At 53.0% G+C, this 57,671-nt stretch carries 49 protein-coding genes and 1 pseudogene (2 of these 50 running past the window's edge); 22 read left to right on the plus strand and 28 right to left on the minus strand.

Annotated features, from left to right (window positions below; genetic code table 11):
- The 3 genes in view from AAGQ96_RS10535 to fes are tightly spaced (at most 28 nt apart) and all read right to left on the minus strand, a layout consistent with a single transcriptional unit that may run on beyond the window.
- A protein-coding gene (locus AAGQ96_RS10535) for an amino acid adenylation domain-containing protein (RefSeq protein WP_342755483.1) crosses the window boundary here: on the minus strand, positions 1 to 5,162 show its 5' portion. Its footprint begins 3,250 nt before the window's first position; the window shows 5,162 of its 8,412 coding nt (coding positions 1–5,162); it begins with the start codon at positions 5,160 to 5,162; the stop codon falls past the left edge of the window.
- 28 nt (positions 5,163 to 5,190) lie between these two features.
- Complete coding sequence (locus AAGQ96_RS10540; protein ID WP_174822386.1) at positions 5,191 to 5,415, minus strand: MbtH family protein; 225 nt, start codon at positions 5,413 to 5,415, stop codon at positions 5,191 to 5,193.
- On the minus strand, positions 5,405 to 6,757 hold the full coding sequence (gene fes / locus AAGQ96_RS10545) for an enterochelin esterase (RefSeq protein WP_147197847.1): 1,353 nt from the start codon (positions 6,755 to 6,757) through the stop codon (positions 5,405 to 5,407). The genes AAGQ96_RS10540 and fes overlap by 11 nt, the downstream gene beginning before the upstream one ends.
- A 248-nt stretch (positions 6,758 to 7,005) precedes the next feature.
- On the opposite strand from fes, the gene AAGQ96_RS10550 reads away from it, so the two are divergent.
- The 3 genes from AAGQ96_RS10550 (at position 7,006) to AAGQ96_RS10560 (ending at position 14,772) form a co-directional block, all read left to right on the plus strand.
- A complete protein-coding gene (locus tag AAGQ96_RS10550; protein WP_147197849.1) occupies positions 7,006 to 9,204 on the plus strand; it encodes a TonB-dependent siderophore receptor in 2,199 nt (732 codons plus the stop codon).
- Between the two features lie 370 nt (positions 9,205 to 9,574).
- The gene (locus tag AAGQ96_RS10555; RefSeq protein WP_342755484.1) at positions 9,575 to 12,292 is read left to right on the plus strand and encodes a hypothetical protein; all 2,718 of its coding nucleotides are present in this window, start codon (positions 9,575 to 9,577) and stop codon (positions 12,290 to 12,292) included.
- A 14-nt stretch (positions 12,293 to 12,306) separates the two neighbouring features.
- Positions 12,307 to 14,772 carry a hypothetical protein gene (locus AAGQ96_RS10560; RefSeq protein ID WP_342755485.1) on the plus strand — a complete coding sequence of 822 codons (2,466 nt, stop codon included), beginning with the start codon at positions 12,307 to 12,309 and terminating at the stop codon, positions 14,770 to 14,772.
- 65 nt (positions 14,773 to 14,837) lie between these two features.
- On the opposite strand, the gene mqo is transcribed toward AAGQ96_RS10560, so the two are convergent.
- From mqo to AAGQ96_RS10605, 9 genes are all read right to left on the minus strand, one after another.
- A complete protein-coding gene (mqo, locus tag AAGQ96_RS10565) occupies positions 14,838 to 16,487 on the minus strand; it encodes a malate dehydrogenase (quinone) (protein ID WP_147197851.1) in 1,650 nt (549 codons plus the stop codon).
- 279 nt (positions 16,488 to 16,766) lie between these two features.
- Positions 16,767 to 17,729, minus strand: coding sequence for a LysR family transcriptional regulator (locus tag AAGQ96_RS10570; RefSeq protein ID WP_342755486.1), 963 nt, complete (start codon positions 17,727 to 17,729; stop codon positions 16,767 to 16,769).
- A gap of 91 nt (positions 17,730 to 17,820) precedes the next feature.
- On the minus strand, positions 17,821 to 18,513 hold the full coding sequence (locus tag AAGQ96_RS10575; protein WP_147197856.1) for an amino acid ABC transporter permease: 693 nt from the start codon (positions 18,511 to 18,513) through the stop codon (positions 17,821 to 17,823).
- 12 nt (positions 18,514 to 18,525) lie between these two features.
- On the minus strand, positions 18,526 to 19,230 hold the full coding sequence (locus tag AAGQ96_RS10580) for an amino acid ABC transporter permease (protein WP_342755487.1): 705 nt from the start codon (positions 19,228 to 19,230) through the stop codon (positions 18,526 to 18,528).
- A gap of 33 nt (positions 19,231 to 19,263) precedes the next feature.
- On the minus strand, positions 19,264 to 20,079 hold the full coding sequence (locus AAGQ96_RS10585; protein WP_342755488.1) for a transporter substrate-binding domain-containing protein: 816 nt from the start codon (positions 20,077 to 20,079) through the stop codon (positions 19,264 to 19,266).
- A gap of 17 nt (positions 20,080 to 20,096) precedes the next feature.
- Complete coding sequence (locus AAGQ96_RS10590) at positions 20,097 to 20,834, minus strand: amino acid ABC transporter ATP-binding protein (RefSeq protein ID WP_342755489.1); 738 nt, start codon at positions 20,832 to 20,834, stop codon at positions 20,097 to 20,099.
- Positions 20,835 to 20,837: 3 nt separating this feature from the next.
- Positions 20,838 to 21,410, minus strand: a complete 573-nt coding sequence (locus AAGQ96_RS10595) for a peroxidase-related enzyme (RefSeq protein WP_342755490.1) — start codon at positions 21,408 to 21,410, stop codon at positions 20,838 to 20,840.
- On the minus strand, positions 21,407 to 21,889 hold the full coding sequence (locus AAGQ96_RS10600; protein ID WP_342755491.1) for a hypothetical protein: 483 nt from the start codon (positions 21,887 to 21,889) through the stop codon (positions 21,407 to 21,409). The genes AAGQ96_RS10595 and AAGQ96_RS10600 overlap by 4 nt, the downstream gene beginning before the upstream one ends.
- Positions 21,886 to 23,352 (minus strand): NAD(P)/FAD-dependent oxidoreductase, encoded by a 1,467-nt coding sequence (locus AAGQ96_RS10605; RefSeq protein ID WP_342755492.1) that lies wholly within the window; start codon positions 23,350 to 23,352, stop codon positions 21,886 to 21,888. Before AAGQ96_RS10605 ends, AAGQ96_RS10600 begins: the two co-directional genes overlap by 4 nt.
- Positions 23,353 to 23,655: 303 nt before the next feature.
- On the opposite strand from AAGQ96_RS10605, the pseudogene AAGQ96_RS10610 reads away from it, so the two are divergent.
- Positions 23,656 to 24,357, plus strand: a pseudogene (locus AAGQ96_RS10610) (hypothetical protein).
- Complete coding sequence (locus AAGQ96_RS10615; RefSeq protein WP_342755493.1) at positions 24,354 to 24,782, plus strand: hypothetical protein; 429 nt, start codon at positions 24,354 to 24,356, stop codon at positions 24,780 to 24,782. Before AAGQ96_RS10610 ends, AAGQ96_RS10615 begins: the two are co-directional and overlap by 4 nt.
- A 54-nt stretch (positions 24,783 to 24,836) precedes the next feature.
- On the opposite strand, the gene AAGQ96_RS10620 is transcribed toward AAGQ96_RS10615, so the two are convergent.
- The 8 genes from AAGQ96_RS10620 to ygbI all read right to left on the minus strand — a co-directional run bounded on the left by AAGQ96_RS10620 (position 24,837) and on the right by ygbI (position 32,547).
- Positions 24,837 to 26,300 (minus strand): anion permease, encoded by a 1,464-nt coding sequence (locus AAGQ96_RS10620; protein ID WP_342755494.1) that lies wholly within the window; start codon positions 26,298 to 26,300, stop codon positions 24,837 to 24,839.
- A complete protein-coding gene (gene citG, locus AAGQ96_RS10625) occupies positions 26,291 to 27,223 on the minus strand; it encodes a triphosphoribosyl-dephospho-CoA synthase CitG (protein WP_342755495.1) in 933 nt (310 codons plus the stop codon). The genes AAGQ96_RS10620 and citG overlap by 10 nt, the downstream gene beginning before the upstream one ends.
- The gene (gene citX, locus AAGQ96_RS10630) at positions 27,195 to 27,746 is read right to left on the minus strand and encodes a citrate lyase holo-[acyl-carrier protein] synthase (RefSeq protein WP_147197877.1); all 552 of its coding nucleotides are present in this window, start codon (positions 27,744 to 27,746) and stop codon (positions 27,195 to 27,197) included. Before citX ends, citG begins: the two co-directional genes overlap by 29 nt.
- 3 nt (positions 27,747 to 27,749) lie before the next feature.
- Positions 27,750 to 29,270, minus strand: coding sequence for a citrate lyase subunit alpha (gene citF, locus AAGQ96_RS10635; protein WP_342755496.1), 1,521 nt, complete (start codon positions 29,268 to 29,270; stop codon positions 27,750 to 27,752).
- Between the two features lie 9 nt (positions 29,271 to 29,279).
- Positions 29,280 to 30,188 (minus strand): citrate (pro-3S)-lyase subunit beta, encoded by a 909-nt coding sequence (gene citE, locus AAGQ96_RS10640; protein ID WP_147197881.1) that lies wholly within the window; start codon positions 30,186 to 30,188, stop codon positions 29,280 to 29,282.
- Positions 30,185 to 30,478, minus strand: coding sequence for a citrate lyase acyl carrier protein (gene citD, locus AAGQ96_RS10645; protein WP_147197884.1), 294 nt, complete (start codon positions 30,476 to 30,478; stop codon positions 30,185 to 30,187). Before citD ends, citE begins: the two co-directional genes overlap by 4 nt.
- Complete coding sequence (gene citC / locus AAGQ96_RS10650; protein ID WP_342755497.1) at positions 30,475 to 31,548, minus strand: [citrate (pro-3S)-lyase] ligase; 1,074 nt, start codon at positions 31,546 to 31,548, stop codon at positions 30,475 to 30,477. The genes citD and citC overlap by 4 nt, the downstream gene beginning before the upstream one ends.
- A 222-nt stretch (positions 31,549 to 31,770) precedes the next feature.
- The gene (gene ygbI, locus AAGQ96_RS10655) at positions 31,771 to 32,547 is read right to left on the minus strand and encodes a DNA-binding transcriptional repressor YgbI (RefSeq protein ID WP_147197888.1); all 777 of its coding nucleotides are present in this window, start codon (positions 32,545 to 32,547) and stop codon (positions 31,771 to 31,773) included.
- 259 nt (positions 32,548 to 32,806) lie between these two features.
- Between ygbI and ltnD the strand changes: the two genes are divergently transcribed.
- The 5 genes from ltnD (at position 32,807) to AAGQ96_RS10680 (ending at position 37,847) form a co-directional block, all read left to right on the plus strand.
- Positions 32,807 to 33,712 (plus strand): L-threonate dehydrogenase, encoded by a 906-nt coding sequence (gene ltnD, locus AAGQ96_RS10660; protein WP_342755498.1) that lies wholly within the window; start codon positions 32,807 to 32,809, stop codon positions 33,710 to 33,712.
- Complete coding sequence (otnK, locus tag AAGQ96_RS10665) at positions 33,709 to 34,980, plus strand: 3-oxo-tetronate kinase (protein WP_342755499.1); 1,272 nt, start codon at positions 33,709 to 33,711, stop codon at positions 34,978 to 34,980. Before ltnD ends, otnK begins: the two co-directional genes overlap by 4 nt.
- Positions 34,977 to 35,603, plus strand: coding sequence for an aldolase (locus tag AAGQ96_RS10670; protein ID WP_342755500.1), 627 nt, complete (start codon positions 34,977 to 34,979; stop codon positions 35,601 to 35,603). Before otnK ends, AAGQ96_RS10670 begins: the two co-directional genes overlap by 4 nt.
- The gene (gene otnI / locus AAGQ96_RS10675; RefSeq protein WP_342755501.1) at positions 35,603 to 36,388 is read left to right on the plus strand and encodes a 2-oxo-tetronate isomerase; all 786 of its coding nucleotides are present in this window, start codon (positions 35,603 to 35,605) and stop codon (positions 36,386 to 36,388) included. The genes AAGQ96_RS10670 and otnI overlap by 1 nt, the downstream gene beginning before the upstream one ends.
- A gap of 103 nt (positions 36,389 to 36,491) precedes the next feature.
- On the plus strand, positions 36,492 to 37,847 hold the full coding sequence (locus AAGQ96_RS10680; RefSeq protein ID WP_342755502.1) for a GntP family transporter: 1,356 nt from the start codon (positions 36,492 to 36,494) through the stop codon (positions 37,845 to 37,847).
- Positions 37,848 to 37,909: 62 nt separating this feature from the next.
- Here AAGQ96_RS10680 and AAGQ96_RS10685 read toward each other — a convergent pair whose 3' ends face one another.
- Positions 37,910 to 38,338 (minus strand): hypothetical protein, encoded by a 429-nt coding sequence (locus AAGQ96_RS10685; RefSeq protein WP_342755503.1) that lies wholly within the window; start codon positions 38,336 to 38,338, stop codon positions 37,910 to 37,912.
- On the minus strand, positions 38,335 to 39,036 hold the full coding sequence (locus tag AAGQ96_RS10690; RefSeq protein ID WP_342755504.1) for a hypothetical protein: 702 nt from the start codon (positions 39,034 to 39,036) through the stop codon (positions 38,335 to 38,337). Before AAGQ96_RS10690 ends, AAGQ96_RS10685 begins: the two co-directional genes overlap by 4 nt.
- A 324-nt stretch (positions 39,037 to 39,360) precedes the next feature.
- Here AAGQ96_RS10690 and AAGQ96_RS10695 point away from each other — a divergent pair, with 324 nt between their 5' ends.
- The 4 genes from AAGQ96_RS10695 to AAGQ96_RS10710 are packed head-to-tail and all read left to right on the plus strand — an operon-like array spanning position 39,361 to position 42,428.
- Positions 39,361 to 39,924, plus strand: coding sequence for a peroxiredoxin (locus AAGQ96_RS10695; RefSeq protein WP_147197906.1), 564 nt, complete (start codon positions 39,361 to 39,363; stop codon positions 39,922 to 39,924).
- Positions 39,925 to 39,948: 24 nt separating this feature from the next.
- Entirely contained in the window at positions 39,949 to 41,187 is a 1,239-nt protein-coding gene (locus tag AAGQ96_RS10700) for a thioredoxin family protein (protein ID WP_342755505.1), read from the plus strand.
- A gap of 58 nt (positions 41,188 to 41,245) precedes the next feature.
- Positions 41,246 to 41,800, plus strand: coding sequence for a sigma-70 family RNA polymerase sigma factor (locus AAGQ96_RS10705; protein ID WP_147200599.1), 555 nt, complete (start codon positions 41,246 to 41,248; stop codon positions 41,798 to 41,800).
- On the plus strand, positions 41,787 to 42,428 hold the full coding sequence (locus AAGQ96_RS10710) for a DUF1109 domain-containing protein (RefSeq protein WP_342755506.1): 642 nt from the start codon (positions 41,787 to 41,789) through the stop codon (positions 42,426 to 42,428). Before AAGQ96_RS10705 ends, AAGQ96_RS10710 begins: the two co-directional genes overlap by 14 nt.
- A gap of 61 nt (positions 42,429 to 42,489) precedes the next feature.
- Here the strand turns inward: AAGQ96_RS10710 and AAGQ96_RS10715 are convergent, their stop codons facing one another.
- Both AAGQ96_RS10715 and AAGQ96_RS10720 read right to left on the minus strand, forming a co-directional pair.
- Positions 42,490 to 43,671: a histidinol-phosphate transaminase gene (locus AAGQ96_RS10715; RefSeq protein WP_342755507.1), complete on the minus strand. Its 1,182-nt coding sequence runs from the start codon at positions 43,669 to 43,671 to the stop codon at positions 42,490 to 42,492.
- Between the two features lie 414 nt (positions 43,672 to 44,085).
- Positions 44,086 to 45,372 (minus strand): PAS domain-containing methyl-accepting chemotaxis protein, encoded by a 1,287-nt coding sequence (locus tag AAGQ96_RS10720; RefSeq protein WP_342755508.1) that lies wholly within the window; start codon positions 45,370 to 45,372, stop codon positions 44,086 to 44,088.
- A 557-nt stretch (positions 45,373 to 45,929) separates the two neighbouring features.
- Here AAGQ96_RS10720 and AAGQ96_RS10725 point away from each other — a divergent pair.
- Positions 45,930 to 47,318, plus strand: a complete 1,389-nt coding sequence (locus AAGQ96_RS10725; protein ID WP_147197924.1) for a sugar porter family MFS transporter — start codon at positions 45,930 to 45,932, stop codon at positions 47,316 to 47,318.
- A 282-nt stretch (positions 47,319 to 47,600) separates the two neighbouring features.
- On the opposite strand, the gene AAGQ96_RS10730 is transcribed toward AAGQ96_RS10725, so the two are convergent.
- Positions 47,601 to 48,536: a LysR substrate-binding domain-containing protein gene (locus AAGQ96_RS10730; RefSeq protein ID WP_342753527.1), complete on the minus strand. Its 936-nt coding sequence runs from the start codon at positions 48,534 to 48,536 to the stop codon at positions 47,601 to 47,603.
- A gap of 97 nt (positions 48,537 to 48,633) precedes the next feature.
- On the opposite strand from AAGQ96_RS10730, the gene AAGQ96_RS10735 reads away from it, so the two are divergent.
- From AAGQ96_RS10735 to AAGQ96_RS10750, 4 genes are all read left to right on the plus strand, one after another.
- Positions 48,634 to 49,068, plus strand: coding sequence for a DMT family transporter (locus tag AAGQ96_RS10735; RefSeq protein WP_147197928.1), 435 nt, complete (start codon positions 48,634 to 48,636; stop codon positions 49,066 to 49,068).
- Between the two features lie 10 nt (positions 49,069 to 49,078).
- Entirely contained in the window at positions 49,079 to 49,573 is a 495-nt protein-coding gene (locus AAGQ96_RS10740; protein ID WP_147197931.1) for a DMT family transporter, read from the plus strand.
- Positions 49,574 to 49,894: 321 nt separating this feature from the next.
- Positions 49,895 to 50,233, plus strand: a complete 339-nt coding sequence (locus AAGQ96_RS10745; protein ID WP_342753528.1) for a gamma-glutamylcyclotransferase family protein — start codon at positions 49,895 to 49,897, stop codon at positions 50,231 to 50,233.
- A gap of 225 nt (positions 50,234 to 50,458) precedes the next feature.
- On the plus strand, positions 50,459 to 50,764 hold the full coding sequence (locus tag AAGQ96_RS10750) for a DUF1471 domain-containing protein (protein ID WP_147197934.1): 306 nt from the start codon (positions 50,459 to 50,461) through the stop codon (positions 50,762 to 50,764).
- Between the two features lie 13 nt (positions 50,765 to 50,777).
- Here AAGQ96_RS10750 and AAGQ96_RS10755 read toward each other — a convergent pair whose 3' ends face one another.
- Positions 50,778 to 51,200, minus strand: a complete 423-nt coding sequence (locus AAGQ96_RS10755; protein WP_342753529.1) for a LysR family transcriptional regulator — start codon at positions 51,198 to 51,200, stop codon at positions 50,778 to 50,780.
- A gap of 158 nt (positions 51,201 to 51,358) precedes the next feature.
- Here AAGQ96_RS10755 and AAGQ96_RS10760 point away from each other — a divergent pair, with 158 nt between their 5' ends.
- Positions 51,359 to 52,033, plus strand: a complete 675-nt coding sequence (locus tag AAGQ96_RS10760; RefSeq protein ID WP_147197938.1) for a nitroreductase — start codon at positions 51,359 to 51,361, stop codon at positions 52,031 to 52,033.
- Positions 52,034 to 52,078: 45 nt separating this feature from the next.
- Here the strand turns inward: AAGQ96_RS10760 and AAGQ96_RS10765 are convergent, their stop codons facing one another.
- Entirely contained in the window at positions 52,079 to 52,369 is a 291-nt protein-coding gene (locus AAGQ96_RS10765) for a VF530 family protein (protein WP_342753530.1), read from the minus strand.
- Positions 52,370 to 53,242: 873 nt separating this feature from the next.
- On the opposite strand from AAGQ96_RS10765, the gene AAGQ96_RS10770 reads away from it, so the two are divergent.
- Positions 53,243 to 54,625 (plus strand): diaminobutyrate--2-oxoglutarate transaminase, encoded by a 1,383-nt coding sequence (locus tag AAGQ96_RS10770; RefSeq protein ID WP_147200600.1) that lies wholly within the window; start codon positions 53,243 to 53,245, stop codon positions 54,623 to 54,625.
- 14 nt (positions 54,626 to 54,639) lie between these two features.
- Positions 54,640 to 56,106 carry an aspartate aminotransferase family protein gene (locus AAGQ96_RS10775; protein ID WP_342753531.1) on the plus strand — a complete coding sequence of 489 codons (1,467 nt, stop codon included), beginning with the start codon at positions 54,640 to 54,642 and terminating at the stop codon, positions 56,104 to 56,106.
- Positions 56,107 to 56,183: 77 nt separating this feature from the next.
- Here AAGQ96_RS10775 and fhuE read toward each other — a convergent pair whose 3' ends face one another.
- On the minus strand, positions 56,184 to 57,671 hold the 3' portion of the coding sequence (gene fhuE, locus AAGQ96_RS10780; protein ID WP_342753532.1) for a ferric-rhodotorulic acid/ferric-coprogen receptor FhuE. 720 nt of this gene lie beyond the right edge of the window; 1,488 of the gene's 2,208 nt are visible here — the last part of the coding sequence; its start codon lies off the right edge, out of view; the stop codon is at positions 56,184 to 56,186.

Genomic DNA, 57,671 nt, shown 5'->3' on the forward strand with positions numbered 1-57,671 from the left:
AAACTCGCCTGCCACAGGGTGCGGGCCTGAGCAACCTCTCTGGCGCTCAGCTGCCGGACAATATCGGCATAGCTGTAGCTGTGCGCTTTCAGTGCCTGTTCGCCACGCCACAGCACGGTGAGCAGATCGCTGACGATCACCGGCGTTGACCAGCCGTCAACCACCAGATGATGCGCATTCAGCAACAGCGTTGCCCGTTGACCATGGCGGATCAGCAGGGCGTGCAGCATCACCGGCTGGCGGAACAGATCGCGTTGCAGCGCCTGTTTTTCCCATTCGGTTATGGCGGCAGCTTCTTCTGCTGCCGACATCTCAGGCAGCGTGATCTCCTCCAGCGGCCAGTGACTTTCATTATGCAACAGCGGCAGCAGCTGCATGGGCGGCAGGCAGAGGTCGCTGTCAAAGCGGGCGGCAAGCTGGGGATGATGGCGAACAACCGCATTTAGCGCAGCCTGAACGCTCGCCGTGGGTAACACACCGCTCAGCGTCAGGCTGGTGAGCGTGTTGTAACTGCCTTGCTGCGTCGTGGTTTGCGCATGGAACAGCAGTCCCTGCTGCAAGGGCAACAGCGGCAGCAGCGTGGTGAGCAAGCCATAACGTTTGGTGAGCTGTTGCAGCAGCGCGTCGTCTACCTGTTCAGGAATTTCAGCGGCAACCAGCGTATTTTGAGCCTGTTGCGGATGCTGGCGGGCGAAATGAATTAACGCATCAGCCGCCTCGCTCAGTGACTGATGTAGCGCGTCAATATCGGCTTCGCTGAAGATCTCTGCGGCCCAGCCCCAGTTCAACGCCAGGCGTTGTGCCTGCTCGTCGACAAAAATATTCAGCTCCAGCGCATGCAGCAGCGGCATGGTCTCTTCCTGCATGACGGCGAACGTATCACGGAACTGATTAGCCGTGCGCAACGGTGACCACTCATCGTCACTATGGCTGAAACGGCCAAGGTAATTAAACAGCACTTCCGGCGCATGTTGGCGGGCCATCTTCGCCAGCTGGCTACCCCGGTTCGCATCCAGCCAGCGCAGCTGCCCGTAACCCACGCCACGATCGGGAACCGCACGCAGGACTTGTTTAATGGCCCGCACGCTGTCCGAACCGGGTGGGTTATCAGGGAGCGTGACCGCGACGGGATAAACGGTAGTCAGCCAGCCAAGCGTTCGCGACAGATCGAGCCACTCTTCCAGCTCGGCACGTCCGTGAGATTCCAGCGTAAAGCGGAACTGACTGGCGTTAAAACGCTGGCGTAACGCCAGAGAAAGCAGGGTGAGCAGCAGTTCTTCCGTCGTGGCGCGATACTGCTGCGGCAGCGATCCCAGCAGCGCCTGCGTTTGCGCCACGTTCAGCAGCGTGCGTTTTTGCCTGGCCTGGCGGCGGTTATCCTGTGCGGTTAAGGCTCGCAGGCCTAAACGCGGCACTTCATTTTGCAGCATTTGCTGCCAGAAGCCGAGTTCCGGAATGCGCTGGTCGAGCGTCGCCAGCAGATAAGCAGACCAGTCATGCAGCGAGGTTTCTTCACGTGACGGTGTCACATTATTCATGGCCGCGTCGCGCAACGCCTCCAGCAGCACACGCCAGGAAACCCCGTCTACCACGAGATGATGCACCGTCAGTACCAGCGCAACGCTTTGCTGATGCTGTTGCAATAATGCAGCCTGCATCATGATGCCCGCAGCCGGATCGATCCGCTGCGCATCGGTCAGAAAAGCTTGCTCCGCCGCGCTGTCGCGACTGGCATCGCCAATATCGGTGCTGTAACACCCGTTCACCGCTGTTGCCGTCTCGCCGACAATCAGTTGGCCTGCGCGCGTAAAGCTTCTTAACACCGGATGCGCCTCAGCCAGCAGATGCAGGGCGTTTTCCAGCTGTGCCTGAGTCAGTTGTGGCGGCACCGCCAGATAAACGCTGTGCACAAAGCGGGCATTGATGCCGGCCCACTCGTTAAACCAGTGCAGGATCGGTAGACCGCCGACAGCGCCTTGCTGCGCCACGCGAGGCGCGGCAACGTGCTGCGTTAGCGGCTGCATAATGTTGGCAATGCGGCCAATGCTGCGTTCGGCAAAGATATCGCGGGGGCGCAGCTGATAGCCGGCACGGCGGGCGGCGGTGCTCAGGCCCATGGCGGAAATACTGTCGCCGCCCAGCGCAAAGAAGTCGTCTTCCATAAAAACGTCATTGCAGCCTGACAGCTCGCAGAATGCGCCAGCCAGCAGCAATTCTTTCTCGCTTTGCGCCACGCGACCTGCGCGCGGGGTCAACTGCGGCAGCGGCAACGCTTTACGATCCAGCTTGCCGTTGGCGCTGAGCGGCAGCTTATCGATCAGCAGATAGCTGACCGGCTGCATATGCGCCGGGAGCACCTCGTTCAGCTGGGCTTTAACCGTCCCGGTGTCCAGCGGGAAGCCCGGTTCGGCAATCAGCCAGGCCAGCAGCTGGCGGTTATCGGCCGCGCCGGTTTTCTGCGTCAGCGCCTTTGCGGCAACCACCGCCACGGCTACGCCAGGCAGTGCCTGTAGCGCCTGCTCAATTTCACCCGGTTCAATGCGCTGACCGCGAATTTTTAGCTGATCGTCGCTACGGCCGAGATAGTCGACGCCGCCATCTTCATTCCAGCAGGCGATATCGCCGGTGCGGTACATGCGCTCGCCCTGACCAAACGGCGAAGCGACAAAGCGCTGTGCGGTCAGATCGGCCCGATGCAGATAGCCTTCCGCCAGCTGCACGCCGCCAAGATAGAGATCGCCCGCCACGCCAACCGGCACCGGACGTAAGCGGTGATCAAGAATATAGAGCTGGGTGTTCCAGACCGGGCGGCCAATCGGCACGCCTGAACTCTCGCACTGGGCCAGCGCTTCGCCGCTGGCTGGCTGGAAGGTGACGTCTACGGCCGCCTCGGTCGGGCCATAAAGGTTATGCAGCGGAGCCGCACAGAGCGCCTGCCAGCTGCGCGCCAGTTCACAGGAGAGCGCTTCGCCGCTACAGAAAACGCGCTTAAGGGTGGGACACGCATTCGGTTGCTGAAGATGGCCGACAAACGCTGCCAGCATCGACGGCACAAAGTGCAGCGTGGTGATGCGATACTCGTCAATCAGCTGCCAGAGGAGGTCCGGGTCGCGGTGTGCATCCGGCGGCGCCATCATCAGCTGTGCGCCGGTCATCAACGGCCAAAAAAATTCCCAAACCGAGACGTCAAAACTGCACGGTGTTTTTTGCAGAATAACGTCGCTGGCATCGAGCGGATAGGCATCCTGCATCCAGCGCAGGCGGTTAACGATAGCCTGCTGACCGACCACCACGCCTTTGGGTTTGCCGGTTGAACCCGAGGTATAAAGTACGTAAGCCGGACGATCCACGTTGACGGGCGGCAGCGCGTGGCGCAGCGCCGTGTGTTCATCAGCCAGCCGATCAAAGGCCAGCAGCGTTCCCAGTGGCGTAAAGCGCGTCGCCAGCGCCGATTCAGTGATCACAACCACCGGGCGGGCATCCTCCACCATCAGCGCCAGACGCTCGTCGGGATAGCCGGTATCCAGCGGCAGCCAGGCAGCGCCGGCCAGCAAAATGGCGGTCAGCGTAATGCTTAAACGGACCGAGCGAGGGAGGGCTACGGCAACGATATCGCCCGGGATCACGCCGGCTTCAATCAGCCGATCGGCCAGCAGTTCCGCCTGGCGCAGCATCTGGCGATAGCTCAGCTGGCAGTCGACATCCAGCAGCGCCAGCGCATCCGGCGTCAGGGCCGTTTGCGCGATAATGGCCTGTTGCAACGTCTCTTGCGGCAGCGTGACAGCGGTGTGGTTGGCCTGTTCGATCAGCTGCGCTTCCGCTGGCGTCAGCAGTGACAGCTCACCGCACGTTAGCTGCGGCTGTTGGGCCAGCTGGGTAAACAGCCAGCTGATGCGTTCACCATGGCGTTGCAAACTGCGGGCATCAAATCGCGCCGGATTGGCAACCAGGGTAATTTGCAGCTGGTTATGACGAAAGCCGACTTCGAATTCCAGATCGTCAACCGGCCCCATCGCCAGCGTATGCGTACGGGCCTCAATACCTGCCAGTTCCAGCGGCTGATGATAAACTTTCACGTTAATCACCGGGCCGTACAGCTTGCTGCCGCTGCCGACCAGCCCCAGATCGCGACGCAGATCTTCCGCCTCATAGCGCTGAAAACGGCGTGCCTGCTTCACTTCCCGCTGGAGTTGTTGTACCAGCTCCGGCAGCGTAGTAGCCTCGCTAACATCGAAGATGAGTGGCAGCACATTGACCACCGGCCCGATGGCGCTGAGCGCGGCAGAACCCATACGGCGCATAAACGGGAAGCCCACCGACAGACGATGTCGGCCACTGATACGGGCTAAAAAGAGAATCAGCAGGGCGCTGGCAATATCGCCTTCAGTCACGTCTTTCAGCCCGGCATGCTGTTGCAGAGGAGCCAAAGCGTCACCGGAAAGATTGACCTGCTGTTTAATGGGCGCGGCGCTCGCGGCGGCACCCGCTTCACGCCGTGCGAGCGTCACTGCTTCCGGCAGTTCAGCCGTGTAGTGCTGCCAGTGGGCGGCTGCCCGCTGCTGCTGCGCGGAACCCTGCCACTGCTGATATTCCGTCACCACTTCGGCGAAAGAGGTAAACGGTGAAGCTGTTGGCTCCGCCTTGCGTTGCAAAAAAGTGTAAAGCGCCGCGATACGGCTGGTCAGCGCTTCAAAACTAAAACCATCCACCATCAGATGGTGGTAGCGTTGATACCAGAACCAGCAATCATCGCTGATACGCATCAGCACGTGGCGATAAAGCGGACGATCGCCATCGGCAGGCAGTTCGGCCGCCAGATCTTCCTGCATCAGGCTCAGCGCCGCCTGTTTTGGGTTGGCACGCTGGCTCAGATCATACCACTCTGCTGCGATGACGCTGGCCGTTTCCGGGATCCACTGCATCGGCGTGCCGTCTTCCGCCAGACCAAAACGGGCATGGAGGGTATCCGCTTCTGCCAGAGCCATACGAATCGCCCGATCCATCGAGGCGCGATTCAGATCGCCATGCAGTTCACTGTAGTGGGCGACGGCAAAGATGTTGCGGTGCCCGGCGATCTGGTCAGCCATCCAGATACCCGGCTGTGCGGCCACCAGAGGCAGGGCGAGAGAGGTTTGCGTCTCAGGCAAGATTAAATCGGTCAAGGTAACATTCCTGTCTTTAAGTTTAAAATCAACGAACGGCAGAGGGCATTTCTGATGCTGCTGGCCGCATCTCCTGCCAGTGATTTTCGATGTAACGCGTGGCTTCCGTGCGCTCAAGCGGCCCGGCTATGCTTTTCCAGCCGGGCGGAACGGCAGCAAAAGCAGGCCAGAGACTGTATTGCTCGCGTGCGTTAATCAGCACGAGGAAGGTCAGCGTTTCATCATCAAAAGGATTTTGTTGTTCAGTCATGATCGATACCTGTAGAAGTAAGAAGTGCATCAGAAACCACAGAAGGGGGCAGAAAATCCGCCAGCAGCCAGCGGCAGCCTTCAATCAGGCCATCACGCCAGCAGCGGGCGTCGTGGCCGCCGGAATAGACCCGAAACTGCAAATGGTGTCCGGCAGCACGCAGCTCAGGCGCAATCTGCTGGTTAACAAATTCGATATTGCGTTCGCGGTTGCCCACTTCCTGAAAAATATGCAGCTGCCCGGCCGGTAAATTTCCGGCCTGAAGCTGCTGAAACAACAGCCCAGGCGGGTGCTGTTCTCGCCGGTCAAAAGCATGAATAAATTGCAGGTTGGGCCACCAGAAAGAGCCGGACTGGCTGAGGATGCGGCCAAAGCGAGCGGGGCGGTGCAGACCGGCATACAGCGCGGCCAGCCCGCCATAGCTTTGTCCGGCCACTAAAGTGCGATCGCCATCCTCACTGAAAGCCTGGTGCTGGCGGATTAACGGCATCAGCTCCTGCTCAATGGCCTGCCAGAACTGCGAATTGCAGGGAAGTTCCGCCTCGCGGTGCTGGCCGTTAATCGCATCAATAAATAACCAGCAGGCGGCAGGCAGATGACCCGCTTCGGTTTCCGCAGCCAGCGCGGAAAAAATCGGCTGGCCTTCCACCCAGTTTTGTCCGTCGAGCAAAATGGCCAGCGGGCGCTGGTCAGGCCGGGAGGTATGTCCGCTGGTCCATAACCAGACACGACGCTGATTATTGAGTATTTCGCTCTGCCAGGTCAGTTGCAGCAGCGCATCTGGCGGCGTCGCTTCACCGCGATCCCACCCTTGCCATGCGGCGATCCACGGCGCTTTCGGCATGCGGGCGGCGCTTAACGGATGACGACGGCTGTTAAGAAAGGGCTGCTGATGATTAAGCGGATCGGCAACAGCCAGCGGCATCAGCGAAATCCACCAGGCTCTTTGCTGCAAACGCGCGGTCTCTGCATCGCTGCTGAAAACTGGCGGCAGATGCTCCGCCGTAATGGGGATCAGGCTGTAGCTGCCGCGCCACCGGTCATCGATTACCGTTGACCAGTGCCAAACATTACTGTTGCTTATGCGCTTTAGGCTGGTGGGCGTAGGGCTGTGATGATTTGTTACGCCGTTCACGTGCACATAGACGCGTTCAATAACGGAATTTTGTTCATCGCCCTGCGGATCGCGCCAGAAGAAATGCATGTCAACGCGTCCTTCATCCACATATTCAACCAGCGGCGTGCCTGTTTCATGCAACCGTCGCCACCAGGTGTCTTCACCTAAATCGTTTTCTGACAACAGTTTAGATGCAGTTCCTGCGGGAAAATCTTGCCGTAACGTCATATCCCTTGCCCTCTGAAACATCTGGCGACATTTTCAAACATTATTGCCAGACTCTTTACACTATCAAACGCAATGCAAATGCTATTGATAACGATTTACATTTGCAATATGATTTTGACGTAAATTTTACTTACTGATTTCCGTACAGTTTCTGGGGAAACCGCAACCCCCGGTGGGCGTTAACACGCCTGTGCTGTGCAGGCGTCCGCGGATTTTTAATGACAAGGTAGTTTGAAGAGATGGCATTCATGGCTGGTAAATTAGAAAATTCAGTGACCTCTGCAATGACGATCCCTTTTAAAAAATCCAGATTACATCTGGCGTTAACACCGCTTTTTCTGCTGACGACGTTTTCGGGTACGGCCTTTGCCGAAGAGACCATGACCGTCAGTGCGGATACCCGCGAAAGCGTCACTGCCCCCATGCCGGGACTGGTGGCGAAAGAGAGTGCTTCCGGGACGAAAACCGCCACGCCGCTGCGCAAAACACCGCAGTCCATTTCGGTGGTGACGCGTCAGCAGATGGACGATCAGGCTGCGGCTTCCGTTGCCGATGCGCTGAACTACTCCAGCGGCATCGTCACCAACTATCGCGGTAACTCTAATCGTAACGACGAGATCATCAGCCGCGGTTTTCGCTATGCGCCCAAGGTGCTGGACGGCCTGACTTATGGCCTGTCGGCCCGCAGCGGCGGGGGGGCCGGGCAAATTGACCCGTGGCTGCTGGAGCGCATTGAGATGATCCACGGTCCGGCCTCCGTACTGTACGGGCAGGTCAGCCCCGGCGGACTGGTCAGCATGACCAGCAAGCGGCCCACCGCGCAGAGTATCCATAAAATTCAGCTCAGTACCGGCAACAAACACTACGGCGAAGCGGCGTTCGATTTTGGCGGTAAGCTGAACGATGACAACACGCTGTTTTATCGTCTGAACGGCGTTGGCAGCACCAGACATGAGTTTGTAAGAGGCGAAAAGCAGCAACGCGTGGCGATTGCGCCGGCCATCACCTGGCTACCGAACGCCGACACCAGCTTTACCTTACTGACCAGTTACCAGAACGAACCCAAAGCGGGCTACCGTAACTTTCTGCCAGCCAGCGGCACGCTGCTGAGTACCAGCGCCGGCTATTTGCCGTACGATTTTAACGTCAGCGAACCGAGCTTTAACCAGTCGAAACGTGAGCAGACGTCCGTTGGCTATAGTGTCGAACACACCTTTAACGAGGTGTTCAGCTTCCAGCAGAACCTGCGCTACAGCAATATCGATGAGTCGTACAAATACGTTGTCTTTACCACGGCGAATACCCGTAACAACGACCACACTATCAATCGTCGCCCGCAGCATGACAAAGTGGAAACCGAAGAGTTGGGCCTGGATAACCAGCTGAAGGCGTTATTCAGCACCGGGCAGGTCGAACATACCCTGGTGGGCGGTCTGGATTACAAGTGGAGCGATATCGACAGCAGGCTGTGGCGGGACAATAACACCAGCCGCTATACCCTCGACTGGACAAATCCGACGCGCGTCAGCGTGAACGAAAGCGCCTTCACGCTTACTACCAGCACCCGCACTAAACTGGATCAGGTTGGCGTCTATCTTCAGGATCAGCTGGAATGGAACAACTGGAACCTGCTGCTTTCGGGGCGTAACGACTGGACCGAAGTGCGCACGCAGGATGCCGTAGCGGATACCGATACCCAGCAGAATGACAACAAGATGACAGGGCGCGCTGGACTGCTGTATGCCTTTGATAACGGCCTGTCGCCTTATGTCAGTTACAGCACCTCGTTTGAACCGAACCTGAACACCGGCGCGCCGGGTGCCGATCCGTTTAAACCGACGACCGGCGAGCAATATGAAGCCGGGATCAAATTCCAGCCGGTGGGTTCGGACACGGTGATGACGCTCTCGGCGTTTCATATTAATCAGAAGAACATCAGCTCTTATAACAGCGTTACCGGCTATAACGAGCAGATTGGTAAAGTGCGCTCGAAAGGGGTGGAAACCGAGATCCATTCACAGATCACGCCAGAAATTGCGGTGATTGCGGCTTATACCTATACCGATTCGGTCACTAAAGCCAGCAACATTGCGGGCCAGACCGGCAACACGCCGCCAAATATTCCCCGCCATGCGGCGTCGGGCTGGGGAAGCTACAGTTTCCTGAACGGCGCATTGCAGGGACTGACGTTGGGCAGCGGCGTGCGCTATACCGGCACGGCAGCGGGCGACTACGTTGGCCAGCTTCGCGTACCGCATTACACGCTGTATGACGTCATGGCGAAATACGAGCTGGATCAGGCCATTCCCGCTTTGCGCGGCACAACCGTTCAGCTGAACGTTAACAACCTCGAAGATAAGCATTATGTCGCTTCGTGTAGTAATACCTCTGCCTGCTTCTATGGCAGCGGCAGAACGATTGTGGGTTCGGTGAGTTATAGCTGGTAGGAGAGCGTTGGGCGGGGCGGTGCAATGCCGGCCCGTGTTTTGCAGATGACCCCATGTAATTCCCCGGCACTGATATACAACCTCTCTCGAAAAATTAATTATCGTTCAGCTAAAGATATCTATCAGAGGAAGAAGACGATAGTCTTTATTTTGGTGTTGATCTGGATGTTATTTCGCAAGGAGAAATAACATGAGGGAATGAAATAGCTCTTGCTATTTTTAATAAATGTCGCAATATAAATATCATTTACAAAATTTTGATGCCCTGCTTATCTTTAGAAAGTGATATTGTCGCTGCATGGCTAAAAACAGCCTGTCACGACAGCGCTTTTAAACTATGAAAAAAAACCTTTATTAAATGAGAAAAAAAATGGCAGATAAAGAAATTATAATAGATCTAAACGATTCTCTCAGCAGCAGCAAAACCCGCAATTCTAAACAACGACAATCTGAAAAAGCCGTGCTGCTCCAATTCGATGCAATGGGGAAGACAAAGTCTTTACTGAATTCTTTTGCTAAAAGAAACATTAGTAGTGAGGCTGTACTTGAAAATAATACGCTTTTCCAAGATTTGAGCGTTCCACATAGAAATAATACTATCTTTGTTAATGGGGAGCGTGGAGCAGGCAAGACAACCTTTATGAGGGAGATATTGTATGATTTGTGGGAGGATAGAAGCGACGAAAACAAAATCGTTCCCGTTGCTTTTATTGATCCGACATTGGTAGAAACGCATCAGCATATATTGGTTGATATTATTGCTAAATTTCATGAGCTGGTGTTTGATAAATTAATTTGTTGTCGTGATGAAGTTTTAAATCAACGTGTTAGCCAGGCTTTGGAAGAGATGGATCAGGGATTAAATCTTCTTAATTCAAGTTCTCATAATTCAAAAAATGACACCGGTTGGTTTTTAAACAAAGCACTGCGTAAATCAACAAGTGGACAAAATCTCGAGCGCCATTTTCATAACTTTATCAATATTCTATCTGAAGAATTTAATATAAAACTATTTGTCATTGCCATTGATGATGTGGACACCAAGACCGATAAAGCCTATGAAGTGTTGGAGGTTATTCGATGCTATTTTACCCACCCGCGTTTAGCCGTTATTATTTCCGGGGATTTAAAACTTTATAGTCATTTAGTCAGAATGAAAAAATCAGTTGAGTTATCAACGGGGCATTCTACTTCTTTCGGAAAAAGAAATGGCGAACTGGCCGAAGAGCTTGAGCAACAATATCTTACTAAGGTTTTTCCTGTAGAGCAAAGAGTATCATTAAGGAAATTTTCAGACATCCTTCTAAGCAAAAATATAACGATTTCCCACCAAGGTTTGCTGGATATTTCAGGTGTTAAAAGCAACAACCTTGATCTGAAGAAGTTGTTGCATACTATTTTATCTGAATCATTGCAGCTGGATCAATCCCAACTAAAAGCGCATATCGATTTCTTAATTAATCAGCCTGTGCGGTCGGTATTGCAGTTTTTAAAAACTCAGATTGAAGATGCTGCGTTCCACACTGAATTTAAATGTTTTACTGCAAGTAGCCTGAAAAAGTCGATAGGCAATATTTTTATTGGTTCGCTGCTGGATGAAAATATTCATATTAATAATCTCGAAAATGAAAGGTCGCAAATAAATACGTTGGGTTATGAATTATTTAAACTGTTATACAATCATGATGAGCTTGAAACAGGGTTCTATGCACGGCCGGACAGTACCAGGAATCAGGTCAGCTACAATGCCAGCAAGCTGTACTTCTCATCCGCTATCGCCGAGGTTTTTTCTGAATTAAGCAATGCTAACTCCATCAGCAATGCCATAAAATGCATGCTGGTGGGTGGTGGCGCCGCCAACATTTTTATGACCTATGTCAGCCAAAGGCTAAAGGAAGGGCAAACATTCGAGAACTATCTCAGCTATATTGGTCTTAACCGCAACGACAGAATAATCAGCATTGCATCACATTTTAGCCCGATTATTCTCGATCAATATAATCCTAATTCAAATGATTTGGCGATAATATCTGGGGTATTAAGAACACCACGGAGAAAGAGTTCTGGATTTATATCTTCTGATTTTGATTTAATACCATCAATAAATCAAAAAAGTAACACAAGATTTGCCAGCCTGAGTTCTTTGTACAAAAATTTCACAGAAAACCACAGTTCTTCTTGGGATTTACATGATTATATCGCAACGGAAACTATTTTAATATCATCTCATCATATTACTACCTCAACGGAGGGGCGGGATTATATTTCTGCATATTCTTTGTTAGCTTCGATGGCGGAATTGTCGAGCATTGATAATGAAGAAAGAAATGATAGCCTGGCTGCATTACAGACCTACACATACCCCACCTTTTTTGATGGTAAGACACAAGGCAGTGATGAAGGATTATACGACGATGAGGAGGAAATCAAGAATAGTTCTCTTATTACCTTAGATCATAGAAACGAAGAGAAACTGAAAGACTTGCTAAAAAAATGGATAGATAAACAGCCTAAAACTACTTTCTCTTCTTTGCTAATTGGCAAGATTTGGGCGCGAATACATTACACGCTCAATCTTATTTCTGAAAGTTGTGGAGGTAAAGTTTTTTATCATAAGAATAATGATTCTAAAAAATTAGATGTTACTTTGGGTGTTGTTTTTTCCAGATTTATCTGGACTATAATTAATTCTACTTTAATTGAAGAATGTCGTTATAGAAATAACGTCAATCAAAGTTTTAGAAAAGCCATCAAGAATGCGAAAAATACCAATACATCTCCAGTTGAACTTATTGTTAACATAAATAAATTGTCGGGTATTGATTTTAAAAATAATTTGCCATTTACATGGGGTCTTATAAATTGCCCATTACTGTGGCCTTTCTTAGGTGGTTATCTGGATGGGAATGGTACATTAAAAACTGACCTCTATGATACCGTAATTACCCTCATGGATAACACTGATGACTTTATAGAAGTTGCAGAAAAAAGCGAACCGTCCAGCTTAATAATTTCAGCATTACCCATCATGGGTGCTTTCAAAAAAAACAATCCTACACCCGCCATAAAAAACAGCAAAAATAAATAAAAGGATACATCTATATGTTCATTAATCCTTTTTTACTTTCAGAACCCGCCTTATATGAGTACCTTGGCACCGTTCTGCCTGAAGTATTGTCTGAAGGAAAACCATTAAATTTAAAAAAAATTAAGAAAATAGCTTATGCAAGCTGGCATCGCCGTCATTTTAAGTATTCGGATCAGGTGTTTCATGGCCACTGGGAGAATCTTGAGAACAGGAAAAAGGAAGAGAACTCACTCAGCCGGGCGCTGTTAGCCCAAGTTGCGCGTTTTCATCTGGACGCCGATCTTCGGCGAATTTCAGTCAGGCAGGATCGTTTCGATCAGTGGCAGGGATGGCTGGCAAATCAGTCTGGATTGCCGGTTATTGCTTACCAGGCTGAGGAAATGGATGAAAGCTTACGCACACCTTTCGATCGGCTGGCGTGGTTAAAGAAATTACTTGGCTTCCGCACACTCATTGCGCCTTATCATCCGCGAGTGGAAGATTATATCCAGCAGCAGGGTCTGCATGAATCCCATATGCACCTAAATGGGACGACTTCGCTTGAGTTAATGTGGCATTTTTCGTTGCTATTTCCCAATGCTATTGTGAAGGATTTGCAGGAAAAATGGATAGCAGACAGGGTACAGCTGTTGTATGCCGCCACACCTGTCTTTGATCATCCTACTAAATATGAAAGGTTACTTAATATCGCTCGAAACCTGCGTGAGCTATTATTAACTTGGATCGCTCACCCAGAACAATGCCTGCAAAAGCAGAAGGATTCTGTTTGCAGAGCATTAAGAAATGACAATTTTTATGACACGGCCGTTTCTGCTTTCCCACTTGAATCTTCGCATTTCACTGGAGAATGGCAGTGGTCACATATTGAAGAGATTCATTTCCACGTAGACGTTTTACGACTATTGAAAAAATCAGGGTCCGATAAAATGGATGCCTGTTATCTGTTATATATCTTGTGTATGAACAGCTTCCAGCGAGTTTTGGTACAGCGCGACGATCAATATGGATTTGATCAGTTTCAAAAGTTTGCAGACGACGGCATCCGTGAATCTTACGAAAAGGACTATACGGCTCGATTTTATCAGTTGCATGGGCCTTCATGTTTTGGTCGCCCAGATCTTGTCACATTGGAAGGGCGATTTGCACCGAAAAGCACACACGATAAAAATGAAGAACTGATTGGTTCAATTCTGAAGGGATTTATTAATTATGCGCAGGGAAAAGAGTACCATGCCTACCATGGCGATCTAAATGATTTGGCAAGGGATATTGGCGAATTCGTTAGACCCACGTTAAGGCTGGTTGCGCACTTCATTAAAAAATCTTGGGATAACAAAAAAGAATCTCATTTTTATACTCTTCGCAACGAATTGCATAATAGTAGTTTATTATTATTTAATTTATTTGAAAAACATCCTAATCTACGTAAGATAATTACCGGAGTCGATGCGGCTGCAAATGAATTGGAAGCTCCTCCTGAAGTCTTCTCTGTTTTGTATCGCAACTGCCGTAGGCAGGGGATAAAAAACTTTACCTATCATGTTGGGGAAGATTTTGAACATCTACTAAGCGGCATACGTGCGGTATATGAAGCGGTAACTCTACTGGATTTGAAAAATGGTGATCGATTGGGGCACGCCACTGCCATTGGTATTGATCCCCATCTATGGCTGTCTCAGGTGCCGGAAGTCCTTTATTTAAAACAGGGGCAATGGTTAGAAAATCTGCTGTTTATTCGTCAAATTGCTCTGGAAGATGCAAACAATGATTTCCCCTTACCGCATATTGAAGCTGAAATAAACAAAATTTCCGAAACCATCTTTGAGCGTTCGGTCAGTTTAGATATATTACAAAAGTTCTTTTTGGCGCGTGATTTGTACCCCGATATCGTTCAAGACTTTATATTAAATACCTCCACGGGATATATTGGCTGGCAGAGGGATGAGTTGAAAAGAGCAAAGGAGGTGGACAAGCATGCCCTCGAGTATCTTTGCAGCCGATGGTTTAAAGAGGACGTAATTGCCCGGTACGAGCTGAAAAAAGAGTTCAAAATCAATTTCTTTTCGGCAAAAGTACTTATTAAAGCACAGCAGTATGTTCAGTCACTCGTCGCAAAACGGCAGGTTGTTATTGAAACACTTCCTACAAGTAATGTAAGAATTAGTCACTATAGTTCGATCAGCGAACATCATATTTTTCGTTGGATGCAAGTGCCTTGTCGATCTTTTGAGGGCGACTCGGCAATGCTAATCGCTATGGGATCCGATGATCCTGGTATATTTGTCACTGATATGAGGAACGAGTTTTATCATCTGTTTTCCACCCTCATCAATACGTTTCATTATGATGATGAGCGGGCATTACGAATGGTGGCTCGAATAAATGAAAACGGGCGAATTTACCGTTTTGATCATGATGAATCAGTCGCACTTAATGAAATAAAAAAAGGGCTGGCAGAAAAGCGATCTGGGAACGGATAAAAAAAAGCTGGCCTTGCGGGCCAGCGGTTTTTATCTTTACTGCATCATCAGATGCGAAAGAGAACTTACAGCGCCATATCGTGCTTAGCTGGCGTCTTATCAGCCTGCCCGGTGATGGTTGACTGCGCAGGTTCCTGTGCAGGCATGTTGATCACCGGTGGCTTGGTCAGCTGAAGAGTCGCCGCCGTGTCATCCCACACTTTCTGGGTCAGCGCGGTGTTGCCGTTCAGCGTCTGGCCGTAGCTTGGTACCACGTTGCGGATCTTTTCCTGCCATGCTGGCGAGTTGAACTGCTCAGGGAACAGCTTCTTCATCACGTTGATAGCGATTGGAGCCGCGGTAGAAGCACCCGGAGAGGCACCCAGCAGGGCAGCCACGGTTTTCTGCTGATCGGTCACAATTTCTGTACCCAGTTTCAGCACGCCGCCTTTATCCGCATCTTTCTTGATGATCTGCACACGCTGGCCAGCCTGGATCAGTTTCCAGTCTTCTTTCTTCGCGTCCGGGTAGTACTCTTTCAGCGCGGCGAAACGGTCGTCGTCGCTCAGCATGACCTGACCCACCAGGTATTTCACCAGGTCGAAGTTATCCAGACCTACGTGTGTCATAGGGATCACGTTGCTGGTGGTAGTGGTGCTCAGCAGATCAAACAGTGAACCGTTTTTCAGGAACTTGGTAGAGAAGGTCGCGAACGGCCCAAACAGAACAACGCGCTTGCCGTCCAGCGTACGGGAGTCCAGGTGCGGAACCGACATTGGTGGTGCGCCGACGGATGCCTGACCGTACACTTTTTCTACGTGACGGTTAGCGATTTCTGGATTTTCCGTCACCAGGAATGAACCACCGACCGGGAAGCCCGCGTAGTTGTCACCTTCAGGAATACCGGTTTTTTGCAGCAGCTTCAGCGCGCCGCCGCCAGCACCGATAAAGACATATTTCGCATCAACGGTGCGTTCTGCGCCGTTTTTGGTGTCTTTGATCGTTACGTGCCAGGAGTTGTCGCCGTTACGTTTGAATTCGGTCACTTCAGAAGAGGTTTCCAGCTTGAAGTTATCGTTCTTCTTCAGGCTGCCCACCAGCTGACGGGTGATCTCACCGTAGTTAACGTCGGTGCCGACTGGCGTCCAGGTTGCCGCAACTTTCTGCTTAGGATCGCGGCCTTCAATAATCAACGGCGCCCACTGCTTAATCTGATCCTGATCGGTAGAGAATTTCATGCCCTGGAACAGTGTGGTTTTCTGCAACGCAGCGTAACGTTTGGAGAGATATTCCACGTTAGCATCGCCCCAGACAAAGCTCATGTGCGGGGTTGAGTTAATAAAGGAGTGCGGGTTATTCAGCACGCCGCTTTTAACTTGTGAAGTCCAGAACTGACGGGAAATCATAAAGGCTTCATTGATTTCCAGCGCCTTGCTCACGTCAATGGTACCGTCTGCACGCTCTGGCGTGTAGTTCAGTTCCATGTTCGCTGAGTGACCAGTACCGGCATTATTCCAGCCGTTAGAAGACTCCAGCGCAACGCCGTCGAGTTTCTCAACCATGATCTGTTTCCAGTCTGGCTGCACGTCTTCCAGCAAGGTGCCTAAAGAAGCACTCATGATGCCGCCGCCAATCAGCAGCACGTCAGTTTTCTCTGGTGTGGTCTCAGCATGAAGGGCCGAACTAACCAGTAAGGCCGTTAGCGAAAGGGTCGGGAATAATTTAGTTTTAGTCATGGCAGGTGGTCTACAAGTCTGAATTTGACATTAGTTAAAAAGTGGTTGTAAATATTAAATTATTGTTACTTACAAGGGCATGTATTTTTAGTTACATAACTAAAAAATGTCATAATTAAGTTTAATTAGTTACAAATGGGGTTTTGACAGGGGTAATTTTTACAATTTAACGAAAGCGGCGCAATTATAGCTTAATTACAAGGTCTTAAATCCGCATGATTGTTGTGGTTTCGTTAAGCGTAATCAGTACCACTGAGGATTGATGTCGATCTGTCCCGCTCAGTCTTCCTGATTCAGCAGCCGCATCACCCTGGGATGTTCAGCTGCGGGCAGGCGCTGGAAAGAAGAGAGCAGCTGTTCCGCTGCCGTCTCCAGCGCAGCGATCAATGACTGCACGGCAAGCGACAGCTGGCGACCTTGTGGCGTGATCACGCCGAAGAAATAGGGAATGTCTTCTTCCAGCGGGACAATTGTCACGCCTTCAAGCGGCATGCCCCAGGCCGTAACCGGTTCAAGGATTGCCACGCCGAGTCCCGCTCTGACGCAGGCAAGAATGTTAGCTGAGGAGTTGGTTTCGATGGTTTCGTGCGGCGGCACCTTCAGTTTTTTTAGTGCCTTTTCAAAGCGGCCGCGCAAACGCAGCGGATTCCACGGCGCAATCAGCCTGCGGCCAGCCAGGCAATTCAGCGTGATATACGTTTCTTTCGCCAGCGGATCGTCCTGTTGCAGTGCCACCACGCAACGCGACTGCCCAATCCAGTGCAGATCCACCGCGTGATGCTCCAGCGGCAGGCTGCACAAACCGATATCCGCTTCGCCGCTGATCACCGCGTGCGCGGTTTGCTCAGCGGATTCACTGATGATATGCACTTTATTCTGCAACCCTAACGTTGCCAGCGCCTGCGGCAGCAGACCGGCAGCTAAGGCTGGCGTGGCTGCAATATGCAAAGGGCGGTGTTGCTGCTGACCGATTTCCTGCGCCCGCAGGCGGATTTGCTGCAAGGAAAGCAGCGCTTTTTGCACATACTGATGGAGCTGTAGCGCTTCTTCGGTGGGGTGAATGCGCGGGCCATTACGGGTAAACAACAGGTAGCCGAGCGACTGCTCCAGCTCCTGAATCAGGCGCGAAACCGCCGGCTGCGAGCGATCTAACGCTTTCGCGGCGGCGGTAATATTGCCCGCAGAAATCACTGCGGCAAAGGCTTCCAGCTGGCGTAGATCCAGATCGTGTAAGGTGGTCATCCGGTGAACGTTTCCTGACTGTCAGGCACCCCCCGCTGACAGCGGGAAATGCCGAAAAAAACCGCCCACAAGGGAGGTTTGTTTTGCCGCTTCAGGTTCTGACCCGGAGCGCCGCCTCGATTTTATCAGCGATTTTTGTTACCACCCAGGCTATCACCATATAAAACACCACGGCAACCGCAAAGGCTTCAAGATAATAGAAATTCAACGCGGCAGTAAGCTGCGCCTGCGCGAAGATATCCACGACCTCAATGGCAAAGGCCAGCGACAGCGCCTTCATGATCACCATAAATGAATTGGCTAAATCGGGAATGGCCGCCACGATAATCTGCGGAAACAGAACCCGCCGGAACAGCTGGCCGCCGGTATAGCCCAGCGAATGAGCGGCATCCGCCTGACCCTGATCGAATGAATTCAGTGCCCCTTTGACCACCTCGGCCTGAAACGCCGCCACGCAGGCGGTGAGCGCAACCACGATAATCACCCAGTTCGGCAATGAGTGCGCATTTACCTCAATGCCCACCCGTGAGGCGACAAAATGCAGCGCGGGCGGCAGGCCGTAGTAGGCCAGAAAAATCACCACCACCATCGGCACGCCTTTGAACGCCACTTTATAAGCAATCACCAGCTGACGCAGCACCGGGATGCGTTTGTGCTCGATAAACGCAAACAGACCGCCGGTGAGGGTCGACAACATAAAAATGGTTAACGCCATCGCCAGCGTGCCGGGTACCGCGTCAAGAATGCTCCAGAAATCCGGCAGCAAAACCTCAAGATCAAACATCGTATTTCTCCATCAGAGGCTGCCAAACTTGATTTTCGCCGGTGCCGTTTTGGAAACGTATTTCCCATGACGACGCTCAAAGAAACGTACAACAAGCCAGGCAATCAGGCACAGCAGCGAGTAGATCACCGCCAGCACCAGATAGGTGCCGAACTGATACTGGTTGTAGTCCCGTTCCATAATCAAGTGTGCGGTCGCCATCACGTCGGCCGCGCCGATATACATCACCAGCGCCACATTATGGATCAGATAAATTACCGCGTTACCGTAGCCAGGCAGGGCAATATGTACCGCCTGTGGTCCGATGATGCGGGTGATTTTCTGCCGGAAGCCGTAGCCCAGGCTGTCGGCGGCATCGTGCTGGCCGCGCTCGACGGCCAGAAAGGCGGGGCGCATCACTTCGGACAGATAACCGCCGTGATAGAAGCTTAAGCCAACCATCGACGCCGTCGTCGCCGAGAGAAAGTCGTCCACGCCAAACAGGCCGGTGATTAACGGCAAACCATAAAATGCCACAAACAGCTGAAGGACAACGGGCACGCTGCGGGCATAGGAAACGTAGAGATCGGCCAGCTGGCTAATCCCCGGGATCCGCCGCACGCGTAGCGCGGTCGTCACCAGCGCCAGCATAAAGCCGGCGATCAGGGCAACAAACATAATCGCCAGCGTCAGCGGTAATGCTGAAAGCAGCTCGGGGATCATGGAAGAAAGGTGCATGAAACGCTCCTGAACAAGCCCACGGACGGGCGATTACTTCATGTATTTAACAACGTCTTCGCCAAACCATTTCTGCGAAAGCTTATCCAGCGTGCCGTCGGCTTTCAGCGCTTTTAGCGCGTTATTGACATCATCGTTCAGCGCGTTGTTTTTCTCAGAACGATGGATCAGTACGTAGGTGTTGTTGACGGCTACCGGCTCGCTCGCTTTGATGGCCAGTTTCTGATTGTCGATAACGGTCTGTTCGCCCAGGTTGGAAGGCAGGATCAGCGCATCGTATTTGCCGCTCTGGACTTCTTTCAGACGGTCCGGGTAAGGAATGCCGGCGCTGGACGCTTTGATCGTCACTTTTTCGCCTGGGTTATCCTGCTGCCACTGATTAACGAATTTATAAACGCCACCGCCAGCGGTCACCGGCACGATGTTTTTACCCACCAGATCCTTCATACCGTTAATCGTGCTCTCTTTGCGGCTGTAGATTTTCATCAGGCTGGCGCCGATTGGGCTGTCCGGGATCAGGAACTGTTTGCTGCGGGCAGGGGCTTTATAATAGCCGCCGGTCGCCATATCGTATTTCCCGGTGACCAGGCCCGTTTCCTGGGCGATATCCGCTGCGCCTTCCATCTGGAATTTATACTGCGGCAGTTTTGCGTTAATTGCTCTGAGCACGTCCGGCTCGTAGCCCTGCGGCTCCACGCCGATAGCGCCCCATGACAGCGGCTTGGATTCGGCAGAGGTGGCAATTTTGATGGTGCGAACGGCGCTGTCAGCGGCCTGGGCAAAGCTGAATGGCGCTAACAGAGCCAGAACAACGGCACCGCGACGTAATGACGTTTTGATTGCAGGCATAGTCTTATTTCCTCTTATTAGATTACGCGCTCAGAACTGAGGAACTGAGCCAGTCGTGGAACGGCGGGGTTATCGAAAATTTCAGCCGGGCTGCCTTGTGCGGCAACCACGCCCTGATCCATAAACACAATGCGGTTAGAGATGCTGCGGGCAAACTGCATCTCGTGCGTGACCAGCAAAGAGGTAATGCCTGAAGAGGTCACGTCTTTAATGACCTTCAGCACTTCGCCGACCAGCTCAGGATCCAGCGAGGAGGTGGGTTCGTCGAACAGGATCACGTCAGGCCGAACCGCCAGCGCGCGGGCAATGCCGGTACGCTGAAGTTGTCCACCTGAAAGCTGTGACGGGTAGTGATCCTGCCTGGCAGTCAGGCCAACGCGATCCAGCTCCTGACGGGCAATTTCCCGCGCTTCCTCTTTGGATTTACGCTGCACGACAACTAACGGATCCATGACGTTTTCAATCACCGTCATGTTTTTAAAGACGTTGAACTGCTGAAATACCATTGCGGTGCGCAGACGAATGGCCTGGACGGCGGCTTTATCCACAGACTGATAATCCATACGGATGTCGTCAAAAACAATCGTGCCGGATGCAGGCTTAGCCAGATAGTTAATGCAGCGTAACAGCGTGGTTTTGCCGGTGCCGCTCGGGCCGATAATCGACACCACGTCGCCGCGATTTACCGTCAGGTTGACGCCTTTCAGAATCGGCGTGTTGCCGTAGGAAAGCGTTATATCATTGAGTTCAAGCATGGCTCAGTCTCCTTTTACCGCGGTGGCGTGACCAAGAACGTGCATCAAACGGTTAGCCCAACCGAAGATGGAAATGGCATGGATCAGGTCGATAATTTCACGATCGTCCATACCGTTAACGCGTAATGCAGCAATATCTTCCGGCGTTGCCTGTGACGGTGTCACCGAAAGGCGACGAGCAAAACGGTCGATGGCGGCATCACGCGGGCTGAGTTTTTCTGTTTTATCGAACCAGAGCGCGCTAACGACCTGATTACTTTTGCTTAGCTGCGCATGACGGCGGGCGTGGACCACCGCGCAATATTTGCAGCCGTTAACGATAGAAGCGCTCAGCGCACCCAGCTCACGGTCGGCGCGATCGAGGCCGCCGTCGACATACATGATGGCGTTGAACAGTACCGTGCGGGCCACGTAGCTTTCCGGGTCGTGCGCCAGCGTGCGCACATATTCCGATACCTTCTTGTTGGAAGGAGTGACTTTCATCGCGGCGAGCTGGTCTGGCGTGGCCGATTCCAGCTCGACCGGCTTGATATGCGGGTGCCAGCTAAGCGGCTTCAGGCTAACTTGTGGGATCATGCAGACCTCATCAGGCGCAGGCCAGCGGCGACGCGCGTCTGGAAATTAATAAAGGCGATCAGCTCTGAAAGCGCCACGATCTGTGCGTTGTTCAGGCCTGCTTTCTCAAGCAGCCGAATATCCTCAGCCTGGGCGCGGTCCGGGGTCAGGGTGATGAAATCCACGTGCCGGGCGAGGGCGGCAAATAATCTGCTCAGCCCCTTTTCGCCGTTTGCCAGCGCCAGAAGCTGTTCGCCTGGCGACAGCGCAGCCAGCAGCGCGTCGTATTCTGCAATCAGCGGCGGGTCGTTGTTCAGCAGAGCCATGCGGCGAGCCAGCGCAATGCGTAATTCATGAGCGAGCCCCGCATCGTTTTCGGGTTGCAGCACGGACTGGCGGCATTGTTCCGCGCCCTGCACAAATTCCGGGCGAAAGCGTCGCGTTTGATAAAGCGCATCATCCGGTGAAAGACCAGCAGCCTGGTCAATAGCGTCAATCACAACGCGTTCTCCTGTTTTAGCAAAGGGGTTGAGTCAGTCCATTCGTCGCCCTGAAGTTCCGGCACGTCGTAAGCGATCAGGCTGGCGAAATGCGTTGCCACATCCCCGGCAAACAGCGAGGCGGTAATACCGCGCACCAGGCGATCGGCACCGGCGCTCACTGCCGGAATATCACCAGAGACTTTGCCGTGGGTCAGCATGGCGGCGTCATTAAAGCAGTGAATGCGGGACAGCATCGGGCAGGCGCCCGGCGTACGCTCACGGAATTCGAAAGCCGGGCCAAGGTCCGGCGCCTCCAGCATAGCCGTGCGCGCTGGCCCCATTTCCGGCGTATAGCGACCATCGGCCCAGCTGCGGATATGCGGTGCCAGTGAGGCAAATTCCGGGCGACCGGTAAAGGTATTGGTAAAACCGGTGGCGGCGATCAGGTAGTCGTAGCGCATGTCGCCCTGAGTGGTGTGGATCAGCAGATCCTCTTCCTGTGTTACCGCCTTGATGCCGCAGTCGAGAAAGAAGCGGGCATTGGGATGCCGCGAGACGCGCAGGGTGGACGATCGCGGCGGCGGTGTCTGTGTCGAAGCGGTATAATCCACAAACTTCCATTTCCACGCATCGGGCAACTGGTGCATACCGTGAACCACGCCCTGGCTGCCGATGCCGGTCATTTTATTGATGCGCGGCATCGCTTTACGACGGATCAGCATATCCACCGATCCTGCACCGGCTTCCAGCGCGGTCGCGGCATTGTCCATAGACGATGCGCCCGCACCGATGACCGCCACGCGTTTTCCTTTCAGTGCGGCAAAGTCGATCTCATCTGCGGAATGCGCCCAGTAAGCGCGATCGATACCCTGCAGGAAGTCAGGGATGGCAAAGCCGCCCAGGCCGGAACGGCCGGTCGCCAGCACCAGATGGCGGGTCAGTACCCGACCTGTTTCCGCGCCTTCTAAATCAATAGCAATCAGGTCGTCAACCGCTTCGATTCGGGTCATGCGGACATTATTGCGCACCGGCAGATTTAATACGTTGCGATACCAGACCAGATAGTCCATCCACTGGTTTTTCGGGATTTTATCCAGCGCCTGCCAGGCCTCGTTGCCCCATTGCGCGGTGAACCAGGCGCGAAAGGTCAGCTGTGGCAGACCCAGCGCCGGGCCGTGCAGGCTTTTTGGCGAACGCAGCGTCTCCATGCGGGCAAAAGTGACCCACGGCCCTTCAAGCCCGGCGGATGCCGCGTCGTAAGCAACAACGTTATCGATACCGGTTAATACCAGCTTTGCCGTCGCTGCCAGACCGCACATCCCTGCACCAATAACCACCACGTCGCGCACCGGCGCATCATGGTGAGTGCGCGACGGCACCCAGGGTTTGGCGGGCAGCTCAAGGAGTTCGAGATCCTGTTTTAGTCGCGCTTCGAGAGCGGCAAGACTGCGGGTCGCGGGCGTTGATGCCGTATTTGTCATGATCCAGATCCCTGACTGATGCCTGACGTTGATACCCGGTGAACATCCGGCCATAAAAGACGCAAAATCCACAAGGTTTTACTATCACATAAACGCATGCTTTAGCGTTGAGTATCAACTTAATGCATGGTAGCGAGTGAGGCCTGAATCATCCTTTTCGGCCCGATAAGAGTCAAGGTCGCAGGTCAGTTATTGCCCTATGGATTTCTTATATCTTATGCTGGAAATGATATAAGGGCTTGATTTGTACAAATTTGCACCGTAGCGTGCGATTTGGGTGTAAACGACAAGGAAATCTTAAGGATGAGTAAACGTAATGAAATAATCGATGGCGCACGGGCAGCTACGGCCAGAGGTGGATTAGTGTATACCGAAGTACTGGGGTGGATCGATCCTGGTCATGCAAGAGGAGATGATATAAGAATACTTATGGCTAAATTTAAGCAGGGTGAAGCAGCCAGTACACTTTATTACGATATTACTTATGCTCAGTCTATGGTCTCTCCCTATCAAGTCATTCGAGTAGGTAAATTCATAAAATGGCGTATTCGTAAGGGGCGCTCTTATCAGGAGTGTAAAAGCATTGCGCTGGCAATGATGATAACGTTAGCTGGGCGCTTTGAAAAATTTCAGAGCACATTCCCTAACAATATGGTGACTGACAGTGGATTTAGTGGTGAGGATCTTGTTTCTGATCTATTGGGATTTTATCGTGTAATGTCAACTAAGGATCCTTTTTCTGTCCTGCGGCCGGTAAGCAAAGAGGAAGCACTCAAACGCTGGGATTATTACGGCAAAATCGGTTCCTGGAAAAATGAAAATTTTTAGCCAATTTTATTCCCGGACCCAGAGCGATTTCCTGGCTCAAGGCCACGTACAGGCGAGCTTCCCGATTTTATGCAAACCATTAAACCTTACAATGACTGGAGTTCTGGAAATGTAGCTATTGCAAGCATGGACGGTTCTTTTATCCAAAGTGGAAAGCAGAAGGATCTCATTATATGAGAAAGCCGTTTAAAATCACGCTTGCTCTCATTATCGTTATAGCCGCTATATTTGCTTATTTATGGCCAGTGATAAAAATGGAACTGGCGGGTAGCGCGCACTATACCGAAGAAAATAAAAAAGAGTATGAATACTACACGCCTGACATTCTGAAGAAAATCCCAAGAGTATCTGCAAATTATGAATTCGATTTTTATAATGTGGCAGGCCCAGGGTCACTTATCTATTCGGTTATATTCTTTGGAACGACTGACACCAGCAAGATAAATGCTTACCTGATTTCTCGACACTACGTAAAACAAGACACCTGTTCCGTAGAAGGAGAGTGCTGGCGTGGGAGCGATCCCGGAGAAACGATAACCGTTAGCGTTGTGCCGAAAATTAATGCGGTGACAGTGCAAGTGGATAATTCACCGCAGTTCTGAACAGGCTGGCTTAAATAAACGGGGACGTCATGCAAACGCGACGTCCCCAAACGCTTAATTCCACAGCGCCAGGATCGGCCAGCCGACCAGCAGCAGCAGTGAGATATAAATCACCCCAAATATTGCGCCCAAACGCCAGTAATCACGGGATTTCACGTAGCCGCAGCCGTAAATAATCACGCCAGGCCCGGTCGCATAAGGCGTCAGACAGCCCATAATCCCGATGGAAAGCACTAGCAGCAGGCTAAGCTGTTCCATTGGTACGCCCGGAATGCCTTTACCTAACGCCAGGATCACCGGCAGCATGGTGGCCGTATGCGCCGAAAGGCTGGCAAACAGATAATGTGCAAAATAGAACACCAGCACTAATACAATCACCGTCGCATCCGGTGAGAAGCCCTCCAGATGCGTGCTCATGGTGTTGGCAAACCAGTCGATAAAGCCGGAGCGGGTCAGGCCGTTAGCCATCACCACCAGCGTAGCCAGGTTGACCAGCGTATTCCAGGCGCTGTGATAACGCGTGATATCCTTCCACGGCACTACATGCAGCGCCAGCATCAGCGAGACCGCCAGCAGGCCCACCGCGGTGGCGTTAATCACTTTGCCGCCGAACACCCACAGACCCAGGCTCAACAATACCAGGCCAATCAGCGTCCTCTCTTTACGCGTCAGGCCACCCATCACCTTTAACTCGTTACCGGCCCAGCTGGAGATTTCAGTACTGTGGGTAACGTCGGGTTTATACAACACGTAAGAGAGCCAGGGCGCTACGATCAGCAAAATCAAACCGACGGGCAAAAAGGCGAGAAACCATTGCAACCAGCTGATTTGTATTCCTGCGATCTTATGAACAAACTCAAGGCCTAACACGTTAGGCGCCGCACCGGTGACAAACATGGAGGAGCTGAGGCTGGTGCCAATAACCATCATCCACATCAAATAACCGCCGATACGCCGTGCGGAAGGATCGTTAGGAAAAGATTGAAACAGCGGCGGCAGGTTTTTAACCACCGGAAATACCGTGCCGCCGGTACGCGCGGTATTGGAGGGGGTAAAGGGTGCCAGCAAAATATCGATAATGACGATTGCATAGCCCAGCGTCAGGGTCCGTTTCCCCATAAACTTGACCAGAAACAGCGCGATACGGCGGCCAAGGCCGGTCACTTCATAGCCCAAAGCGAAGATGAACGCACCGAAGACCAGCCAGACCGTGGTGCTGGAAAATCCGGCCAGCCCCCATTTCAGCGCCTCTTTTCCCGCATGAAAAGTAGGATTGGCCAGTTCACTGGCATCGAATAACAGAAAATTACCGCCGATAACGCAGATCGTAACGGCAATAAAACCGATCGCCGTGGCCGGGATCGGTTCAAGGATCATGCCGACAATCATCGCCACAAATACGGCAAAATAGTGCCAGGCCTGCGGCGGCATGCCGTCCGGCACCGGGATCAAAAACATAATGCCCATTACAACCAGCGGGGCCAGCAACTTCCATATATTATCTTTGGTTAAAGACATGAGTGATTCTCCGTAGGGATCCTGGGGAAGTCAGGTTGAGGAATAACTTGCGAAAGGTGAGCGAGAAACCAGGTGACAATCAGCAAATCGGCGCTGCCGCCGGGGCTTAGATGACGAGCGATACACTGCCGATCGAACTGCTGAAGATGAATGAGATCGGCGGATGTGCGAATACCGCCGTTGCGCAGCAATCGTTTTGCCTGTTGCTGAAGCCAGCGCAGGCCGTCCGCACCGCCACGGGATGCGACATTGGTGTCACCATTCAGCGCCATCAGCAGCAGCAGGGTATCAAGCAGGGCGAGTTCCGGATCGAGATGCTGCGCCAGCAACGCCCGGTAATGCGGTAACGCATGACGAATGACCAGCGGATAACCGGCTTCCGCTTCTCCGCGCGCGCCGGTCAGTCCCAACTGCTGATAAAGACGCTGCCCAGCCGTGCGCTGCGGGTTATTCTGCTGTAATTCTCTTTGGGTTAAACCCTGACAAAACGCGGCAACCGTAGCGCAAATCGTTTCTGCCGTCAGGGGTTGCTGAGACTGATAAAGACGGCCCAGTGCGGCGAAGATTAGCCCGAGGGAAAAAATGGTGCCTTTATGCGTATTCACCCCTGCCGTTGCACGAAACATCGCGGTTTCGCAGGCCATACCCAGCGCACGCAAGCCCGGCAAAACATCTCCTTCCGGTCGTTTCGCGCTGGATGCGCCATAGCTGACGAAACGCGGCAGCCAGTCAGCTATGGCGGCAGCGCTGTTATGGAAATCAGCCAGCGCCATATCCCGATGTGCACCACAGTTGAAGCGATCCACCAACCCGGGCTTTGGTGACAGGTTAACCTCAGCGATCATCGCTCGCCAGGCGAGGTCACACCAGGCGTGGATCAGTTTTTCAAAAGCATCAGTATTGCGCGTGGCGATCGGCATCATCCAGCAAATCCTCCATACGAATCAGTAAATCGGTCAGCGTGTGGGTGCGTGCACGGCCGCATTCCGCCGCGCTCTGTGAACACAAAAGGCAGCGTCGTGCTGTAAGAGAGAAATCGCGGCGGGAGAGGATCCCGCCGTCCGCGCTCAGCACATCGATATCCCATAACCGGCCGAGTGGATGCTGCTGTTCAAGCTGAATGGTGGCCAGCTTGATCCTGCGTGCCGGGGTATTGATGGCAAACAGCGCTTCCGGCCCGCTGGCGGTGGCAAGCGCCGCCTGTTCTCTGATAACCCAGCCCGACCGTTTTGCCAGGGTATGCAACGCAAGCACGCCGTGATTAAAAATCCTGCGGGTTAATACGCTGTCTTTAACCGGACCGGGCGCCACCACGGTGAACGAGATCAGCGGTACGCGATAGCCCGCCAGCCATGCATTTTGCCTGGCCTGTCGCGCATCGCGGCTGGCGAGCAGCTCGGGGATCGAAACAACATGGTGGCTGGCTTTATCAGGGAACAGGTACATGGTTTATTCTTTCACCTGATGAACAACATCGATCACCGAACCGTCGCGGTAACGCACCACGGCAATCACACGCCCGGTAAATTCAACCGCATGCGGCTGACCCGTAAGCAGCTGCGCCCGCTCGCGTAGCCATTCAACAGGGACGATCTTCATGCCCGCCTCCTGCAAGCGTTTAGCCAGTTCCTGACGTGAAGGATTCACCGCGATACCGTGATCGGTCACAAGGATATCGATACTTGAACCCGGCGTGACACAGGTCGTCACTTTATCAACCAGTGTTGGAATGCGGCCCCGGACCAGCGGCGCGACGATAATCGAAAGCGCCGCGGCGGCAGCCGTATCACAGTGGCCGCCGGAGGCGCCACGCAACACGCCATCGGAGCCGGTCAGTACGTTGACGTTAAAGCCGGTATCGATTTCCAGTGCGCTTAACACCACCACATCGAGACGATCGACAGACGCCCCTTTGGAATTCAAATTGGCATACTGGTTGGCGCTGATTTCGATATGATTTGGGTTGCGGGCCAGTGATTCTGCCGCGCAGCGATCGAAACTCTGCACGTCCAGCAGCTTGCGGATCAGCCCTTTTTCATGCAGATCGACAATGCTGGCGGTGATGCCGCCGAGCGCGAAATCAGCACAAATCCCGCGACGACGCATCTTGTCTTCCAGAAAACGGGTGACGGCCAGTGACGCGCCGCCGGAACCGGTCTGGATCGAAAAACCGTCGTTAAAGTAGCCGGAACGGGCAATCACTTCTGCCGCGCTGCGGGCGATCAGCAGCTCGCGCGGGTTGGAGGTCATGCGGGTGGCATCCGCGCCGATTTTGTCGCTGTCGCCAACCCGATCGACCTGAACGATCAAATCCACCTGGTCCTGAGCAATGCTGGCAGAATGATGCGGATAGGGCAGCAGCGTTTCGGTCAGCAGTACAACCTGTGTGGCGTACCCGGCATCGACCCGGGCATAGCCCAGTGACCCACAGTTTGCGCTGCCGGTAAACCCGTTGGCGTTCCCGGCGGGATCGCACGATGGCACACCCAGAAACGCCACATCAATATTCAGCTCGCCACTTTCAATCAGCTGCACGCGGCCACCGTGAGAATGGATCTGTACCGGCTCATTGAGTAACCCACGGGAAATTTCTTCCGCCAGCGGGCCGCGCAGACCGGAGGTGTAAATGCGGCTGATTACGCCGTGACGAATATGCTCAATTAACGGTTCGTGGCAGTCGCTCAGAGAGCTGGAGGCGAGGGTCAGATCTTTCAGACCGGCGCGGGCAACGGCTTCCATCACTAAATTGAGCGTCAGATCGCCGCCGCGAAAAGCGTGATGGAACGAAAGCGTCATCCCGTCCCGCAAGCCGGAACGGCGAATCGCCTCTTCCAGGCTGGCACACAGTTTGTTGTCGCGCGGGCGGGTCTGTTTCGGGGCGTTCTGATAAGCGGCCAGATCTTTTTCAGCACGGCGGAGCCAGGCCGCAGCGCGTGTGGCATGTTGAGAGTGTTCAGTTGTCTGCGTCATTAGAGAGCCTTATTCTTCACGAATGCCTGATAGTGCGGCGCGGGAAAGGACCAGCCGGGCACGTTCGATAACCGGGCTGTCGACCATTTTGCCGTTAAGGGAGACCACGCCACGGCCTTCGCGGGCCGCAGCTTCAGCGGCTTCCACCACCTGGCTTGCGTGTTCAACTTCTTTCTGCGTGGGCGCGTAGAGGTTATGCAGCAGCTCAATCTGACGCGGGTTGATCAGCGATTTGCCATCAAAGCCCAGCTGCTTGATGTGGGCGGCCTCATGCAGAAAGCCCGCTTCGTTGTTGGCATCGGAATAGACGGTATCGAATGCCTGAATTCCTGTGGCGCGAGCGGCCTGAAGAATGGAGGAGCGGGCGAACAGCAGTTCGATGCCGTCGGGAGAACGTTCGGTGCGCAGATTGCGCACGTAATCTTCTGCACCTAACGCGATGCCGATCAGGCGGGGCGACGCGTTAGCAATATTAACGGCCTGAGTAATGCCCTGCGCGGACTCAATCGCCGCCAGCAAACCGGTGCTGCCGGGTTCGCGACCGCAGGCTTTTTCAATTCTCAGGATCTCTTTTTCAATCTCAGTTACGTCCTGCGCGGTATCCGTTTTCGGCAAGCGCACAATATCGCAGCCGCCGCGCACTACCGCTTCCAGGTCGTCGATACCCCATTCGGAATCGAGCGCGTTAACGCGAACAATGGTTTCCACATCGCGGTAAAGCGGATGTTGTAAGGCGTGATAAACCAGCCGGCGGGCCGCATCTTTTTCTCTGAGGGCAACGGAGTCTTCCAGGTCGAACATCAGCGCGTCCGCAGGGTAGATAAACGCATTGCTGACCATGGCGGCATTCGCGCCCGGCACGAACAGCATACTGCGGCGGGTGCGGGCTTTGCGCTGGAGCAGGGAGGCAGAAATCACGGGCGCTCCTCCCAAGGCAGTGCGTTAAGACCTGCGGAACGTGCCAGGACGGTTTCCAGCCGGGCGCGTAAGATGCAGTCGAGTGCCCCTTTATCATCAATCGTGAGCTGCGCGGCTTTGACGTCATAGCGAGCAAGAACATCCAGAACGGTGGTGCGAATGGCGTCGCCAAACTGCTTCTCAACGCTGCTGTTGATTTGCAGGTCAATATCCGCGTTGAGCGGGGCGATGCGGATCATGACGTCGCCAGATTCAAGTGTGCCTGCGACGGCGGCCTGAGTTATCTTCATTTTTCACCTGTTAATGCGTGTAAAGCGTGGCGGGTTGCGGCACCGGTCTGATGGGTACCAACCATGTTTTGCAGGTAGCCCAGCGTGACGGCTGGCACCAGCGGCGCGATAGCCGAAAAATCTTTTTTGACCAGCAGCTTGCGCACCCATGAGGCAGAAATCGGCGTTTCCTGGAAACAAAGCCGCTCAATTTCCACCAGTTCAATGGCGGGCGCGGAAAGGTCGGGCGTGTTCAGCCAGTGACGCATATCGTGGTTATAGCGGGCAGTTACGGTGCAAAACGGCTCGGTGCCGACAAAGCGGTGCGTAATCCCCAGCGCGGGCGCAAGATACTGCCGAAAGATCTTGAGATCGATTTCGGTATAGCAGTAGTCAATAACACTCTGTTCTTTAATGAAATAGCAGGGGAAGGTGGCGCGGGAGATGATGTATTCGGACCCTCTGTGTACCGTTAATCTGGCGATATCCGCCGTGCCTTTCAGCACTAAATCAAACCGGTCTTCATAGGGGAAACGCGAGGTATCTTCTTTTACCAGAAACAGATGCAGCCAGTCGCACTGCGCCGCTGCCTGCTGGATCACGTAACGGTGTCCGTTGGTGAAAGGGTTAGCGTTCATCACGATACAGCCAATTTTTTTCCCTTCCCGACGCTCGCGGGCAAGCGAATCGGCATAGCGCTTCAGACGCGTCTTACTGTTTTCCATCAGCACCATAATGCCCGGCACGGAGGTTATCGTTGCAAAACCGCACTGCTTAAAAAGCGTTTCATAACCGGTTTTGGTGTAAATGAAGAGATGCGTGCAGTGCTTTTCATAAGCGAGGTTAATCAGTTCTGTGGCCAGCGATAACGCCAAACCTTCGCCGCGCACCGATTCACTGATGGCGACGCATTTAATAATATTTCCGGCAATACCCCCGCAGGCGATCAGCGTATCGTCACGCCTGACAGTAATAAAAACCTCGACCGTTTTATCTACGCTAAGATCGTTTTCTTTCAGAAATTGCTTTATTTCGGCCATCTTGTGCATTTCTGAACGTTTTACTTGCGTGAAGACGTTATTACCCAACATGTTAAGCGGCGTCCTGACAGACATAAGTAAGCAGAGGCGGTAATGCTACAACCAGGCAGAAGGGGGAATACTGGGCGAGCGCAAGAAACAGGCGTTTTTTTGCGGTTAACGTTATAAACCGCTTGCTTGTATAACAATGGTTGAGGCAGGAGCAAAAAGGTTGCCTGAACAGAACTCGCTCCGATGGCGTTCAGGCGTTACGGCAAAAGCGGCGGTTTAACGCTAAACAGTGATGGCTGTCCCGGCCAGCATCAGCTGCCAGTTTCCGCCACTCAGGGCGTCACGCGCGCTGTTACTCAACTGCGTATCGGTGATAATGGTGTCGAAACAGTCAAGCGGCAGGGCAAGAAAAGTGGCGATTTTGTTATATTTTGAGCTGTCGCTCAGTAAAACGCGCCTGCTGCTGACCTCGCAGACCGTCTGTTTTACCGTCACTTTCTCCTCATCGGGTGTGAACAACCCACGCGGTCCCCAGCAGGATGCCGAGATAAAAGCGATATCAATGGCCAGATTGCGCAGGCTGCGTGCCGCGCTCTCCCCGACACACGATCGATTCTCACGGCAAACTGTACCGCCGGTATGGATGACCCGGCACTGGCTGGCCTCCATTAACAGGTTGGCCACCATAAAATCATTGGTCACAACCAGAACATCATCCCGATCCAGTAGCTCACGGGCCAGCGCCAGCGTGGTCGTCCCGGCGTCAATATAGATGCAGCTGTTACGCGGAATATGCTGCGCGGCGTAGCGGCCAATCGCCTGTTTTTCAGCATTCGCCAGCGAGGTTTTGGTCAGATGTGAAGGCTCTGCTGCCAACCGTTCTGCCGAGCGGACGCCACCCGAAACCGAAAGCAGCGCGCCTTGCTCCTCCAGCTTCTGCACGTCGCGGCGGATGGTCATATGCGATACGCCAAGCCGTTCTGTCAGTTCAGAAAAGCTCACCACGCCGCGTTCGGCCACCATTGCCAGGATTTGTTGGTGTCGTTCAACCGGGATCACATCGACTCCTGTGAAAATTTATCAATTTTTCACAGTGTAGTGGAAAAGATCTTTTCTGCGAACCAGAAATGACGAGGCTTAACTTCATTTTTCCCTGAACGGTCGATATAGAGCAAGGCGTGATACGGGATGTGAAAAAATGTGCTCATTCAATCGCCAGGTCAGTTTTGTGACATCAGGCACATTTATTCCGCACGCAAGCTGGCACGATTAACAACATTGAACAAATAATCACTTAATTTAACAGCGGAGGCTAACAGTGCCACTTGCAAATGTTTGTGTCATCGGCTTGGGTTCGATGGGAATGGGCGCAGCGACGTCATGTATTCGTGCAGGTCTGAACACCTGGGGTGTCGATCTCAATCCTGCCGCGCTGGAAACGCTGCGTCAGGCTGGCGCACAGGATGCGCAGAGCTCGGCCGACAGTTTTGTCGAACGACTTGAAGCCGTGCTGCTGCTGGTGGTCAACGCCGCGCAGGTCAACAGCATTCTGTTTGGCGACAACGGGCTGGCAGCAAAACTGAAGCCGGGCACGGTGGTGATGGTTTCTTCCACTATTTCCGCTCAGGACGCTCAGCAGATTGAACAGAAGCTTACCGCTCATCAGTTGCTGATGCTGGATGCGCCGGTATCCGGCGGCGCGGCAAAAGCGGCCACCGGCGACATGACGGTGATGGCGTCCGGCAGCGATGCTGCTTTTGAACGACTTCAGCCGGTTCTCGAGGCGATTGCTGCGAAGGTCTACCGCATCGGTAGCGAAATCGGCCAGGGCTCAACGGTGAAGATTATCCACCAGCTGCTCGCTGGCGTGCATATCGCCGTGGGGGCGGAAGCGATGGCGATGGCTTCACGCGCCGGTATCCCGCTTGAAACAATGTATGACGTTGTCACCAACGCGGCCGGAAACTCCTGGATGTTTGAGAATCGCATGCGCCATGTGGTGGATGGCGACTACAGCCCGAAATCCGCCGTCGATATCTTTGTTAAGGATCTCAACCTGGTGGCGGAAACCGCGAAATCGCTGCATTTTCCGCTGCCGCTGGCCTCTACCGCGCTGAATATGTTTACTGAAGCCAGCAACGCGGGCTATGGCCGTGAAGATGACAGCGCGGTGATTAAGATTTTCAGCGGTATCACGCTGCCACAAGGTAAGGAGGGAGTATGACTCGCCTGGGCGTCATTGCCGATGACTTTACCGGCGCAACCGACATCGCCAGCTTTCTGGTGCAAAACGGTCTCTCTACCCTTCAGTTCAACGGCGTGCCGCAGCAGCACGATGCGCCCACCACGCAGGCGATTGTCATCAGTTTAAAAACCCGCTCCTGTGGTATTGAGCAGGCCGTGCAGCAGTCGCTGGCCGCGCTGAAATGGCTGCAGGAGCAGGGCTGCGACCGCTTTTACTTCAAATATTGCTCGACCTTCGACAGCACGGAAAAAGGCAATATTGGCCCGGTAACTGATGCCCTGCTGGCCGAGCTGGGTGAAACGCAAACGGCGATCTGCCCGGCGCTGCCGGTAAATGGCCGTACTGTCTATCTTGGACACCTGTTTGTCGGCGAGCAGTTGCTGTCCGATTCCGGCATGCGGCACCATCCGGTTACGCCGATGACCGACAGCAACCTGCTGCGTTTAATGGAAAAGCAGGCAACGGGCAAAGCCGGGCTGATTAGCGCTGCGGTGCTCGATCAGGGTGCCCGTGCGGTAGCGAAAAAGCTGGCTGAGCTGAAAAACCAGGGCGTGAACTACGTGGTGCTGGATACGCTGAACGAACAGCATCTGCTGACGCAGGGCGAGGCGCTGGCTGATATGCGGCTGGTAACGGGCGGTTCCGGTCTGGCCATCGGACTGGCACGCCAGTGGGCAACGGGCAATGGCGCTCGCGGTGAGGCCGAAGCGGCGGGGCGTCCACAAGGCGAACGCGCGGTGGTGATTTCCGGTTCCTGTTCGCAGATGACCAATAAACAGGTTAATGCCTATCGTCAGCAGGCACCTTCTCAGGAAGTTGACGTCGCACGCTGTCTGGATCTCGATAAGGCAGGCGACTATGCACAACAACTGTGCGACTGGGTCGCGGCCAACAGCGACCAGCCGCTGGCACCGTTGCTTTACGCCACGGCTGATGCGCAGGCTTTGCAGGCAATTCAGCAACAGTATGGCGCGCAGCGCAGTAGCGAAGCGGTCGAAAATCTGTTTTCCGCCGTGACCCGGGAGCTGAAGCGTCGTGGCTGGCAGCGTTTCATTGTGGCGGGCGGCGAAACCTCTGGCGTGGTGGCGCAGAGCCTCGACGTGACCGCTTTCCATATTGGCCCCTCGGTTTCACCCGGCGTCCCCTGGGTACGCGATATCGACCAGCCGCTGTCGCTGGTCCTTAAATCAGGCAATTTTGGCGATGAACAGTTCTTCCGCCGCGCACAAACGGAGTTTTCTTTATGACTGAACAGCAGGCACGCCAGGAGATGGTCACGCTGGGCGCCTCCTTCTTCGCGCGCGGTTACGCAACCGGCTCCGCAGGCAATCTTTCTTTGCGCCTGGAAGACGGCACGCTGCTGGCCACGCCGACCGGCTCCTGTCTGGGCGAGCTGAATGGCGAGCGGCTTTCTAAAGTGACGCTGGAGGGCGAATGGCTCTCCGGCGACAAGCCTTCAAAAGAGATTGCTTTTCATCGGGCGCTTTATCAGAACGATCCCAGCTGTAAAGCGGTAGTGCATCTTCACAGCCATTACCTGACGGCGTTCTCCTGCCTGGAAGGGCTGGATCCGCACAACTGTATTCGTCCGTTCACGCCTTACGTTGTTATGCGCGTGGGCGACGTGCCGGTGGTGCCTTACTACAAGCCGGGCGACCAACGCCTGGCGGAAGATTTAGCCGGGCTGGCAGGACGGTATCGTGCGTTTTTACTCGCCAACCACGGCTCCGTCGTAGTGGGAAAATCGTTGCGCGAAGCGGCTGACAATACCGAAGAGCTGGAAGAGACGGCGCGCCTGATTTTTACCCTGGGCGACCGCGCCATCAGATACCTGAATGATGATGAAGTTGCCGCGTTAAGGAGCCGATAATGCCAAAATTTGCCGCTAATTTGTCCACGCAGTTTACCGAAGTGCCTTTTTTAGCGCGCTTTGCCGCGGCGGCCGCTGCCGGATTTGAAGCCGTGGAGTTTCTGTTTCCTTATGACTATCCGGCCGCGCAGCTAAAACAGCTGCTGGACGATAATCATCTCAAACTGGTGCTGTTTAATACCGCAGCCAGGAACGTGCAGGCAGGAGAATGGGGCGTGTCGGCGATCCCCGGTCGTGAAGCGGACGCCCGGGCCGATATTGACAATGCGCTGGCTTACGCCGTGGCGCTGGAGGTGCCGCAGGTACATATCATGGCTTCCGTGGTGCAGGAAGGGATGGACCGCGATGCCTGCGTTGAAACGCTCATCAGCAATATCCACTATGCGGCAGATCGCTTTGCACCACACGGCATCAACATTTTGCTGGAAGCGCTAAGCCCGAAGATTAAACCAAACTACCTCTATTCAAGTCAGTATCAGACGCTGGACGTCATGGCGCGTATCGACCGGCCAAACGTTTTTACCCAGCTCGATCTGTTCCATGCCCAGCTGGTTGACGGCAATCTGAGCCAGCTGATCCGTGCTAATCGGGGCCGCTACCGCCACGTGCAGATCGCCTCTGCGCCGGACCGGCACGAACCTGACGAGGGTGAAATCAACTATCCGTGGCTGTTTAGCCTGCTGGATGAAGTGGGCTACGACGGCTGGGTCGGCTGCGAATATATTCCGCGTCATTCGACGCTGGAAGGCCTCGGCTGGTTCCAGCCCTGGGCGAAAAAGCCCTGAAAACCTGCCACCGGCGTTGCTGCGCCGGTGTCTTCTTACCTCTGCCTGCACCAGGCAACCCTGCGCCTTACTTTAAAACGATAAAAAATATCTGAGGTTTACCATGTCCACCGCCTTGCTGTTAGCTATCGCGACCGCCAGCATTGTTATTCTGCTGCTGCTGGTCATTAAAGCCAAAGTTCATCCGTTTGTGGCCCTGCTGATTGTCAGCCTGCTGGTTGCTTTTGCCACCGGCATTCCGTCCGAAAAAATTATGGAAATCATCATGAGCGGCATGGGCGGGCTGCTCGGTCATATCGCTATTATCATTGTGCTGGGGGCGATGCTCGGCGCGGTGATCGAGGCCTCGGGCGGCGCGGAATCGCTGGCCCAGCGCTTTAGCAAAACGCTGGGCATCAAGCGTACCGTCGCGGCACTGACCATGGCGGCGTTTATTCTGGGAATTCCGGTCTTTTTCGAAGTCGGCTTTATTATTGTTATCCCACTGATTTATGGCTTTACCAAAGTTGCCCGCGTCTCGCCAATGAAGTTTGGTCTGCCGATGGCGGGCGTGATGCTGACGGTGCATGTGGCGTTGCCGACGCATCCCGGGCCAGCGGCGGCGGCGGGGATCCTGCACAGCGATATGGGCTGGCTGATGATGCTGGGGATCGCCATTTCGATTCCGGTTGGCGTGGTGGGCTACTTTGTGGCAAAAGCGATGAATCGCCGTCGCTATCAGCTTTCGGTGGAAGTGCTGGAAAATTTGCAAATGGCGAAACCGGAAGGCGTAGAGAAGAAAAATGAACCGGCTCCGCCCGGCGCGCTGATGATCTCCGGGCTGATTGTCGTCCCCATCGCGTTAATTGTGCTCGGCACGCTGGCACATTCGCTGCTGTCGGAAGAGAGCATGCTGCGTAAAGTGATGATGGTTATTGGCACGCCGCCGATTGCCCTGTTAATCGCGCTCGCGCTGGCTGCATGGTTGCTGGGTCTGCGTCGTGGCTGGAGTAAGGATAAGCTGGAGGATCTGACCGGTCGCGCCATCCCCGGTTCGGCCAGCGTGATCCTGGTGGCCGGTGCAGGTGGTGCATTCGGCAAGGTGCTGGTGGAATCCGGCGTGGGCAAAGCGCTGGCAACCACGCTGGAAACGCTGCATTTGCCGCTGGTGCCGGCCGCGTTTATTCTGTCGCTGGCGCTGCGGGCATCACAGGGTTCCGCCACCGTGGCGATCCTGACAACCAGCGGGCTGCTGACCACGGCGGTCGGCGGTGCAAATGAGATGGAAAGGGTGCTGGTAACGCTGGCGGCCTGTTTTGGCGGGTTGGGGTTGTCACATGTTAACGATGCGGGCTTTTGGGTGGTAACGCGTTATCTGGGCCTGTCGGTGCCGGATGGCCTGAAGACGTGGACCGTACTGACCACCATTATGGGCCTGAGCGGTTTTGTCCTCACCTGGCTGGTTTGGGCTCTGGTTTAAGTGAGTGCTCCCTGGCCCGCTGGTGTTGCTGGCGGGGCAGGGAGCAGGGTAACAAGCGGGTTCTATCCCGCCTTATCTACCATCGCAATACGGATAGCGCTCAGGTTTTCCTCAACGCCCACTGACACGGTTATATTAGGATCCTTGCCGGTCCAGCAATCTCCGCTGATATTGCACACTCCTCCTTTTTTAAAACCATTTTGTGCCAGGTAAGTGTTAATGCGGCTGGTATCCGTTGTGCCGGAAAAATCTGCCCGATAGATCAGTGCTGGGTTAGGCCCGGATACATTGCTGTAGTGGAAGCTGTAGGTGTTGCTAACGCGTGGCATGTTTTTCAGTAATTCTGGAGTATAAAAATCATACTCCCGTTTATCCTGTTCCGTGTAGTCAGCACCGTCAGCAAATTCCATCATGAAATATTGCAAGCCATAGAATAGGCCAATTATGCAGACAACCAGCATGACCAACATAATTTTTAATGATGTTTTCATGTCCGTGGTTCTCTGCTGCCGAAATGGATAAAGCCGCGATTAGGGTCAACAATACCGACATCTTCAGATGTCCATCGGTTATAAGGAGTGACGGTTCTCATGAATTTTGGTAATTGTCCAAAGCGTGGTCTGCTGTTGGGGGAATGAACCGGGTCAGGAAATAGCAGCGGTTTGAAAGTTTCATTTTTCCACGAACCTACTTTCCCGTAATGGTCCCACCGTCTTAAAGCATCTTTTCTGCTTACCGGTTTCAGGTGGCTGAACACGTTGTTCATACACGCCATAACCTGGTAAAAGCCGAGCAGGTCCGATACCAGATCTTCACCGCTGAATCCGCTATCTGTAGCCCAGCTGAAAGGGAAAGTCCCCTGAAGCCCCTCAAATCTTCGGGCTACTGTCATCATCATAGCAAGAGCAATACTTTGCTTTTGTTGATATGACAGTCCTTTTTTGAGTCGCCAGGTGATTGACTTACCCACCGTCAAACGACGTTTAAGGCCGACCATCGATTGTTTATAGGTAACATCGTAAGTTGGCCCACTCTGGGATTCACCCCGAAGCATTTGCGCCCACAAATTGCGGATATCAGCACCCTGTGCATGCCCAAGGTCCACCCAGCCCAATACTTCCGTATATATCAACCCGTATGAACTTCTTTGTGCCAGATTGCCATCAATAATTTCGCTTCTTGTACTCATCCTTATTACCCTTCCATTTGGTAGCGGCCATCAGATATCGACCGAGATTTTCCGTTAACTCCATAAATAGCAACGCTACTTTAGCACGCATTAAAAGCTACAAACTCAATATATCGCATGGAAAAAATGCTTAATCAAAATGTGTTTAGCATCAGGCAAGTTGGTCAGCAGCAGGTCAGGCAGATACCCACCTTTTATGCGGCGATCGGCAATATGTCGGTAAAGGCAAAAATTTTTTCATCCGACCGAAACTTTTACCGTTTCTCCGGCGAACCTATGATTAAGGAAACAATTCCTGTTATCTGTCATTCAATGGAGAGCATTATGCGTATGAAAAACAATCTGAAAACAGTCGTTGCCGCCTCACTTTTAGCCCTTAGCCTGCCCGTGACGTCCGCTTTTGCTGCCTTACAGGTGGGTGAGAAAGCGCCTGACTTCAAGCTTGAAGCCGCACTGGCCGGTAAAGCAACGACCTTCTCACTTCAGCAGGCGTTGCAAAAAGGGCCGGTCGTGCTCTATTTCTTCCCGGTGGCGTTTAGCGCGGGTTGTACACTGGAAGCGCACGATTTTGCCGAGGCCACCGATGAGTTTAAAAAGCAGGGTGCGACAGTGATTGGCGTTACTGCCGGCAATACCGATCAGATTGCTAAGTTCTCCCAGCTGGAATGTCGCGATAAATTTACCGTCGCTGCCGATCCGGGTGCAAAAGTCGCCACTGAATATAAAAACACCCTGGAAATAAAGGGGAAAACTTATTCAGACCGCACGTCTTATGTGATTGCGCCGGACGGTAAGATCCTGCTCAGCTATACCGATAAAAACCCGGATGCGCATATTGAGAAAGCGATGGAAGCAGTGAAAAAATATCGTCAGGCCAACCCGGCTTAATTTTCTAACCTGAGTGGATTTATTATGCTGACCGCAATCGCTGCCGCTTTCCTTGGCGGCCTGATCCTGAATTTAATGCCGTGCGTCTTTCCGGTCATCTCGCTGAAAGCGTTGAGCCTGATCCGCCATCACGACAAGCCCGGACACGCCCGGGCGGAAGGGCTGGCTTTTTTGCTCGGCGTTGTGCTCACTATGATCGCACTGGTAGCGGTATTGCTGCTGGCGCGAGCTGGCGGCGCTTCCGTCGGGTGGGGCTTCCAGCTGCAATCTCCGCTGGTTATTGCGCTGTTGATCCTGGTGATGTTGGGGTCGGCGCTTAATCTTTTTGGCCTTTTTGAGGTCGGACTGGCAGTGCAGCGGGTTGGGGGGATCGGCGGCGATCGCGGCGGTTTGATTGGTTCGGCGCTGACCGGCGCGCTGGCTATCGTTGTCGCTACGCCGTGTAGCGCACCGTTTATGGCCAGCGCTGTCGGCTATGCACTGACTCAGCCGCCTTTCATTAGCGTGGTGATCTTTATTTCGCTGGCGCTAGGCTTTGCGGCACCGTTTACTTTGATTTCGTTTTTCCCGTTACTGGCGCGCGTGTTGCCTGCGCCTGGTGCCTGGATGATTACGCTAAAACACGGCCTGGCGTTTCCGATGCTGGGTGCGGTGGGCTGGCTGATTTGGGTGTTAGAGCGTCAGGCAGGATCGGCCGCGCTGGCTGCGATTCTGGTCTGCTGTCTGTTATTCAGTTTTGCCGCCTGGCTGTATGGCATGGCGCAAAAACGCCGTATGATGGGTAAAGGCCATTGGGGGCTGCACATTGCAACGCTGGTGTTTCTGCTGCTGGTGGTGCCGCCACTGGCAAACCTGAAAACAACCGCCACCTCACCGAATGGTGCAGAAGCTTCTGAAGCGGCGGCTGCCGTTGCCTGGTCGCCACAAAATGTCGACGCCATTAAAGGGCAGGGTAAACCGATTTTGGTTAACTTCACCGCCTCGTGGTGCATTACCTGTCAGGTTAACGACCGTAGCTCGCTCTCTACACAAGCGGTGAAAACGGCAATGGCACAGACCAGCACGATTTATATGGTCGCGGATTCAACCAAATATAATCCTGATGTCGAACAGGCACTCAGCGATTTTGGCCAGGGTGGACTGCCGCTTTATGTGGTTTATCCGGCCGATGGCGGCAAACCTGTCGTGCTGCCGCAGGTACTGACGCCGCGTATCGTGATTTCGGCGCTGGAACATGCCGCGGTAAGCGACAAAAAATCCTGAAACTGACGAGTAAACTTCTTTGTAATGAACCGAACAGAGAAAATATTCAGGGCCAATGATGGCCGGGACTGAAATCAGCGTTCAGCACTGGCCAGCACTTATGGCTCGCGCGCAGGCTGGCGACAGGGAAGCCTATAACCAGTTACTGAAAGCGATGGTGCCAGCCATTCGTGCCTTCGTGCGCAAAAAAATCAGTGATGAAGCGTTAATTGAGGACGTTATTCAGGAGACGTTGCTGGCGATCCACCGGGTGCGCCACACCTACGACCCGCAACGGCCTGTTTTGCCCTGGGTGGCGGCTATCAGTTCTGCCAGAGCGATTGATGCTTTGCGACAGCGCGGTCGTAATCAGGAAGTTCAGGATGAAGAGGCATTAAATCTTTATCCCGCAGAGTTGGACGATGTTAGCCCTGAACCGCATGACCTCGCCGGCTATTTAGGCAGCCTGCCGGTGCGTCAGCGTGAGATTGTTGAGTCCGTTCATCTGCGGGAACAAAGTCTGGCGCAGGCGGCAGCAGAAACCCATCTTTCCGTTTCTGCCGTCAAATCCCTTTTGCATCGCGCGATGCTCAACCTTCGGAAATATGGAAGCGGTAATCGTGAGAAATCATGAGCAGTTTATAGATCACCTCAGTCAGTCGGCGCAGCCGGTGAAACGCTTACGGCCCGTGGGCTGGCGTGTTGCGGGTTGGGTTGCTTTGGCCCTCCCTTGCGGCATGCTGAGCAGCTGGATACTCCATCATCGTTTCACAGACTGGTCCCAGCCAGGCGCGTTGCCCGCGATGCTCACTTTGCTGCTGGCTTTTATTATTGGCAGCAGCGCTATCGCCGCCGCTTTTACCCTTAGCATTGCCGGACGCCAGCCCGTACGCATGAGATGGCCGCTGTTGCTGGCGCTCTGCTGGCTGGTGCTCAATCTGAGTAATATGTCCCTTTCCGGGACAAGAGCTGGAGCGGGTCAGTTTGGTGAAGGGATCCACTGCTATCTGTTTATGCTGTCGGCCAGCCTGCCGATGATGGTGATTTCGGTCATCAGCCTGCATCGCTCGCGTTCGCTCTATCCTGGCAGGAGTCTGGCTCTGGCAGGATGCGGTATCGCGTTTATGTCATCCATGCTGCTTTCGCTGTGCCATGAAACGCATCTGCATCTGCTCGACTTCATTATGCACCTCGCGGCAGGCATCACCATTGTTGCTATTACCGTGCTGGCGGGAAGGCGCTGGATCCGGCTGGATAAGTGATGATATGAGCCTGAGCATAAAGTCATTTGCCCCCATGCCCAGACGCCTTTAAATCCTGAAACTAAACCCAGCCTTTTTGACGGAATTCGTGCATCGTTTTGGCCACCCACTGCATTTCTTCTGGCGTGCCGAGAGAGATACGACACCAGCTATCCGCGGGGGGAAAGGCGCGACCAATCAGCACACCGGATTCGGCCATATGCTGCTGATAGTCTTTCAGTGGCGTGTTGAGCTGGTGGAAAACAAAATTTCCTTCGGAAGGTAAATAAGGCAGCTTTAACTCGTCGAGTGCTTTCACTAAAATCTGGCGGGAGAGGTCGATAGTCTTTTTGCTGTAAGCAATAAATGCAGGATCGTCCATCGAAGCCAGTGCCGCATCAACGCCGCAAAAATTGATTTTCTCCCCGGCGACATGCCTTTCCAGCAGCGCAATCACATTCGGATGTGCCACCGCGTAACCAACACGCATTCCCGCCATCGCATGAATTTTGGAAAAGGTTTTTAGCAGAATAATATTTTGTGCTCCGTTGTGCAGGAGCGGAGTGACAGAGCGAAAGCGTTTGTCATTAACAAATTCCGCATAGGCTTCATCAATGATAAACATCGTGTCGGCAGGCTTACTGGCGATCCATGGCTCAATCAGGTCAGCAGGGGTAATCGTCGCCGTCGGATTATTCGGATTGACCAGATAAACCAGCGAAGGGCCATTATGACTGGCTACCGCCGCTTTCATCCCCGCGATATCAAATGCCCAGTTATCAAGCATTTTGACTTTGGTAACTTTCATTCCGGCGATTTTGGCAAACTCTTCGCCGTCGCCATAGGTCAGTTCAGGGATAACCAGTTGCGATCCCAGCGGCGACCAGGCTTCAACCGCTGCCCGGATGCCTTCCGACGATCCGGCAGTCAGTAATATGGATGAAGATGGAACCTGATGATGTTGAGAGACCTTGTCACGCAGATTGACGATCTCATCTTTTGCATAACGGTTCGCTATGGCGACGGCATTGCGTGCCGCTGCCTGCGCTTTTGGGGACATGCCCAGTGGATTTTCGTTAAAGTTAATACGGATAGGGTTCGCCTGCGTGGGCGGAGAGAAGGTCGCCGTGCCGACAGGATCGGAGGCAAAAGCACGGGATAATCCTGACGATAAGGCAGCCGTGCCCAGTAGTGCGCCCGATAACTTGAACAAGGTTCTACGTTTTGAATCCACAGTCTCGTTTTCATTCACCAGAGTACTCATCGACATATTCTCCTTTTTAATTAATGTCGCAGAGGACTAAGCAGTAAATATGCCAGGATGAAAAAAAAAGGCCTCCTTTAACCTTCTGTTATAGCTGTGTAATCAATGGTGAGCGTTGTTGGAGTGCGATATTGATAAGAGCAGCATCTGATAGTTTCGCTGTGAAAATAGAAATTATCTTTATGATTAGAATAATGACCAGGGCATTTTTTGGTGCACTTTGCACCAAAATATATCCCTGCGGCCTTCTCGCGCGGTTCTCTCTTGCCCGTTAGTTCAGATTGGCTTTGTGCATGAGAGCAGTGCCTCTGCGCTTACCGGGGCTTGTGTGGGAGAGGGCGAGCTTATGGCACTGATATTAAGGGTAGTCGACGTTTTCAGAGGGGAGCTGCATCGCTCCCCCTGTGTTGCGGCCTATACGTTCAGCCGATGGATAACGCTAACAAACTGATGCACGCCGCTGTTGATTTCCCGCAGGCTGCGGGACAGCTCGCTGATTTTATCCTGCTCGGTCACCACAAATTGTTTTACTGAATCCAGCTGGTGGTGCATTTGCTGGATCAGCTGCGTGTTTAGCTCCACCACCGAGGTAATTTTCTGCGTGGCGCTGGCGGTTGAAGCCGCCAGTCGACGAACTTCACCGGCAACCACGCTAAATCCGCGGCCCGCTTCGCCAGCTCGCGCAGATTCAATCGCGGCATTCAACGCCAGGATATTGGTCTGTGAAGCGATAAGATTGATGGTTTCGACCACTTCGCTGATGCTTTTTGCCGAGGCATTCAGCTGGGCGCCAATCTCAGCCGCGGCGTTCATCTGTATCGTCACCTCGCCGGAGTTCCGCACGGTTTCATCCAGCACTTCATTAGCATTGTGCGTAATTTGCGACGTCTGTTCCGACGTGGTGACAGCGATATCCGCAACGCGCTTTGCAGCCTCCACACGGGCGGTAATGTCAGAAGCGATCTTAATGACCTTACAAACTTTCCCATCGGCGTCGTAAACCGGATTGTAGCTTGCTTCAAGCCAGATGCGTTCGCCCGCTGCCGTTTTACGCTCAAAACGCCCAACAAAGTGCTGGCCTTTAGCAATTTTTTGCCAGAAATCGGGGTTCTCCTGATAGAAACTTTCATAGCAAAAAATGCGATGATGCTGGCCAACAATATCGGAAAGCGCATAGCCCATATGGGTAAGGAAATTATCGTTGGCCGTAATGATCTTGCCGTCAGTCGTGAACTCAATGACCGCCATAGAGCGATCCAACGCGGTGATCACCGCTTCTTTATGCTCCAGCTCCTGATGTCGGGCGGTGATATCAGAGGCAATTTTAATGACCTTGTACACGGTGCCTTTGTCATCGCAGACCGGGAAGTAGGTGGCGCTAAGATAGAAGCGCTGATGCTGTTTATTAAAACGCTCAAAAATGCCCGTAACCGATTCACCCGCCGCCAATGTCTGCCAGAAAATAGCGTAGCCTGAGGAGTGGGAGTAGGTCGGATGGCAGAAAATCCGGTGATGCTTGCCCTGGATCTCACTTAGCGAGTAGCCAGTCAGGCCCAGAAACTGCTGATTGGCGCTAATGATTTCTCCATCGGGCAAAAATTCAATCCATGCCACATGCTGCTTGATCGCATTGATGTCCTTAAAAAGGGCGTTGTTTCTGGATAAGGGCAGAGAAATATTCGATTTTTTCACACCAAACATATAAACCTCAGGAAGTTATCTTGTCTCAATGATCCATCTGCGGGCGGGCAGCCCTCTGCCTGCAACCCCGTGCAAATGAATATATGCGGCAACATGCGTCCGCATTTTTCCCGCCTGACGCTTCGCCACTTTGTGGCTAAAGGCCGTGTCTCTTGATGTGCACTGGTGTGCAGGCTGGGAGGCTGTTTTAACTTTCCTGATGCATTAAATTTACGGGACCGATCAAAAAATCCGTCCAGATCCAGATATCGGCAGGGCAGCCAAAAGTTTGAGCAATATTTGCCAACTGTTTTATCAGGCCTGTTTTTTTCAGGGCAACAGGCTTTAGCGCCTTGTTAAGGCCCGAGTCTACACGTGGTGGCAGCAACATCGGCTATGTTCACCTGCTACAAGGTGAGCAAGCGGACGCAGGCAGATAGTCGTATTATGTTAAATAGCCAGGGTATTGGGAAGCGGAGCGTCACCTGAAATATGTGACCGGTAACGCATCAGCAGGCCGCTCATTTACATAATATTAACATCCTTGATGTTAATTGACGTAAGCGAGGAGAGACGGCATGAATGCCAGTAAAATTTCAGGGAGTAAACAGAACCGGTTTACCTGGTTTGTCTGCATGATGGCGGCACTTTCGGGCCTGCTGTTCGGGCTTGATATTGGCGTGATCGCCGGGGCGCTACCGTTTTTAGCGAAAGATTTGCAGATCAGCAACCATGAGCAGGAGTGGGTGGTCAGCTCGATGATGTTCGGCGCGGCAATAGGTGCGCTGGCTGCTGGCTGGATGTCTTCAAAGCTCGGGCGCAAGAAAAGCATGCTGGTGGGGGCGACACTGTTTATCATCGGCTCTTTATGGTCGGCGCTGTCACCGGATGTGGAATCGCTGATTTTCTCCCGCGTGCTGCTCGGCCTGGCGGTTGGCGTAGCGTCCTACACCGCGCCGCTGTACCTGGCTGAGATTGCGCCGGAGCGTGTTCGCGGTTCAATGATCTCTATGTATCAGCTGATGCTGACGACCGGCATCGTGGTGGCTTATCTTTCTGATACCGCGTTCAGCTACAGCGGCAGCTGGCGCTGGATGCTGGGCGTTATCGCGATCCCGGCGGTTATCCTGTTTATTGGCGTGCTGTTTCTTCCTAACAGTCCACGCTGGCTGGCTTCACACGGTCGCTTTAATGAAGCGCAGCGCGTGCTGGATCGTCTGCGCAACACCAGTGAGCAGGCAAAGCAGGAGCTGGATGAAATTCGTGAAAGCCTGCAAGTTAAACAACACGGCTGGTCATTGTTTAAAAACAATGGCAACTTCCGCCGTGCGGTATGGCTGGGTATGTTATTGCAGCTGATGCAGCAGTTCACCGGCATGAACGTGGTGATGTACTACGCGCCGAAAATTTTTGGCATCGCCGGTTTTTCCAGTACCGGTGAGCAGATGTGGGGAACGGTGATTGTCGGGCTGGTCAATGTGCTGGCAACGCTAATCGCTATTGGTCTGGTCGATCGCTGGGGACGCAAGCCGATGCTCACGACCAGCTTCCTGGTGATGGCGGTAGGGATGGGCGTCCTGGGTACGCTGCTGCATATCGGCGTGGAAACCGAGTTCCGTAAATATTTTGCGGTGGCGATGCTGCTGATCTTTATTGTAGGTTTCGCGATGGCCGCCGGGCCGGTGGTATGGCTGCTGTGTTCAGAGATCCAGCCGCTGAAGGGGCGCGATTTTGGCATCACGGCTTCAACAACCACCAACTGGGTGGGCAATATGATTGTCGGCGCAACGTTCCTGACCATGCTGGAGAAGTTCGGTAACGCCAACACGTTTTGGTTTTACGCCGCGCTGAACCTGGCGTTTATCCTGCTGACGATATGGCTGGTGCCGGAAACGAAGCACGTCACGCTGGAACATATCGAACGAAATCTGATGAAGGGCAAACCACTGCGTGATATCGGTGCCTGACAGGCCGTAAGATGAAGCTGCCGCTACGTGAAATCTGCAAGGGATTGATGCTGAGGATTTCTCAGATTTCACGTAGCGCGATCGGTTTAATCTGCGGCTTGTTCAGGTTAAGGCAAACATGTAAAGAACGGCGAGTGAAAGGCAGCCTCAACAAAGGATGGGAAAAGGCAGGTTAGGGACCAGAAGCAGGTCTCCGGATTTCGGCCCGGCTGATGATTATCTAATTTAACATAATATACATTATGCGCACCAAGGTAACGGTACGTTAAAATTATGTCCAGGTCAGTCAAACTGCCAGTAAAGCGGCGTGCCGAAGACTTCCACAAAATAGTCAATCACGGCTCTTACGTTTAACGGCGGATGGCGCACGTTGGGATAAATGGCGGCGATATGCTGTGGCTCTGTTTTGATCGCGGCTTCGAATCCCATCATCACTCTGACCAGCTCGCCTTTTTTAATGCTGTCACCAATCAGCCAGTCAGGAAACAGCACCATTCCCATGCCGCCCAGCGCGCTGGTAAGTAAGGATTCAGCATTATTAGAAGTGAGTAATCCGGTAACCGGATAATGGATCCAGCTGCCTGCTGGCTCCCTGAACAACCAGCGATTAGGCCCCGACCAGCCTTTGTAGACCAGACACTTATGATGGTTCAGCTCGGCTGGCGACGCCGGTTCTCCCTGCCTTTCTATATAGCCTGGAGAGGCAACCAGATGATAACGCTGTGTCCCGAATATGCGGGCATGGAAAGAGGAATCCGTCAGTGTGCCGATTCTGAAAATGACATCAGAGGCATCCTTGTGCGGATCGATGTAATCATCGGTTTGCGTCAGCTCAATCAGCAGTTTCGGATAGCGAGCAGAAAGCTCAGTCAGCCACGGCGCAATATGGCGCTGACCGAAAAAGACGGGCGCATTAATTCTTATCAATCCGGCCGGCTCCAGAGATCTGTCCAGCATCTCTTTACGGGCTTCACTGAGCTGTTCAGTCATGGCCCGGGCGTAATCGATAAACAACCTGCCCGCTTCGGTAGGAATAACGGCCCGGGTATTGCGATAAAAAAGCTGCTGACCCAGCGTGTCCTCCAGTTGCAGAATAACGCGTGAAATCATCGAGGCCGAGACCCCTTCACGCCTTGCTACAGCTGAAAAACTCTGGTCGTCGTAGACACCGATGAAAAATAACAGCGTGCGAAAATTGATCGTGGCGGGATCGTACATTATCTCATTTCCTGCAAAGGTGTTTCCTGGATTATACCGTTTTTCATTATGCCTTACTGCTATAGGATCCACCGCCTTAATTACTGGGGATTGTGTTATGCAGCTGTTATTTATATTACTCGTTGTTGCAGGCGGGATGGGATTGTCCGTTGAAGCCGGATTATTAGGGCCATTGGGCAGCGCGGTTGGAGATTTGTGGGCAACGTTCAGTATTTTTGGCGTTGGCGCAGCGCTGACATTTCTGCTGATGCTGTTCTTTAGCCCACGTAACAGCCCTTCTTTCTTTGCTCAGCCATCATGGACGCTGCTGGGCGGCATCCTGGGGCCGGTGTACGTGGTCATTCTGACCGTTGCCGTTCCCAGCATCGGAATCGCGATGACGATGATTGGCATTCTGGCAGGACAGGTGTTCAAAAGTCTGGTGATCGACCACTTTGGCCTGTTCGGTACCGCTCACCGCAAAATTGACAACAAACGCATCATCGCGCTGTTTTTTATTATTGCCGCGCTGTTCCTTGTGGCAAAAGGCTAAGGTAAAAACTATGAATATAATAATGATAATTCTGGCTGTAGTGGGTGGCGCGTGCTTAAGCGTGCAGGCTGCAATGAATGGCAAGTTAGGCAGTAAGGTTGGCGTATTCCGTAGTGCATTTTTGACCTTCTCAATAGGCGCACTGGTCACTGCCCTTCTCATCTTCTTCTTTGAACCGAAGCAGACTGTGACCTTGCTGGACGTGCCGAAATGGCAACTGCTTGGCGCACTTTGTGGCGTTCCATACATCGTCATTATGGTGCTGGCTGTACAGCGTATTGGTGCGGCTGTCGCGACCGTTGCGGTGATCTTTGGTCAGCTGGCAATGAGCATGCTTATTGATAACTTTGGCTGGTTAGGGAATGACGCGATCCACTTCTCAGCAACACGCCTTGGTGCAGTTGTTTGCCTGGGCATTGCGCTTTACTTTATTTATTCGAGCAGTAAGACGGAGAAAAAAACGGCGGGAAATAGTTCCTCCACGGCTTCTTCATCAGGCGCATAAATTATCTTGCCGGGCTTGTAAGGTCATAAGTCAGTGATAAAAATGTGAACAGGAGTGCTCCTCCGGTACTCAGCCCGCGCCGCCTCTGGCGGTTACAAAGCCGTTCTACAGCGCTCTTGCTGTGGAACGGCTTCAAGAGTGAAACAAACCTCGAATTCGAAGCCCGTAAGCAGCGGCTTTGCCAATCCAGCTCAAGATGTGAAGGTTTCCTTTTCTGTCTGGCTTTCCCGCACGGTATTGACATATTCGTATTCTGTTCGTTCAATTACGCGCGGCACAACAAGGGTAAACTCACTTTTTAAGCAAAATTAACGAGGGACTATGACACCTTTATTTGTTTACGGCACGCTCTGTCCTGGCCGTTCTAATGCGCATATCCTGGAAGCTATCGGTGGCAAATGGCAGCAGGGTTTTGTTACCGGCACTTTTTATGAAAAAAGCTGGGGCGCAGCGGCTGATTTTCCCGGCATCGTGCTGGATGACGAAGGGCCGCGCGTAAACGGCTATCTTTTTCTCTCCAACCACATGGCAAACCACTGGCCAATGCTGGATGAATTTGAAGAGGGTTACGATCGGGTTGAAGTTACTGTTACGACAGCCAACGGGCAGAAAGTTACCGCATGGATTTATCAGTTGCAGCCTGAGTCTGTACCGGCATAGGGTACCCTCGTTGCGGTACCTGGTCATCGAAACTCAATGAAATGTGTCTGAATACGTAACCTGTAAGCAGATGAAAATATTGCCGCTAAACCTTCACTGAAATGTGGCCAGACCTTTCTCCGCACGCTAATTAGCAGTTAAAGCTAAAGACGCCGTGGTAAAAGCGTCTTTTATAACAACTACCGAAATCAATTAACTCTTTATTAGCATTTCAGGAGTCAGGCCATGAAAGATTTAGTGCAGGATGTGTTATCTATCTTCACGCCTCAGTCCGTTGAGCCGGTTTTCATTCGCGCAGGCTTAACGCATCGCGAAAAAAATGCTGCTCAGCCGACGGGCGTGACGACGGTAAGCTGGGCAACCTCGATGGAAGAGTTAAACGATGCCCTGCTGCATAAAGCGCTGGATGCAGGTGCCGTTGCGTATCACATTACTGAAGTGGAATCGCACAAGCCGGGCAATGACGCTCAGTCACTGCTGGCGGCTACCGCCACGCTCTACACCATTAATGACAAAGTGGCTTACGGCTGAGTGGTGATTAAGGTCATTCCGCACCGCAATTATGGCCCGCTGGTGAAAGCGTTGATTTCAGATGTTCAACCAGCGTTTTCACCTTCGGCAGCTTTTCCCGGCTTCTCAGCCAGGCGATATTCATCGGCAGTCCTTCGGCCTCCAGTCCAGGTAAAACCTGAACCAGGCGACCGCTTTTCAAATGTTCCCGGACCAGCCACAGCGGCAGCTGCGCGATACCGTGCCCGGCGATAACCGCGGTTGCCTGCCCTTCTATATCGCCAATGGCTGTGGTGCGGTCAAAAAGCCTGACCTGTAAGCGCTTTTCGAGCCTGGCGATTGCTTTACTGACGGCTGAGGTGGTGAGGTGCAGACGTTCTCCCGCGCCGGTGAAACTGCCGGTATCTGCCACGCAGACAAAAACGTCGATGCCTTTCAGCCGTTCAGAAGAGTGCATTCTTCCGCTCCCATTGTTGAATTTTTTTCAATTGATTGAGTAAGAATCGCCAAAGATGGCATCTGAATTCCAGTATAAGCTGCATGCATTCGTTTTTGGAACCGAACCCGACACGGGAATTTCGGTTTCTGGTTACCCCAGCATGGAGTTTTATCTTTATGAATACGCTCTCTTTTGAAGAAACCGTCCGTCAACGCTTTTCACCGCGCGCCTTTTTACCAACGCCTTTATCGGATGAGCAAATCCAGGCAGTCCTGCTGGATGCGCAACATGCACCATCAAACTGCAACACGCAGCCATGGCATGTGCATATTGTTTCCGGGCAAAAAAAGGATGAGCTTGCCGCCGCGATGATTCGCAATGCGGAAAACGGGGTTATGACGCCTGATTTCACTTTCGATTATGGCGATTTTTACGGTGACTACTTCGATCGCAGCCAGGAACAGGCGCGTATCTACTATGATGCTCTGGGAATAGCGCGGGACGATCGGGCAGGCCGCCATGAAGCCTATCTGCGTAATTTTACGTTCTTTAACGCACCCCATGTCGCCTTTTTGTTTATGCCGTCATTTGGTGACAATGTGCGTGTGGCTTCTGATATCGGCATGTACGGACAGAACTTTTTGCTGTCGCTGGCTGCAAGAGGTTTTGCCGGCATCCCGCAAACGCTGTTGGGCTTCCAGGCCGATACAATAAGAGAGAGGCTGGGTGTGGACGACAGTTTCCGTCTGCTGTTTGGCATTTCGTTTGGTTATGCCGATGACAAGGCGCCATCCCGCCACGCCAATATGGGACGGATGCCGGTATCCGAAAGCGTGGTCATTCACCGCTAACAGCCTGCCCCGACAGCCTGTCGGGGCATCATTTTTGTCAGAGCGTTATTCTTCTTTCTTCGCTTTCCAGTTAGCCCACGGACTGTCGGCCGGCAGTTCCGCTTCTGGCGCGGCGGGTTCATCAAGAGACTCAATATAGAAAGCTTCAACTTCTGCACGCGCCCACGGCGTGCGACGCAAAAACTTCAGGCTCGATTTGACGCTGGGATCGCTTTTAAAACAGTTAATATTGACGCGTTTGCCCATTTCGTCCCAGCCGTAGCGAGCGACCAGGACGTTAAGAATGGCTTCCAGCGTCATACCATGAAGCGGATCTTTTGGAGTATGGGGGGACATCGTTATCTCTCAGCAATACATTAATGCCGCTACCATACTGGCTGAAAGATTGTGGTGCAAATTTACGATGTTATCCGGCAGTTATGGACGGCTACCCGAATCGCCTGGATTGATGCAGCCAACGCCTGGAATATATGTCCAACCCTCCGCGCAGCCTCCATCTTGCAGATGATAATCGACGGTTAGCGCTTCATTATTAGTGAATGTATGTAATAAAATTAGCAGGGACATTATTAATAATTTATATAAACAAAATCCATAGGATGCCGAATAAATAAGTCAGGATAGTGAGTAAGCTTCCGGCTCAAAATTCTTGTCGCGCCGGTCATGCCCCGCCAGGTCTGGGCACACAATATGCTAATTTTCTGTAAGCGGGTGGATAATACCCGTTTGTTTCCAGCTTTCGTCGTTCATCAGTAAGCCATGGAAAAAATGACCAATAGGCCAAACTCCTCACAGGAATAATTTAATTTACAATAACTCAACATAGTTAACCCTTTTTTACCTGTCTGACGACCTGTTCCGTACAGATAAAACCCTGAGGGACTATAATAGATTTGAGTTAAACGATCGCGTGTGTAACGTATCGGTTGAGTCTTTTTTATCAACCGTCGCTTAACAAGATCCTGAACCGCGGTGCTTTTTTGTGCCTTATCGTTAACGGTCGACGCGGCTATACTCGGCAGCAACGGTCACTAAATCAACAACATATTGATTCATATAAGAAAATAGTAAACAAATTTAAACAAATTTATTTATTGAGTAGCGACTCAAAAAGCCATATATTGGCCGCGTTTTTTACACCCTAACCCTTTTTAATCCCATTTATTCAACTGCGGCGTTGCTGATAACCCCAGTTGTAGGAGTGATATGATGACGGATAAAGTCCGTATTGATACTTTAGGTGCCAATTCCTCAAACAGCAGCAATGAAACCTATTTAGCCCGTCAGGCTGAGTTCGAATCTAATGTCCGCAGCTATCCGCGTAAACTGCCGTTCGCCATTGCGAAAGCATTGGGCGTGTGGATTACCGACGTTGAGAATAATCAATATCTTGACTGCCTGGCCGGTGCGGGAACGCTGGCGCTTGGACATAACCATCCAGACGTTCTGCAAAGCATCCAAAATGTCATTACCAGCGGCTTGCCGTTACATACACTTGATCTGACCACGCCGTTAAAAGATCAATTCTCTGAGTACCTGCTTTCTATCCTGCCTGGTCAGGGTAAAGAGTATTGCCTGCAGTTCACCGGTCCATCCGGTGCGGATGCCGTTGAAGCTGCGCTGAAGCTGGCTAAAAAGCACACCGGCCGCACTGGCGTGATCAGCTTCTCTGGCGGCTACCACGGCATGACGCATGGTGCGCTGGCGGTTACCGGCAACCTGTCACCGAAAGAAGCCGTGAACGGCATGATCCCGGAAGTTCAGTTTATGCCTTACCCGCATCAGTACCGTTGCCCACTGGGGATTGGCGGTAAAGCGGGTGAAGATGCCCTGACTTACTACTTCGAAAACCTGATCAACGATGTTGAGAGTGGCGTACGCAAACCTGCTGCCGTCATTCTGGAAGCGGTTCAGGGCGAAGGCGGTGTGAACCCGGCTCCGGCTGAGTGGTTGCAGCGCATTCGTAAAGTCACCCAGGAACACGGCATCCTGCTGATTATTGATGAAGTTCAGGCTGGTTTCTGCCGTACCGGTAAACTGTTCGCCTTTGAACATGCCGGCATTGAGCCAGACATCATCGTGATGTCCAAAGCTGTGGGTGGCGGTCTGCCGCTGGCCGTACTGGGTATTAAGAAAGAATTTGACGCATGGGAGCCAGGCCATCATACCGGCACCTTCCGTGGCAACCAGCTGGCGATGGCGACCGGCCTGACCACGCTGCAATACCTGAAAGATAACCAGGTTGCAGATAAAGTGGCAGCGCAAGGTGAATGGCTGAAAGGCAAACTGGCCGATTTGCAGAAACGTTACCCGGTGATTGGTCACGTGCGTGGTCTGGGCCTGATGATCGGTATTGAGATCGTCAAACCAAACGAAGCGCAGGATCATATGGGTTGCTACCCGGCTGATGGTCAGCTTTCTGCCCTGTTGCAGAAGAAATGCTTTGAAAACGGTCTGATCCTGGAGCGCGGTGGCCGCCACGGTTGCGTGCTGCGCCTGCTCCCTTCTCTGCTGATTACCAATGCAGAGCTGGATATTTTCCTGGATAAATTTGAACACGCCCTGCTTGATGCTGGCGTTAAACCAGTCTGAGTGGAGTAAATTCGATGTCCAGGTCTAACCCTATTCTGGCAGGCTCGGCGCAGAGCACCGAGTCCTATCAGCAGGCGATTGCGCAGGCAAGTGAAGCGGTCGTGCAGTGGCTGCAACAGCCTGAGATGTATCAGGGCAAAAGCGTTGCCGAGCTGCGTGAACGTATTCAGCTGGACTTCAATCCTCAGGGCCTGGGCAACCAGGCCGCGATTGAACGCGCCGTGGAATATTTCCTGAAAGACAGTCTGTCAGTGCACCATCCACAGTGTGTTGCGCATCTGCATTGCCCGAGCCTGGTGGTTAGCCAGGCTGCTGAAGTGCTGATTAACGCCACTAACCAGAGCATGGACTCCTGGGATCAAAGCCCGTCAGCGACCATTATTGAGGTCAAGCTGATTGAATGGTTGCGTACACAGGTGGGTTATCAGCTTGGCGATGCGGGCGTGTTTACCAGCGGCGGCACCCAGAGCAATCTGATGGGCCTGATGCTGGCGCGCGATGCGTTCTTTGCTGCACGCGGTCACTCCGTACAGCAGGATGGCATCCCAGGCGATCTGCGTAAGATCAAAGTGCTTTGTTCTGAAAACGCCCACTTCTCCGTGCAGAAGAATATGGCGTTGATGGGCCTGGGCTATCAGTCCGTTACGCTGGTGAAGACCGATCGCTTTGCTCGTATGGATCTGACCGATCTGAAAGAGAAAGTTGAGCAGGCGAAAGCCAACGGCGAGCAGATTCTGGCGATTGTTGCGACGGCGGGCACCACCGACGCGGGCGCTATCGATCCGCTGCGTGCCATTGCTGAACTGGCGGCAGAGCATCAGATTTGGGTACACGTTGATGCGGCCTGGGGCGGCGCGTTGCTGCTGTCTGAAAAATATCGTGATTATCTGGACGGTATTGAACTGGTAGATTCCGTTACTCTGGACTTCCATAAGCAATACTTCCAGACCATCAGCTGCGGCGCATTCCTGTTAAAAGATGCGCGTCATTACGAGCTGATGCGCTATCAGGCGGCTTATCTCAACTCCGAATTCGATGAAGCACAAGGCGTGCCGAACCTGGTGTCAAAGTCTTTGCAGACCACTCGCCGTTTTGATGCGTTAAAACTGTGGATGGGACTGGAAGCTTTAGGTCAGACCCAGTATGCCGAAATCATCGATCACGGCGTGACGCTGGCACAGCAGGTTGCAGAGTATGTGACCACGCAGGCCTCGCTTGAGCTGGTTATGCAGCCGCAGCTGGCAAGCGTCCTGTTCCGTTTCCGTCCTGCTCAGCTGGCAAACATCAGCGATGCCGCTATCGCGCTGCTGAACCAACAGATCGGCGACGCCCTGCTGGATTCAGGCCGTGCCAACGTTGGCGTAACCGAGCATGCTGGCGTGACCTGCCTGAAATTGACCCTGCTGAACCCAACGGTGACGCTGGAAGACATTAAGGTGCTGCTGGCGCTGGTAGAGAAAACGGCTCAGCCTTTGCTGTAATCTTTTCTGCGCTAAACAAAAAGCCGATAACATTTGTTATCGGCTTTTTTTATCGCTGCTTTTCAGGGCATCGCCAATCAGAAGTGATAGCTGGCGGTCAGTGAGAAGTTACGCGGTTCGCCGTAAACGATATAGTTACCGACGTTGGTGTCGTATTCTTTATCAAACAGGTTGTTCAGGTTGGCCTGCAATGTGAGCTGTTTGGTCAGCTGGTAACGGCCAAACAGGTTCACCAGTGCATAGCTGCCCTGCTCTGCATGCCAGGTGCCGTTGCCTTCCGGTGCATCAACATCATCCCAGACGTGCGTCTGCCAGTTAACGCCGCCGCCAACGGTCAGTGCCTGCAACATTGGCAGACGATAGCTGGTAAACATTTTTAGCTGGGTACGCGGTAAGGTTGGGTTCACCGCTGTGCCATCGCGCTCTTCTGCAATATAGCGAGTGCCGCCGACGGTCATCTGCCAGTTATCGGTTATCGCGCCATTCACTTCAAACTCAACGCCACGGCTCACGGTACCTGATTTACCGACGTAAGCGGTATCGTTAGAGCCTGCGATAGTTTGGTTGGTGCTTTGCGCCACGTTATCCAGTTCTGAGCGGAAAACGGTCAGTGAGGTGGTCAGGCGGCTGTTAAACCAGTCTGATTTCAGGCCCGCTTCGTAGTTTTTGCCCACCACCGGTGCCAGGTAGCTGCCGTTGATATCACGATAGGATTGCGGCTGGAACACAGAGGTATAGCTGCCGTAGGCGGACCAGTTTTCGTCGATGTCATAGATCAGGCCAGCGTAGGGCGTAATGTTATTTTTTTCGATGTTTTCAGTTAGCGTGTTGGTGCTCCAGCGCGTATAGCGCGCGCCGAGGATCAGGTGCAGCGGATCGGCCAGTGAAATACGGGTAGCGACGTAGGCGGATTTCTGGCGCGTGGTGTCATCCTGCGACAGCGATCGTTCGCCCCAGTCAGTTTCAGGATACTGGCTGTTGTAGCTGTTGAAGTCGCCCAGCGATTCGGAAGAGATATTATCAAAGGCGCTGTAGTAGGTATTTTCCTGCTTGCTGTAGCTCACGCCCGCCATCAGTTCATGCTGACGACCAAACAGTTGATAAGGGCCGCTGGCAAACGTATCGACAGAATTTATTTTACGTTTGCCGGTGTTGTAGCCCGTACCGCCAACGACCGGGTAATCAGCATAAGAGGAAACGCCGGCGCCGGTGTTTTTATCGAAGAAACCGTTGATATAGAGCTGTCGGCTGTCGAGATAGGTTTCGTTATGGGTGCCGTTCAGGGTTAGCTGCCAGCCGTTATCAAAGCTCTGCTTCAGCGTCACGAACGCTTTTTTACTCTCTTTGTCGTTGTAGGCCCAGTCAGGCGCGGTATTAAATCCGCGACGGTAATGGGTCAGGCTGCCGTCGGTATACCAGCGCGGCGCCCCGCCCCAGGTTGGACTGTCGGCATTCACTTCCTGATATTCGTAGCCCACTGAAAGTAAAGTAGAATCCGTCAGGTCGGCATCGACCACGCCATAAATAAATTTCTTCTCGGCGCTGTAGCGCTCCACGAAGCTGTC

Origin of the sequence: Pantoea sp. MBD-2R (assembly GCF_039134845.1) — a bacterium.
Taxonomy (GTDB): domain Bacteria; phylum Pseudomonadota; class Gammaproteobacteria; order Enterobacterales; family Enterobacteriaceae; genus Erwinia.

What these genes read in the sequence shown, in the direction of transcription:
- fes (WP_147197847.1), bottom strand. Translation starts at nt 6,757, where the DNA reads ATGACGTTACGGCAAGATTTTCCCGCAGGAACTGCATCTAAACTGTTG.
- AAGQ96_RS10550 (WP_147197849.1), top strand. Translation starts at nt 7,006, where the DNA reads ATGGCTGGTAAATTAGAAAATTCAGTGACCTCTGCAATGACGATCCCT.
- AAGQ96_RS10555 (WP_342755484.1), top strand. Translation starts at nt 9,575, where the DNA reads ATGGCAGATAAAGAAATTATAATAGATCTAAACGATTCTCTCAGCAGC.
- AAGQ96_RS10560 (WP_342755485.1), top strand. Translation starts at nt 12,307, where the DNA reads ATGTTCATTAATCCTTTTTTACTTTCAGAACCCGCCTTATATGAGTAC.
- mqo (WP_147197851.1), bottom strand. Translation starts at nt 16,487, where the DNA reads ATGACTAAAACTAAATTATTCCCGACCCTTTCGCTAACGGCCTTACTG.
- AAGQ96_RS10570 (WP_342755486.1), bottom strand. Translation starts at nt 17,729, where the DNA reads ATGACCACCTTACACGATCTGGATCTACGCCAGCTGGAAGCCTTTGCC.
- AAGQ96_RS10575 (WP_147197856.1), bottom strand. Translation starts at nt 18,513, where the DNA reads ATGTTTGATCTTGAGGTTTTGCTGCCGGATTTCTGGAGCATTCTTGAC.
- AAGQ96_RS10580 (WP_342755487.1), bottom strand. Translation starts at nt 19,230, where the DNA reads ATGCACCTTTCTTCCATGATCCCCGAGCTGCTTTCAGCATTACCGCTG.
- AAGQ96_RS10585 (WP_342755488.1), bottom strand. Translation starts at nt 20,079, where the DNA reads ATGCCTGCAATCAAAACGTCATTACGTCGCGGTGCCGTTGTTCTGGCT.
- AAGQ96_RS10590 (WP_342755489.1), bottom strand. Translation starts at nt 20,834, where the DNA reads ATGCTTGAACTCAATGATATAACGCTTTCCTACGGCAACACGCCGATT.
- AAGQ96_RS10595 (WP_342755490.1), bottom strand. Translation starts at nt 21,410, where the DNA reads ATGATCCCACAAGTTAGCCTGAAGCCGCTTAGCTGGCACCCGCATATC.
- AAGQ96_RS10605 (WP_342755492.1), bottom strand. Translation starts at nt 23,352, where the DNA reads ATGACAAATACGGCATCAACGCCCGCGACCCGCAGTCTTGCCGCTCTC.
- AAGQ96_RS10615 (WP_342755493.1), top strand. Translation starts at nt 24,354, where the DNA reads ATGAGAAAGCCGTTTAAAATCACGCTTGCTCTCATTATCGTTATAGCC.
- AAGQ96_RS10620 (WP_342755494.1), bottom strand. Translation starts at nt 26,300, where the DNA reads ATGTCTTTAACCAAAGATAATATATGGAAGTTGCTGGCCCCGCTGGTT.
- citG (WP_342755495.1), bottom strand. Translation starts at nt 27,223, where the DNA reads ATGATGCCGATCGCCACGCGCAATACTGATGCTTTTGAAAAACTGATC.
- citX (WP_147197877.1), bottom strand. Translation starts at nt 27,746, where the DNA reads ATGTACCTGTTCCCTGATAAAGCCAGCCACCATGTTGTTTCGATCCCC.
- citF (WP_342755496.1), bottom strand. Translation starts at nt 29,270, where the DNA reads ATGACGCAGACAACTGAACACTCTCAACATGCCACACGCGCTGCGGCC.
- citD (WP_147197884.1), bottom strand. Translation starts at nt 30,478, where the DNA reads ATGAAGATAACTCAGGCCGCCGTCGCAGGCACACTTGAATCTGGCGAC.
- citC (WP_342755497.1), bottom strand. Translation starts at nt 31,548, where the DNA reads ATGTTGGGTAATAACGTCTTCACGCAAGTAAAACGTTCAGAAATGCAC.
- otnK (WP_342755499.1), top strand. Translation starts at nt 33,709, where the DNA reads ATGACTCGCCTGGGCGTCATTGCCGATGACTTTACCGGCGCAACCGAC.
- AAGQ96_RS10670 (WP_342755500.1), top strand. Translation starts at nt 34,977, where the DNA reads ATGACTGAACAGCAGGCACGCCAGGAGATGGTCACGCTGGGCGCCTCC.
- otnI (WP_342755501.1), top strand. Translation starts at nt 35,603, where the DNA reads ATGCCAAAATTTGCCGCTAATTTGTCCACGCAGTTTACCGAAGTGCCT.
- AAGQ96_RS10680 (WP_342755502.1), top strand. Translation starts at nt 36,492, where the DNA reads ATGTCCACCGCCTTGCTGTTAGCTATCGCGACCGCCAGCATTGTTATT.
- AAGQ96_RS10685 (WP_342755503.1), bottom strand. Translation starts at nt 38,338, where the DNA reads ATGAAAACATCATTAAAAATTATGTTGGTCATGCTGGTTGTCTGCATA.
- AAGQ96_RS10690 (WP_342755504.1), bottom strand. Translation starts at nt 39,036, where the DNA reads ATGAGTACAAGAAGCGAAATTATTGATGGCAATCTGGCACAAAGAAGT.
- AAGQ96_RS10695 (WP_147197906.1), top strand. Translation starts at nt 39,361, where the DNA reads ATGCGTATGAAAAACAATCTGAAAACAGTCGTTGCCGCCTCACTTTTA.
- AAGQ96_RS10700 (WP_342755505.1), top strand. Translation starts at nt 39,949, where the DNA reads ATGCTGACCGCAATCGCTGCCGCTTTCCTTGGCGGCCTGATCCTGAAT.
- AAGQ96_RS10705 (WP_147200599.1), top strand. Translation starts at nt 41,246, where the DNA reads ATGGCCGGGACTGAAATCAGCGTTCAGCACTGGCCAGCACTTATGGCT.
- AAGQ96_RS10715 (WP_342755507.1), bottom strand. Translation starts at nt 43,671, where the DNA reads ATGAGTACTCTGGTGAATGAAAACGAGACTGTGGATTCAAAACGTAGA.
- AAGQ96_RS10720 (WP_342755508.1), bottom strand. Translation starts at nt 45,372, where the DNA reads ATGTTTGGTGTGAAAAAATCGAATATTTCTCTGCCCTTATCCAGAAAC.
- AAGQ96_RS10725 (WP_147197924.1), top strand. Translation starts at nt 45,930, where the DNA reads ATGAATGCCAGTAAAATTTCAGGGAGTAAACAGAACCGGTTTACCTGG.
- AAGQ96_RS10730 (WP_342753527.1), bottom strand. Translation starts at nt 48,536, where the DNA reads ATGTACGATCCCGCCACGATCAATTTTCGCACGCTGTTATTTTTCATC.
- AAGQ96_RS10735 (WP_147197928.1), top strand. Translation starts at nt 48,634, where the DNA reads ATGCAGCTGTTATTTATATTACTCGTTGTTGCAGGCGGGATGGGATTG.
- AAGQ96_RS10740 (WP_147197931.1), top strand. Translation starts at nt 49,079, where the DNA reads ATGAATATAATAATGATAATTCTGGCTGTAGTGGGTGGCGCGTGCTTA.
- AAGQ96_RS10745 (WP_342753528.1), top strand. Translation starts at nt 49,895, where the DNA reads ATGACACCTTTATTTGTTTACGGCACGCTCTGTCCTGGCCGTTCTAAT.
- AAGQ96_RS10750 (WP_147197934.1), top strand. Translation starts at nt 50,459, where the DNA reads ATGAAAGATTTAGTGCAGGATGTGTTATCTATCTTCACGCCTCAGTCC.
- AAGQ96_RS10755 (WP_342753529.1), bottom strand. Translation starts at nt 51,200, where the DNA reads ATGCACTCTTCTGAACGGCTGAAAGGCATCGACGTTTTTGTCTGCGTG.
- AAGQ96_RS10760 (WP_147197938.1), top strand. Translation starts at nt 51,359, where the DNA reads ATGAATACGCTCTCTTTTGAAGAAACCGTCCGTCAACGCTTTTCACCG.
- AAGQ96_RS10765 (WP_342753530.1), bottom strand. Translation starts at nt 52,369, where the DNA reads ATGTCCCCCCATACTCCAAAAGATCCGCTTCATGGTATGACGCTGGAA.
- AAGQ96_RS10770 (WP_147200600.1), top strand. Translation starts at nt 53,243, where the DNA reads ATGACGGATAAAGTCCGTATTGATACTTTAGGTGCCAATTCCTCAAAC.
- AAGQ96_RS10775 (WP_342753531.1), top strand. Translation starts at nt 54,640, where the DNA reads ATGTCCAGGTCTAACCCTATTCTGGCAGGCTCGGCGCAGAGCACCGAG.